Below are 55,567 nucleotides of genomic sequence, written 5' to 3'. Positions count from 1 at the left end.
CGGAGGAGATGGACTTCACCACGGCCGCCGGGCTCGGCTGCCGCTTCGCCACCTCCTTCCGGGCCGTCACCGAGGTCGGCGACGTACGCCCCGGCGAGTGGGTGGCCGTGCACGGCTGCGGCGGCGTGGGCCTGTCCGCGATCATGATCGCCACCGCCGCGGGCGGCCGGGTCGTGGCCGTGGACATCAGCACCGACGCCCTCCACCTGGCCGAACGCGCCGGCGCCACCCATTTCGTCAACGCCTCGGCCGGTGACGCCGCCGCCCAGGTCAGGGAGCTGACCAGGGGCGGCGCGCACGTCTCCCTCGACGCCCTCGGCAGCCCGGCCACCTGCGCGGCCTCCGTCGAGTCGCTGCGCCGCCGGGGACGGCACGTCCAGGTCGGCCTTCTGCCGGACGCGGCGACGCCGATCCCGATGGGCCGCGTGATCGCCCACGAACTGCGGCTGCTCGGCAGCCACGGCATGGCCGCCCACGCCTACCCGAGGATGCTGGAGCTGATCAGGGCCGGCATCCTGCACCCCGACCAGCTCGTCACCCGCACCATCGGCCTGGCCGACGCGGGCAAGGCACTGGCCGCCATCGGCTCGGTGCCCGGCGTCACGATGATCGTCCCCTAGCCGCACAACCCCATCTCCAGCACGGCCCCGAGCGCCGGGACCGGATCATCCGAGCACCTTGATCTTCTTCATCGTGGGCTGGGAGATCACGCGGGCGACGCCGGGAATGCCGATGATCTTCCCGGTCTGGAACGCCTCGTAGGCGGCGTAGTCGGCCACGAGCACGCGCAGGTGGTAGTCGGGTGTGGCGAACAGCCGCCGGAACTCCACGACCTCCTCGTAGGCCGCGATCGTCCTCTCCAGTTCCTCCAGCGTCTTCAGGTCGCTGACGCTCACCTCGATCGAGACGATCACTTCCAGACCGGCGCCGAGGATCTCGTGGTCGACCGTCGCCCGGTATCCGCTGATCACCCCCGCCTCCTCCAGCCGCTTGACCCGGCGCAGGCACGGCGGGGGTGTGAGCCCCACCCGCCGGGCCAGCTCGACGTTGCTCAACCGGCCGTCCTGCTGGAGCTGAAACAATATTTCACGATCAATGGCATCAAGTACATATTCATTACTCACAAGGCCACGATAGCGCCATAAGTGGAAACCATATGAGGTCCGTTCCGCACTAGAATTTCGCTGGATCCCCCACTTCGAGCCCGGTTTTCGGCATGCCCCAAGGAAGGCGACAGATCATGACGAACCCCGCCGCCCAGGTCCAGGACTGGCTGGACGCCCGCGCCGACGACATGGCCGCGCTGCTGACCCGCCTGGTGGCCGTGGACTCCGAGAACCCGCCCGGCCGCGCGCTGGGCCGGTGCGCCGCGATCCTGCGCGAGGAGATGTCCCGCCTGGGCCTGTCCCCCGAGATCCTCCCCATCCCCGGCGCCCCCGGCCACCTGGAGGAACCGTGCGTCGTACGCGGCACCGCCGGAGAAGGCGCCCGGCTCCTCTACTTCCACGGCCACTTCGACGTCGTCCCCGCCCAGGACCGCGCCCAGTTCACCGCCGAACGCCGCGACGGCCGCATCATCGGCCGCGGCACCGCCGACATGAAGGGCGGCATCGTCAGCATGCTGTACGGCGCCGCCGCCGCCCGCGAACTCGGCCTCCTCGGCGGCGGCCGCATCGTCATCCACCTCGTGTGCGACGAGGAGACCGGCAGCGTCAACGGCTCCGGACACCTGCGCGAGGCCGGGCTCATCGACCCGTCCGCGCTGGCCATGCTCACCGCCGAGCCCAGCGGCGGCGGCATCTGGAACGCCGCCCGCGGCGCCGTCTCGCTGCGCGTGGACGTGGCCGGCCGCGAAGCCCACGTCGGGCAGGCGAACCTCGGCGTCAACGCCTTCTGGCACATGCTCCACGTGGCCCGCCCGGTCCAGGACTACGCCACGGAGATGGCCGGGCGGCCGACCGCGTACCCCATGAACCCCGCCGACGCGCGCGGCACCATGCTCGTGGTCGGCGGCCGGTCGGCGGCCGGTCGGCGGCCGGGTCCAACTTCAACGTCGTGCCCGGCTCCGCCTACTTCACCGTCGACGGCCGCTACAACCCGGAGGAAGACCTGGAGGGCGAACTCAAGCGCCTGACCACGCTGATCGAGCACGCCGCCGGTGAGATCGGCGCCGACGTCACCGTCAAGACGAGCCAGCTCCAGCCCTCCGCCGCCACCGACCCCGCCCACCCGGCCGCCGCCGAACTGGCCCGCGTGGTGACCGCGGTCACGGGCGAGCCCGCCCGGTTCGAGATGTGCGCGGGCATCCTGGAGATCCGCTGGTACGCCCAGCTCGGCATCCCGTCCTTCGGATACGGCGCCGGCCGCCTGGACGTCTCCCACGGCCCCGAGGAGTACATCGACGAGGCCGCCATGCGCCGCTGCGCCACCGTCTACGCCCTCTACGCCGCCAGCCTCCTCACCTGACCCCGGCCTCCCGGGATCTCGGCTCCTGGCAACCGGCCGCACCACCGCCCCTCGCGCCGGGCATCCCGCCTCGGTGCCTTCCAGGTGAGGGCCCGAGTGCGCGCCGCGGGCCTCCCGCCGGACGTTCCGCTCCCGTGGCTCGGCCCACCCGGCGGGCCGTACCGGAGAACGGTGGGGCGTTAGGTGAGGGTCGTGAGGCGGTGGCGGGTGCGGGCGGGGGCGGTTGGGGGGATGTCGGCGAGGATGTCGGCCAGCGTGGTGGCAGCGAGGGTGCGGCGCCAGGCCTGGTGTGCCTCCGCCATCTTGACGGCCAGGACGCACGGGGCCCGGCACTCCTCCGGCGGCAGCGCCCCCCGCCCCTGCTGCCGGATCTCCCGGCACTCGTACGGCGACGACGTCCCGTCCACCGCCTCCACCACCTGCAGCATGGTGATCTCGCCCGCCGCCCGTGCCAGCCGGAACCCGCCCCGCGGCCCCGTGCTGGCGCTCAGCAGCCCGGCCTTGACGAGCGCCTTCAGCTGCTTGGCGAGGTAGGGCACGGGCAGGTCGAAGTACTGGGCGAGCTGGGTCGTGGACGCGCTCGCCCCCGGTTCGAGCTGCGCCAGCGTCGTGGCACAGTGCAGGACCCATTCCGTGCTCACAGGCAACTTCACGCCCATGAGTCTATAGGAGATATTAAGGACCCATTTAGTCCATGATAGTGTCACGTCGAGACGAGGAGAGATCATCATGCGCATCGCAGTAGCCGGCGCGACCGGAAACATCGGCGCCCTCACCATCACCGCCCTCGAAAAGGACGGGCACGAGGTCGTCGGCATCAGCCGCTCGCTGGGCGTGGACCTGTCCACGGGCAAGGGCCTGGACGAGGCGCTGACCGGCGTCGAGGCGGTCGTCGACGCCATCAGCATGCCCGGGGCGGGCGAGGCCGAGACGGTGGCGTTCTTCGCCGGCGCCACCGGCAACCTGCTCGCCGCCGAGCGGCGGGCCGGCGTCCGCCACCACGTGCTGCTCTCGATCGCCGGCCTCCACCGCACCGGCGGCAACGCCCACTACGCCGGCAAGCGCGAGCAGGAACGTCTCGTGTCGGCGGGCCCCGTGCCGTGGACCATCGTGCCGGCCACGCAGTTCCACGACTTCCCCGCGATGGCCGCGAGCTGGGACGAGCGGGACGGCGTCGCCCGTGTCGCCCCGCTGCTCATGCGGCCGATCGCCCCCGCTGATGTGGCCGCCGTCCTGGCCGAGGTCGCCACCGGCGAGCCGCGGGGCCGCTACGCCGACATCGCGGGGCCTGACCAGCAGGACCTGGTCGACATGGCGCGGCGCACGTACGCGGCGCGCGGCCAGGAGATCGTGCTGGTGCCGACGTGGTCGGGCATCTTCGGCCCGGACTTGGCGGGCGATGTCATGCTGCCCGGCGAGGGAGCCCGGATCATGCCGACCACGTTCGACGAGTGGCTGGCCGGCCAGGTCCCGGCGGCGGGCTAACCGAGTGTCCGCGCGTGGGCGCGGGCCGACGCCGTCTCGCGGCCGACGATCGCGGGCGCCTCGTGCACGAGTTCGTCGTTGGTGAGCGCGTCCACCATGAACAGGGCGAAGTCGATGCGCCGGGTGAGGTTGCCGGCCAGGACGGGGTCGCCCACGTGCCGGCTCCACACGGGCAGCCCCTGGCTCTCGCCCTCTTCCAGGTCGCTGCCCCGCACCACCGTCCACCGGGTGTCGCTGGCGAAGATACGCCGGCAGGCCTCCACCTGGTCGCGCAGGTCGGCGAAGCGGACCAGCCGGGCGAGCACGCCGAACACCGCGGCGAACGTCCGCAGTTGCCACGTGTAGACGTCCTTGCCGTCGCGGGTGATGTGCCACCCGCAGGAGAACACCAGGCGGGCGCCCGGCCGCGCGTAGTCCATGACCGCCTGGGCGGTGCCGCTGGAGTATTTCCGCATCCCCCACGGCACCAGGACCGTGAGAACTCCGTCGCACCCGGCGACCGCGCGTTCGATGACCCGCCGGTCGTTGGTGTCGCCGGGGACGATGGTGATGCGGTCCTTGACGGCGTCGAGCTTGCCGACGCTCTTCTTCCGGCAGACGCCGACGACCTCGTAGCCGCGTTCCAGCGCGTGCCGGACCATGTACCGCCCCAGCTTGCCCGAGGCGCCGACAATACAGACCTTCATCGAGTTTCCCCCTGTCCGATGGTGATGACGACCTTGCCGCGGGCCCGCATGCTCTCGACGTACCGGATCGCCTCCGGGACCTCGGCCAGCGGGTACACGCGGTCGACGACCGGCACGATCTCCTTGGCCGCGAGCAGCTCGGCCAGGTGGTTCAGCGCCTGCTTGCCCGGCTTCCACGAGACTCCGGTGATCCGCTGCCCGACGAACCTCGCCACGACCATGCCCTTGACCACCTGCACCAAGGGCCCGAGCACCCGCCCGCCGCCGGAGGACAGGCCGCCGACGAGCGCCAGCGTGCCCTTCGGCGTCAGCGCGCGCCTGAATTCCTTGAGTGAACGGTTGCCGACCAGGTCCACCAGCAGGTCGTAGCGCTCGATCGGCCGGGTGAAGTCCTCGCGGTTGTAGTCCACGACCTCGTCGGCGCCGAGCGAGCGGACCAGGTCGGCGTTGTGGGCGCCGCACACGCCGGTGACGTGCGCCCCGAGCGCCTTGGCGAGCTGGACGGTGAAGGTGCCGATGCCCCCCGAGGCCCCGTTGACCAGCACCCGCTGCCCGGCCACGAGCCCGTCGAGCGCCTTCAGCGCGGTCTGCCCCGCCATGGGCACGGCCGCCGCCGCCTCGAAGCTCACGTCCTCCGGCTTCGGGACAAGCGTCTCCTGGGGTACGGCTACCGCCTCGGCGAACGCGCCCAGCCGTACACCTCCGAACACCTCGTCACCCACGGCGAGGCCGCGCACGTCGGCCCCCACCCGCTCGACGACCCCGGCCAGGTCGGCGCCGAGGATCGACCCCGGCTTGGGCCGCCGCAGCCCGGCGGAGAGGCGCACCAGGTGCGGGTCCGAGCGCAGGTGGCGCCAGTCGTAGGGATTGACGGCGGCGGCCCGTACCCGGACCAGGACCTCGTGGCGCCCGGGCTCGGGCTCGTCGACCTCGCGCAGGGCCAGGACGTCCGGCGAGCCGTACCGCTCCCAGACCCAAGCCTTCGTACGTCGTAAGGTTGCCATACGTCATAAGGTTGTCGTACGACGTAAGGTTGTCAAGTCCCAGCCTGAGACGGCTCTCAGCCGAGCCGGCGGCGCTCCAGTCCCTCAAGGATCAGATCGAGCGCGAAGGAGAACTCCGTGTTGTCATCGCACCAGCTCAGCGTGGTTTCGGGGGCTTCGTGGGCGATCGCCGCCATCATCCCGGCCAGATGGGGATATTTCATACCCATCTGTTCCATCATCGCCTCGTCCATGTCGTCGGCCGGGTCGTCCGGCTCGAACAACTCCTGCGTGAACCCCATCGCCCGGCTGCCCAGCGCGTGCAGCGCGTGGTGCGCCAGATCGTAGGTGAACCCGCCCGCCCGCAGAATCCCGAGCACGCCCTCGTAGTAGGCGATCGCCGCCTCGCTGAGCGACGAGCGCGTCTGGATCACGCCCGGCGCCCACTTGTGCCGCAGCAACACCTCGCGCGCGGCGAGAATCCGCCCCCGCAACGCCGCCTGCCAGTCACCGGCCGGATCCGGCCCCTCGGCGACCTCGACCACCCCGAGGATCTCCCCGATCACCATCTCGACGACCCCGTCGAGGATCGCCTCCTTGTTGGCGACATGGTGGTACAGCGACATCGGCTCCACCCCGAGCTCCTGCGCCACCCGCCGCATCGTCAGCGCGTCGAGCCCGGCCCGGTCGGCCAGTTCGACGGCGGCGCGCAGCACCCGCCTGCGGCTCAGCGGGACACGGGGCTGCTCGTCGGTTTCTTCGTCGGTCCAAAGAGGCACCCCAGCACTTTACCCGTACACCGTAAGGCCCAGTCCAGGCGGCTCTAGACGTCGCCTGGCCGCCCGCCCGGGGAGATCAGGCCGGTCTCGTACGCGAGCACGACCGCCTGCACGCGGTCACGCAGGCCGAGCTTGGACAGGATGCGGGCCACGTGCGTCTTCACCGTGGTCGCGCTGAGCGTCAGCCGGTCGGCCAGTTCGGCGTTGCTCAGGCCGGTGGCCAGCAGGCGCAGGACCTCCAGCTCGCGCGGCGTCAGCCCGGACAGGTCGCGATGCAGGGCCGCGCGGGCGTCGTCGCGGCGGGCGAAGCGCTCCACCAGACGGCGGGTGATCGTGGGCGCGAGCAGCGCGTCACCGGAGCGGACCAGCCGGACCGAGGCCACCAGGTGCTCGGGGGTGACGTCCTTGAGCAGGAAGCCGCTGGCTCCGGCGGTGAGCGCGGCGTAGACGTACTGGTCGAGGTCGTAGGTGGTCAGGATGAGCACCCGGGTGTCGTCCGCGCCGCCGGTCACGATCCGCCGGGTGGCCTCGATGCCGTCGGTTCCCGGCATGCGGATGTCCATGAGCACGACGTCGGGCCGAGTGCGCCGGACCGCGGCGACGGCCTCGGCCCCGTCCGCCGCCTCGGCCACCACCTCGATGCCGTCGGCCGTCAGGATCATCCGGAACCCGGTGCGGACCAGCGCCTGGTCGTCGGCGATGACCGCGCGCAGCGGTGGCGGCGGGGTCACGCGGCGGTCCAGGGGATGCGGGCCCTGAGCCGGTAGCCGTCCGGCCCGCTGGTGGTCTCCAGGGTCCCGCCGTACAGGGCGAGCCGCTCGCGCAGCCCGATGAGGCCGCGGCCCTGGCCGGTGCCGGGCCCCGCGGCCGGGCCGCCGCCGGTGTCGCCGACCTCGACCTCCAGGAAGTCGCCCGCGCGGGCGACCGTGACGGTGGCCGCCGCGCCCGCCGCGTGCTTCATCGTGTTCGTCAACGCCTCCTGTACGACACGGTAGACCGCCAGGTCCACACCCGGAGGCAGAGGCTGGAGGCCGGCCTCGACCCTGGCCTCGACCTGGAGCCCGGCGGCGCGTACCCGCTCGATGAGACCGTCGAGCCGGCCGATTCCCGGCTGCGGTTCGAGCCCGCCGGGAAGCTCTTCCGACGCGGCGAGCAGGCCCATCACGTTGCGCAGTTCGGCCATGGCGGCCCGGCCGCTGGCCTCGATCGCCACCAGGGCCTGCTTCGACTGCTCGGGATGCGCGTCCATCACCTTGCGCGCGGCCCCGGCCTGGATCACCATCACGCTCACATTGTGGGTCACCACGTCGTGCAGTTCGCCCGCGATCCGGTCGCGCTCGGCCTGGACCGCCCTGCGCGCGCCCTCGTCCCGGTCCCGTCGCAGCGCGTCGAGGCGCTCGCGGTTGCGCTGCCAGAACCGCACGAACACCGCGAGCGCACCCGCGCTGAGCAGCACCACGTACGGCCCCAGCCAGCTCGGCAGGCTCGGCACGATGTCCGCGCCGGCGGCGCCCGCGAGCACGGCCGCCAGCAGGAGCCCCGCTGCCGCGGCCACCCGGTGGCGGCTGTGCGCGAGCGCGCTGTAGGCGGCGACGACGCAGGCCAGGACGGTGATCCAGGTCTCTCCCCCGTCCATGGCCAGCGTCGCCGGCACCACGGCCCAGAAGGTCGTGAGCGGGAAGCGGCGGCGGGCCGCCAGCGGCAGCGTGCCGAGCACCACCAGCAGCACCGCCAGACCGGCGTCCTCGTCGGGAACGGGCACCACCGGCTCGGGCGACGGCATCGCGCCCACCGGCCCGCCCGTCGGCGGAGTCGTGAGCGGTGGGGTCACGGCCGGCAGAACCGGCGGCGTCGGCAGCTCGGGCGTGGCCGGCGGTTCCGGGAGCTTGGGCGTCGTCGGCGGCGCCGGGAGCTCGGGCGTCGTCGGCAGGGCCGGGGGCGTGGCCGGCGGCGTCGGGGGCGGCAGGGTCGGAGGCGGCAGGGTCGGGGGCGGTAGCGGAAGTGCCCGGGTCGCGGACGGATGGGCGGACTGGGGTGCCGGGTCGTGGCGGAGGCGGAGCAGGTCCGACACCGGGTGGGGCGCGGCGCCACGGTCGGCCTCGTCCAGGCTCGCCGTCGCGAACACCGCCACGACGGTCAGGGCGATCGCGAGCAGCAGGTCGGTGACGAGCGCCGCGCGGGACGGCCGGGCGACCGGTGTCTCCGGCCGCAGCAGACCGCGCACGTGCTGCCACCAGAGCCGCCGTTCATCAGCTGTCACCTGCGTATTGTCGCGTTTGCCGGGCTGTCCGCGCATCGTCCCGAGTGACCGGGGCGGTGGTCCGGCAGGCGTACATCGCGAGGATGACGTCCCGGCGGATCATCCCCGGGAGGTAGCCGACATCGCCGTCACGGCCGACGCGCCCGCCGATCCCCCGCCCCTAGCGTCGTCCCCACTTCACACGAGAAACGGGGATATTTCATGCATAGTCGTGCCTTGGGCGGCTTGATGGTCGTCACGAGCCTGCTGTCACCTCTGGCCACGGCCACCCCGGCCACCGCCGCCACCTCGGCCTCGGCCTCTGCCTCTGCCGCCGCAACGATCTCCGCCGCGACACCGCGCCTGCCGAAACCGACCGGCTCGCTGGCGGTCGGCACCACGTCCCTCCACCTCAAGGACACCTCCCGCCCCGACCCCTGGGTGCCCTCCGTCAAGATGCGGGAGCTCATGGTCACCGTCTGGTACCCGGCCACGTCGCCGGGCGGGCGGCGGGCGCCGTACCTGACGGCGAAGGAGTCGGAGCTGCTGCTCAAGGACGGCGGGATCACCGGCGTGAAGCCCGGCATCCTCGCCACCACGCGCACCAACGCCCACACCGGCGTGAAACCGCGCGGACGCAAGCACAGCCTGCCGCTCGTGGTGCTCTCGCCCGGGTTCAAGAAGCCCCGCGCCACGCTGACCGCGCTCGCCGAGGACCTGGCCAGCCGGGGCTACGTGGTGGCCGGCATCGACCACACCTATGAGAGCATCGCCACGGCCTTCCCCGACGGACGGGTCACCACCTGCGTGCCCTGCGACGGCGAGCGCGAGCCCGCGACGTTCACGAAGGCGGCCAAGGGGCGGGCGGCCGACGTCTCGTTCGTGATCGACCGGCTGACCGCCAAGGGCGCCTGGAAGGGCGCCGCGCTGATCGACCGGTCCAAGGTCGCGATGGCCGGCCACTCCCTGGGCGGCGCGAGCAACCTCGCCGCGATGGTCAAGGACGGCAGGATCCGCGCCGGGATCGACATCGACGGCACCGTCCCGCCGGGCGTACCGGAAACCGACCTCGCGCGGCCGTTCATGTTCCTCGGCAAGCCCGCCACCTATACCCCGGGATCCGGCAGCGCCGAGACCGCCACCTGGGAAGCCGCCTGGAAGCGCCTGACCGGCTGGAAGCGCTGGCTGCTGATGACCGGCGCGCAGCACGAGTCGTTCAACGACCTCGGGCCGCTGGCCGCGCAGCTCGGGCTCGACACCGGCGCCCAGGTGCCGGGGCCCCGCTCCTGGGAGCTCACCAGGACCTACGTCGGCGCCTTCCTCGACCTGCACCTGCGCAAGAAGCCCCAGCCCCTCCTGGACCGCCCCTCACCCCGCCACCCGGAGATCAAGCACGTCTCCCCCTAAGGGCGGATGTAGGCGAGCAGGCGCTCCACCGGCCAGGTGTTGACCACGTCGTCGGTCGTCAGCCACGCGCGCTGGGCGATGCCGACGCCGAAACGCTGGTTCTTCAGATGCGGTACGGCATGCGAGTCGCTGTCGATGGAGAACTTCACCCCATGATGCCTGGCCAGCCGGACCAGGTCGGAGGGAAGGTCGCTGCGGTCGGGGTAGGCGTCGATCTCCATGACCGTGCCGGTGCGCGCGGCGGCGGCGAACACGGCGTCCCAGTCGGCCTCCACCGGCTGGCGCTTGCCGATCTTGCGCGTGGTCGGATGCCCGATGACGTCCACGTACGGGTTCTCGCAGGCGGCGATGAACCGGCGGGTCATCTCCTCGCGCGACTGCGTGAAGTGGGAGTGGACCGAGGCCACGCAGACGTCGAACCCGGCCAGGATCTCCTCCGGCCAGTCGACCGAGCCGTCGGGCGCGATGTTGAGCTCGCTGCCGTGCAGCAGCCGCATTCCCGGATAGGACTCCTGCAGCTTCCTGATCTGCTCGCGCTGCTCCAGCGCCTTCTCCAGCGTCATGCGCTGCATGGTCAGGTCGGGGGCGTGGTCGGTGATGGCGTAGTAGGAGTAGCCGAGCGCGTGCGCGGCGGCGACCATCTCCTCCAGCGAGGCGATGCCGTCGGTCAGGTTGGTGTGGGTGTGCAGGTCGCCCTTCAGGTCGGCCAGCTCGACCAGGGCCGGGAGCTCGCCCTTCAGGGCCAGCTTCACCTCGCCCCCGTCCTCGCGCATGGGCGGGGGCACGAACTGCATGCCGAGCGCGGTGTAGATGTCCTGCTCCGTGGTGGCGGCCAGGACCCGATCACCCTCGAACAGCCCGTACTCGGAGAGCTTCCAGCCCTTCTTCACCGCGATCTCGCGGATGGTGACGTTGTGCTCCTTGGAGCCGGTGAAGTATTGCATCGCGGCGCCCCACGACTCCTCCGGGACCACGCGCAGGTCCACCTGGACGCCCGCGGTGGTGCGGATGGAGGTCTTCTTGTCGCCCGCCGCGATGACCTCGGCCACGTACGGCTGCGCGCGGAAGCGCTCCATGATCTCGACCGGCGCCACCGCGAGGATGTCGATGTCGCCGATCGTGTCCTTCATCCGGCGCAGCGAGCCCGCGTAGTCGATGCGCGTGGCCAGGTCGGACAGCGACGCGATCACCTGCTCGGCCAGCGACATCGCGACGCCGACGTGCACCCGCCGCCCGGCCTGCTCCATCTGCTCGATGCCCTTGGCCAGATTGGCCAGCGTCTTCGGCCCGAGCCCCTTGACCCCGTCGAGGCGGCCCGCGGCGATCGCCTCGGCCAGCGCGGCGGGCGAGTCGATGCCGAAGTCCTCGAACAGCATGATGGCCGTCTTCGGCCCCAGCGTCGGCACGCTCGTCAGCCGGCGCACGCCGTCGGGCACCTTCGCGCGCAGGGCGTCGAGCTGCCGGAAGCTGCCGCGCTCCAGGAACTCCTCGATCTTCAGCGCGATCGCCTCACCCACGCCCGGCACCTTGCGGACGTCGACCTGCGCGATGTCCTCGGGGAAGCCGGCGATCGCCTTGACCGCCTTCTGGTAGCTGCGCACCCGGAAGGCGTCGCCCCCGGTCAGCGCGAACAGCTCTGCGTATTCCTGAAGGGCGGCCGCCGCCTGCTCATTTGCCCGTGCCATGTGCACAGCTTAGGAGGTGGGGCCGACATTTCCTCTCGCCATGTCGGCCCGGACATGTCACGCTCGATCATGCGCAGAACCACCCTCTTAGCCCTGTTATCGGTCCTCCTCCTGCCAGCCGGTACGGCTGCCGCCGCCCCCGTCCCCACGCCGTCCCCGGCGGTCAGGGACTTCGGCAACGGCCCCGAGCGCAACGAGGAAGCCGCCCTGGTCGAGGATGCGACCGCGGCGCTGAAGGCCCAGGCGGCCGCGCCGTACCATCACGACAAGACCAGGGGTTATCCCCGCAAGAACCAGCTCCCCCTCCCGCCGGAGAACCCCGCGGACGCCTCGATCAAGCTGGGCCTGATCCCGCACCACGCGATCGCGGCGAAGCTGAACGCGCTGCAGGCGCTCGGCGACCGTGTGAGCGCCGAGGTCCTCGGCCGCTCGGCGGGCGGGCGCGACCTCTACTTCGTGACGGTCACCGCGCCGGAGAGCCCCGCTGAGGTCCGCGAGCAGGAACGCCTGCGCCGCCAGATCGAATCGGGGCGAAAAGTCCCGAAAAATCGCTATAAAACGCCGATCTTCATCAACGGCAACATCCACGGCAACGAGTGGGAGGGCACCGACGCCTCCCTCCGGGTGATCGAGGAACTGGCCACCAGCCCGCAGGCGGCCACCCTGCTCAAGCGCGCCCGCCTGTACTTCAACATCACCGCCAACCCCGACGGCAGAGTCCTCGGCCAGCGCCCCAACGGCAACGGCTTCGACCTCAACCGCGACATGATCACCGCCTCCCAGCCCGAGGCCAGGGCCATGCGGCAGATCATGATCGACACGCAGCCGGTCGCCATGCTCGACCTGCACGGCTACGTCAACGGCACGCTGATCGAGCCGACCACACCGCCCCACGGCGCCAACTACGAGTACGACCTGTTCATCACCAACACCTACGCCAACGGCCTCGGCATGGAGGCGGGGGTCAACGCCCTGGGCTACACCCCGGAGAAGGACGGCGTCTTCCCCGTCCAGATCCCCTTCCGCGACTCCGAGGAGGGCTGGGACGACTGGCCCCCGATCTTCACCCCGCAGTACGCGCCCTTCCATGGCGCGGTCGCCGCGCACACGGTGGAGATCCCGCTGCGCGTCAACGGCTCCGACTACACCAACCTGCCGGTCGAGGAGCTGCGCCGCCGTTCCCGGATCAACACCGACGTGGCCGCCGCGGCCGTGCGCGCCACCTACGGCCACGTCCTGGCCAACCACGACAAGCTCATCGCCGACCAGACCGAGGTCTTCCGCCGCGGCGCGGCCGGCGAGCCGTCCAGGACGGTCCCGCTCGGCATCGTGCCCGGCTTCGGCCCCGAGGACGTCTACACCACCACCTACCCGCGCGGCTACGTGATCCCCGAGGGCACCCCGGCGGCGGCCCGGCTGGTGGACCACCTGATCGCCAACGACGTGGAGGTGGAGCGGGCGATCCTGCCCTTCCGCGCGGGCGGCCGCTTCTACCCGTCCGGCACGTACGTGGTCGACATGCGCCAGCCCAAGCGCGGCCTGGCCAACGTGATGCTGGAGCCCGGCGCGGACATCAGCCCGCGCGTCGACGCCATGTACGACATCTCGGGCTGGAGCCACGCCCTGCTCTGGGGCGCCGGCGTCACCTCCGTGCGCGACCTGCGCGTGCTCGCGGAGCCGGTCCGTTCCGCGGCTTCCACCGGCTACGTCCCGCACGGCGACGGCCCGCTCGCGCTCAGGGTCGCCGACGGCCGCGACGCGCAGGCGCTCAACGCGCTGCTCGCCCGCGGCGTCGAGGTCACCTGGGCGGGCGACACCGCCACGCTGCCCCGCTCGGCGCGCGCCGCCGCCCGCGAGGTCGCCCAGCGCTACGGCGTGCGATTCTCCCGAGCGGGTACGGCGGGCGGCCCCAAGCTCGCCCCGGTCAGGATCGCCGCGGCGGCCTCGGCAGACGAGCTGTTCACGCTGCGCGAGATGGGCTTCGCGGTGACACCGGTCTCCACGACCCTGGCCAACGCCGGATTCGACTGGAACGCCGTGGACGTCCTGTTCGTCGCCAGCGGCCTGTCCTACACCGCGCTCAACCCGGCGGCCAAGGCCGCGATCGACGCCTTCCTGGCCAAGGGTGGCGTCGTCACCCGCGGCGGCACGGGCGCGACCTTCAACGCCGCCGCCGGGCTCCTGACCGTCACCTCGGTGGCCGGGCGCGGCGACGCCAACGGCGTGGTCAGGATGGCCTCGGGCGAGCACGGGTTCGTGTACTCGCCGCGCTGGTTCACCGGGCTGGGTCCCGAGGTGAAGGCCGAGCAGACCTACGAGGCGTTCGTGTCCGGGCACTGGCGCCCGAACCAGGACGGCTCCGGCGGCCAGGACGCCGCCAAGGGCCAGGCGGCGGTCGTCAGCGGCCAGGACGAGCGCGGGGCGCGCGTGGTGCTGTTCGGCACCGAGCCGATGTTCCGCAACCACCCGAAGGGCCTGTTCGCGCAGGTCGCGCGGGCCCTGTACAGCACGTCCCAGTGAGGTGACACGTGGGCCGGGCGGCGCGCCCGGCCCGCGTGCTCACATGCGTACCTCGCGAGGAGTGTAGGCCTCGCTCAGGAACGCGATCTCCTTCTCCGTCAGCTCCACGCCGACCGCGGCCGCCGCGTCGTCGACGTGCCGGTCCTTGGTGGCGCCCACGATCGGCGCGGTCACCCCGGTGCGGCCCAGCAGCCAGGCCAGCGCCACCTGCGCCGCCGGCAGCTCGCGCTCCCTGGACACCTGGGCCACCCGGTCCAGGATCACCTGGTCGTTCTCCGGCTCGTACAGGAAGTCGATGCGCTCGTCCGAGCCCTGCCTGGCGGTCTGCTGCGCCGATCCGGCCCTGGCCAGGACGCCGCGGGCCAGCGGGCTCCAGGGGATGAGGCCCACGCCCTGGTCGGCGCAGAGCGGCAGCATCTCCCGCTCCTCCTCGCGGTAGAGCAGGTTGTAGTGGTTCTGCATGGACACGAACCTCGTCCACCCGTTCACCTCGGCCACGTGCTGGGCCTTCGCGAACTGCCAGGCCCACATGGAGGAGGCGCCGATGTAGCGGACCTTGCCGGAGCGGACGACGTCGTGCAGGGCCAGCATGGTCTCCTCGATCGGCGTCTCGTCGTCCCAGCGGTGGATCTGGTAGAGGTCCACGTAGTCGGTGCCGAGGCGGTCAAGGGAGGCGTCGATCGCGGCCATGATGTGCTTGCGCGACAGCCCGCGGTCGTTGCGGGCCTTGCCCATGGGGAAGTAGACCTTGGTGGCCAGCACGTAGTCCTCGCGGCGGGGGAAGACGCGGCGCAGCACGTTGCCGGTGATGACCTCGCTGGCGCCGGCGCTGTAGACGTCGGCGGTGTCGAAGAAGGTCACGCCGGCGTCGGCGGCGCGCCGGACGAGCGGTTCGGCCTGTTCCTCCGGCAGAGTCCATTCCATCTTGCCGGGATCGCCGTAGCTCATCATGCCGAGGCAGATACGCGAGACCTGAAGGCCGGTGTTACCAAGACGCGAATATTCCATGAAAGTCAGCTTATGGTGGTCATAGGGTGAAGGCGGATGGGCCATGGGTAAGAGCCGGAAATGGTGACACCCCGCAGGATGCTGGTCCGGATTCTTTACGGCTCCCGCTACGACCGGCTGCCGCACGGCCAGCGTGCTTACGTACGACCGGGCGAGCGGGTGATCCGCGAGGCCCAGTGGCGGCTGAGGCTGCGCCGCGCGCCCGTGACCTCGCTGCCCGACTACTCCGGGTCGGTACCGCTCGGGGAGATCGAGGAGTTCCTGGCCTGCACGCTGTGCGGCGAGGAGCGCCAGCAGCCGCTGTTCGAGCCGACCGGCGGCAAGGGCTGGCGCTACCGGGTGGTGCGCTGCCCGGCCTGCGGATTCCTCTACCGCAACCCGAACGTCCGCCCCGAGCACCTCGGCGATCTGTACGCCGGTTCCTACAGCTCCTTCCTGACCGGCAAGTACGCCGCCCAGCGCCGGCGACGCTACGAGCTGACGATGAAGGCGTTCTCCCCCGTGTTCGACGACGGCGCCGGCCGCAGGCTGCTCGACTTCGGCTGCGGCACCGGGCTCTTCCTGGGCCTGGCCGAGGAGCTCGGCTTCGACGCGGTCGGCGTCGACCTCTCGCCCGACTCCGTGGAACAGGCGAATGCCACACTCCGCACCGCCCGCGCCCACCTGGGCGACCCCGAGGACGTGCCGGAGATCGCCGCGGGCGGGTTCGACGTCATCACGCTCTGGTCGGTGCTGGCGCACCTGCCGCGCCCGCTGGAGGACTTCGCGCGCTTCCGCCGCCTGCTGGCGCCGGGCGGGGTCCTGCTGGTGCTGACCGTCAACGCCAATTCCCTGCTGCTCAAGGCGTACGGCTCCCGCTGGAGCGGCTTCACCAAGAACCACCTGATGTTCTACTCCTCGAACACGCTGCCGGTGCTGCTGCGCCGTACCGGATTCTCCGGGGTGGCCTTCGCGCCCCACTTCGGCGACTCGATCGAGGCGGGCACCACGCACCTGCCCGAGAAGCTGCGGCGGCGGCTGGTGACGCGGATCCGCGCGAGCGACGGCGGGAACATGATGCGCGCGCTCGCCTTCGCCGACCAGGAGGCGCTGGAGCGGTGGGGAGCCGAGCAGAAGGCCCGTGAGCTGTAGGAACTCGCTCGTCGACGTCCAGAACGCCAAGCGCTACCGCGCGGCCGTGAGCCGGGGCCCCGAGGGCACCCGCGCCCGCGCCAAGACCGACGCCACCACCGTGGAGACCAGCGGCAAGCTGTCGTTCCAGGCGACCTACGCGGCGCCGCGGCCGGGCGATCGAGGAGAACCGGCGCGTGGAGATCATATTCAATGCCGGTGAATGAGCCAATAATGCCAGGGCTTATTGGCAATTACTCCACTTGATCCGGCCGAGGAATGCCCTTTAGGTACCTACTGTCAACCGAGGTACGTGAAGGGAACCCTTTTATGGCTCGTAGCCGCCTCATCGGCTTAGCCGCCACCGTACTCACCCTCCCTCTCCTGATCGTCGCGGCGCCCTCCGGCGCGGCGGCGGCGCCCGACCCGGCTCCACCGGGCGACATGATCGCCGGCGCCAAGACCGGCGCCCGGATGGTGGTCGACGGCACCACCTACGAGATGCCGGCCACCTATACCCCGAAGGCGGCCGCGAAAGCGCGTTCCGCCGCCCCCACGCCGCCTGTCGGAACGGTCCGGCAGTGGTTCGCCAGCGACGACAACACCGGCTGGTACCTGAAGGACTTCACGCTGCGCGGGGTCGGCGGCAAGATCGAGGTGTGGGTCGCCAACGACCTCGCCTTCCCCGCCGGCGACTGCCGCCCGGCCAGTTCCGTCACGATCACCGACGCCAACGTGGCCCGGATGATCAGCGAGTTCGACACCAACATGTACCCGAAGGAGACGGCGGCCTTCAGCACCCCGCCGGACCGCGACGGCACCGCCTCCCAGGTGCCCAGGGACTTCACCGGCGACGGCGACAACACCGTCGCCCTGGTCGACAACGTGCGCGACTCGAACTTCTACGACTTCCCCGCGAACACCACCTACACCGCGGGATTCTTCTCCGGCGCGCTCAACGAGGCCACCGACCGCAACGTCATGACGATCGACGCCTTCGACTGGGCCCACCGCACCGGGGCCAACCCGCCCGACGAGCCCACGTCCGACCCCTGCACCAGCCGCCCGGCCCGCCCCAACTCCTACGAGGGCACGTTCGCGCACGAGTGGCAGCACCTGCAGATGTACTACACGGACTCCTTCGAAGGTAACTGGATCAACGAGGGCCTGTCGGACTACGCCATGTACCTGACCGGGTACTCCGACAGCCTCAAGACCGTGCACGAGAAGGGCTGGGACAGCCACCTGATCTGCCAGCAGGGCTGGGCCACGGTACAGACGCCCGCCAACCCCAACGTGCGCGACTGCGGCGGCCCGGAGAACTCGCTGACGCTGTGGGGCGAGGGCAACACCGGCGGCGACGTGCTGGCCGACTACGGCAACGCCTACGCCTTCATGCTCTACCTGGCCGACCGCTTCGGCGCCGACATCCTCACCCGGCTCCACAACGACGCCAAGCGCGGCCTCGAGAGCGTCACCGCGCAACTCGCCACCGAGGGACAGAACGACCTCTACCGGGTGATCCACGACTACCAGTCGATGACGCTGCTCGACGGCATCGTGGGCGAGTCCCGGCACGGCGTCGTGATCGGCGTGCCCAAGAAGCGGGTCACCGCGGCGAACCTGCGCTCCAGCGTCAACTTCGCCAACCCCGACTCCCACGCCACCCCCGGCGCGGCGCCCAACGGCGCCGACTACCTCGCCCCGCGCGACGCCGCCGGCAAGGAGCTGCGCGGGCGCGACCTGCGTTCCCTCTCCTTCGAGGGGGTACGGTCGCTGCCGCCGGCGCCGTTGCAGTGGACCGTCGTCAGCGACGACGCCGACCGGCCGGGCAACCCGGTCGTCTGGTCGGGCAACCGCAACAACCTCGACGCCACGGCCGTCGCCAAGGTGACCGTCCCGGCGACCGACCCGGTGCTGCGCTTCCTGGCCAAGTACGGGGCCGAGACCGGGTACGACTACGCGTACGTGATGGTGTCCACCGACGGCGGGGCCACCTACACCCCGATCGCCGGTGACAAGACCACGCAGGCGCCGCTCGGCCCCGGCCTGAACGGCACCACGACCGGCTTCGAGCCGCACACCTTCGACCTGGCCGCGTACGCCGGGCAGGAGATCCTCGTCAACTTCCGCTACGTCAGCGACGGCGGCGTCAACGAGGGCGGTCTCAAGCTCGATGACATCGCCGTGGGCGGCACCGCGGTGAGCGACGGCTCCAGCCTCGACCCGTTCGACTCGGTCACCGAGGTCAGGCCGATCGCGATCGACAGCTGGAACGTCCGGCTGATCGGGTACGACGGCAAGCGGTCCGTGGCCCTGTACGCGGAGGTGGACGACAAGTTCGCCTTCAGCCTCAACCGGCTGCAGCTCGCGCTGCTGGCTCCGTTCCCGAAGGTGGCCGCCATCGTGGCGGTCGACGACCCGGGCGAGCAGGTCCAGCAGTACGCGCCCTACACCCTCAAGATCAACGGCGTGACCCAGCCCGGCTAGAACACGCGAAAGCCCCCTTCCAGGAAGGGGGCTTTCGCACGGGCGGATGGACGGGCTACAGGCCCGGCTCCGGCGAGCGCGGGTAGCCCGGCGGCCGGTCGCCGGGGTACGGAGTGCCCGGGGTGGCCGGATTGCGGGGCACGTGCGGGGTTCCCGGAGTGGGCGGGAAACCCGGGTCGTGCGGATTGCCCGGAGTCTGCTGGCTGCCCGGAGTCCGCTCGCCGGCCGGAGTCTGCGGGGTGTCGGTTCCGTGCGCATATGGCACGTCGCCGCGCCACGCGCCGGTCTCGCCGCCGCGTGCCTCGATGTAGTCCTTGAAGCGGCGCACGTCGCCCTGGACGCGCATCCGCACGAGCTGCAGCCAGTCGCCGGCGGTCTCGAGGAAGCCCTCCGGGTCGTACTCCATCTGCAGCGTGACCCTGGTCGTGGTGTCGTCGAGCCGGTGAAAGGTGACGACGCCGGCCTGGTGCGGCCGGTCGACGGAGCGCCAGGCGATGCGCTCGTCCGGGTGCTGCTCGGTGATCTCGGTCTCGAACTCCCGCTTGACCCCGGCGATCTCCGCCAGCCACGCGTTGCGCGTGTCGGTGAGCTGCTTGACCGACTCCACTCCTTCCATGAACTCGGGGAACGTCTCGAACTGCGTCCACTGGTTATAGGCCACCCTGACGGGGACCATGACGTCTATTGAATACTCGATGCTGCTCATGGGTTCGCGCCTGCCCCACGGCGGCGCGCCCTAACGTCGTCAGGCCGTGACCGCGAACAGCGCGACCGTGGTGCAGCTGCCGCCGATGTTGAGGGTCAGCGCGGTGCGCGCGCCCTCCACCTGGCACTCCCCCGCCCCGCCCGACACCTGCCGGGCGGCGTCGTACAGCATGCGCACCCCGGTGGCGCCGACGGGATGGCCGAGCCCGATGAGCCCGCCCGACGGGTTGACCGGCAGCGATCCGCCGAACTCGATCGACCCTGACTCGACGGCCCGCCACGACTCGCCGGGCGGCGTGAGCCCGAGGTGGTCGAGCGCCACGTACTCGGTGATCGTGAAGCAGTCGTGGGTCTCGATCACGTCCACGTCGGCCGGGCCGCGCAGCCCGGCGCGCTCGTAGGTGTCGAGCACGGCGCGCCGCAGATGGGGGAAGAGGTACGGCTCGCGCGCGGCCAGCTTGTCCTTGAGCAGCATCGGCGCCGTCCGGTGCCCCCAGCCGGAGATGGCGGGGCCGGGCCTGCCGTACCGGTCGGAGGCCAGGATGACGGCGGCGGCGCCGTCGGTGATGCGGCCGCAGTCGTACTTGCGCAGCCGTCCCTCGACCGGCGGGTTGAGCACGTCGTCGGCGCCGAAGCAGCCGTCGGGGAAGGTCCAGGAGCGCGCCTGGGCGAGCGGGTTGCGCAGGGCGTTGCCGTGGTTGATCTCGGCGATGCGGGCGAGGTGCTCGTGGGCGAGCCCGTAGCGGACGTCGACCTCGTCGGCGATCTCGGCGAACAGCGCGGGCCACGGGAAGTCCGCCCCCTGCGCCTCGCGGCCGGCCCACGCCGCGCAGCCGAGGTGCCCCGCGGCCTCCTTGGCGCCGACGTTGCGCATGAGCTCGACGCCGACGACCAGCGCCACGTCGTAGCGGCCCGCCTCCAGGTCGGCCATCGCGGCCAGCACCGCCATCGACCCGGAGGCGCACGCGGCCTCGTGGCGTGCGGTGGGCAGCATGGACCAGGCCGGGTCGATGGCGGCGACCATGCCGCCGAGGTGGGCCTGGCCGGCGAACAGCTCTCCGGCCAGGTTGCCGACGTGCGCGACCTGCACCTCCCGCGCGGCCACGCCCGCCGACTCCAGCGCGCCGAGCGAGGCCTCGCGCATCATGTCGTACAGGCTCGCGCCGGTGCGGGCGAAGTCGGTCTGGTAGCCGCCGAGGACGCGGATCACAGTTTCAGCTCCCTCTTGAGTATCTTGCCGACCGGGCTTCTGGGCAGCGCCTCGACGATCTCCAGCCGCTCGGGCAGCTTGTAGGAGGCGATGCCCTTGCCGCGCAGGAACGCCACGACGGACTCCAGCGAGATCTCGCCCTTGGCGACGACGACCGCGCAGACCTTCTCCCCGAGGACGTCGTCGGGGTAGCCGGCGACCGCGGACTCCGCCACCGACGGGTGCCCGGCCAGCAGCCCCTCCAGCTCGGCGGGGGCGATGTTCATGCCGCCGCGGATGATGATGTCCTTGGCCCGGTCGACGTAGCGCAGGTACTGGCCGTGCTCGCCGGCGATCTCGAACAGGTCGCCGGTCCTGAGATAACCGTCCTCGTCGAACGGCTCCGCCACGGCCGTGCCCGGCAGGTAGCCGGCGAAGACGGTGGGGCCGCTGAGCCGCAGCTCGCCGGGCACTCCGGGCTCGGTGATCTCCTGGCCGCCGGGGGTGACGAGCTTGGTGCTGACCCGGTCCAGCAGGGCGGGCGCCCCGGGCGCGCCGGGGCGGGGGAAGTAGCGGGCGCGGGTCTCGGGGTCGGGCATGTGGGCGGGGTCGGACAGCAGCGCGACACCCTCGTTGGAGCCGAAGAAGTTGATGATCGCGATGCCGTGTTTCTCCTGCCAGCCGCGGACCATCGGCGGCGGCAGCGGCGCGGAGCCGGAGCCGATCCTGGTCAGCGAGGAGATGTCGGCCTTGGCCAGGATCGCCTCCTGGTGCAGCAGCAGGGTGAGCAGCGCGGGCGGGGCGAGGGTGTAGGTGACGCGTTCGGCGGCGATCTGGGCCAGGTAGGTGGGCAGGTCGAAGGGGTGGTGCTGGATCAGCACGGCGCCGGAGCGCAGCCAGGGCAGGAAGACGCCGCCGATGCCGGCCATGTTGACCATGGGGAACGGGTTGAGTATCACGTCGGCGGCGGTGAGGGCGGGCGCGGCCGTACAGACGGACTCGACGGCGAGCCAGTCGTAGTGGCAGCGCGGCACGCCCTTGGGCGTCGCCTCGGTGCCGGAGGTCCAGCAGATCGTCACCCGCTCGGCCGGGTCGGCGGCGCGCGTCGGCGGCGCGTCGGCGCTCACACCCTCCAGGTCCGCGGGCCACGTCAGCGTGGGCGTGCCGGCGGGCGCGCGCGAGTCCCGGCCGGTGACCAGCAGGGACGCGCCGGACAGCGGGAGGAGCTGGGCCAGCTCGTACGCGCGGTACTGGACCGGGAACGGCGTGACGCTCGCGCCGAGCCGGACGACGGCGAGGAAGGTCACCGCCAGCTCGACGCTGTTGGGCAGCTGGACGGCCACCACGTCGCCGGGGCCGATGCCGCGGGCGCGCAGGACGCCGGCGACCCTGTCCACTTCGGCGCCGAGCTCCGCCCAGGTCAGGCGCTTGACCGGGCCGTCGAGATGGGCGGCCTTGTCGAGCGGGTCCACGATCGCGAGCACGCCGGGGCGGGCCGCCACGTGGGTGCGGAGGAGCTGGTCAATGGTCTCGTCTGTCCACCAGCCCGCGGCGACGTAGCGGGCGATCCGGTCGGCGGAATGCGTCATCGCGACTCCCCAGGGGTGTGATGGCCGCAACACTACGAAAGCAGAAGTCAGGTCGTCAACGGTCCGGATATTGACGGCTGACTTCGTCTATCGTAGCTTCCAATCATGGCCGAAACTGTCGTGATCATGGACGAGTCGGGCGAGCGGAACCCGTACCTGCTGGGCCTGTACGCGCCGGTCCAGGAAGAGCTCACCACCGACGACCTGACGGTGATCGGGCGGATCCCCGCCGACCTCAACGGCGTCTACCTGCGCAACGGGCCCAACGCCCGCTTCCCGATGAAGGGCCGCTACCACTGGTTCGACGGGGACGGCATGGTGCACGCCGTCCATTTCGAGAACGGCCGCGCCCGCTACCGCAACCGCTGGATCCGCACCCGCGCCTTCGAGGCGGAGTCCACCGCCGGGCGGGCGCTCTGGACCGGCGTGATGGAGAACCCGAAGGGCAACCCGTTCGGGAACGCGCGCGGGCTGCCGTTCAAGGACACGGCCAACACCGATGTGATCTTCCACCGGGGGCGGGTGCTGGCCTCCTGGTATCTGTGCGGCTCGCCGTACGGTGTGGATCCGTTGTCGCTGGAGACGCTGGGGGCCGACACCTTCCTCGACACGCTCAACGGCGACTTCATGGCGCATCCCAAGGTGGACGAGCGGACCGGGGAGCTGTTCTGGTTCGACTACGGGCCGCGGCCGCCGTACCTGCGCTATGGGGTCGTGGGCGCGTCGGGGCGGGTCGAGCACTGCGTGGAGCTGGACCTGCCGGGCGCGCGGCTGCCGCACGACATGGCCATCACCCAGAACCACGCGATCCTCATGGACCTGCCGCTCTACCAGGACCCCGACGCCGCCCGGCAGGGCCGCTACAAGCTCACCTTCAACCGTGAGCTGCCCTCGCGCTTCGGGGTGATCCCGCGCCGGGGTCAGGCGCATGAGATCCGGTGGTTCGAGGCGAAACCCTGCTACATCTACCACGTCGTCAACGCGTGGGAGGAAGGCGGGGAGATCGTCATGGACGTCTGCCGGGTCTCGCGGCCCGCGCCGTCCGGGAACGGCTCCGCGCTGTCGCGGATGATCGCCTACCTCAAGCTCGACGCGCGCATGTACCGCTACCGCTTCGACCTGCGCACCGGCACCACCTCCGAGCACTACGTGGACGCCGACCACAACACCGAGTTCCCCTCGATCGACGCGCGCGCCACCGGCCTGCCGAGCCGCTACGCCTACAACGTCTCGGTCGCCGACGCCGCGACCAACCTGTTCGACGGCCTGGTCCGCTACGACAACGTCACCGGCGCCAAGGAGACCCACACCTACGGCCCCGGCGTCTACGGCAGCGAGGCCCCCTTCGCCCCGCGCGACGGCTCCACCGGCGAGGACGACGGCTACCTGGTCACCTTCGTCACCGACGAGCGCGAAGGCCGCTCCGAGGTGCGGATCCTCGCCGCCTCGCGCATCTCCGAGGGACCGATCGCCCGGGTACTGCTGCCGCGACGGGTGCCGCTCGGCTTCCACGCCACCTGGGTAAGGGCGGACCAGCTGCGATGACCGTCTACGTCTACGACTGCGTCAGGACCCCGCGCGGCAAGGCCCGCCCCGGCGGCGGACTGGCCGAGGTCACGCCGCTGGCCATGCTCGAAGGGCTGCTCGGCGCGCTCGGCGGGCGTACCGGGATCACGCGGGCCGACGACCTGATCGTCGGCTGCGCCACCCAGAACGCCGAGCAGGGCGGCAACCTCGCCCGCACCGCCGCCCTGACCACCGGTTTCGACACACCCGGTATGACGCTCAACCGGTACTGCACCTCCGGCATCGACGCCGTGCGCACCGCCGCCGCCCTCGTCGCGTCGGGCAGCGCCCGGGTCGTCGTCGCGGGCGGGGTGGAGTCCGTCTCGCGGGTGCCGATGTTCTCCGACCGCGGGCCGCTGTGGTCGCTGCCGGTCGGGTCGTTGCACATGGGCGTCGCGGCCGACGCGGTCGCCACGCTGGAGGGTTTCTCGCGCGAGGAGCTCGATCGGTACGGCCTGCGTACCCAGACCCTGGCCGCGGAGGCGTGGGCAGGCGGCCGCTACGACCGTTTTCTGGTCCCGGTGAACGACCTCGGCCACGACGAGCACGTACGGCCCGGCCTCACCCAGGCCGCCCTGTCCGCGCTCGAACCCGCCTTCGCCGCCACCCCCGGCCAGGACGCCGTCGCCCTCGCCCACCTGCCCGGACTGGGCCGGATCCGCCATCTCCACACCCGGGGCACCTCGCCCAGCCTGTGCGACGCCGCCGGGCTGGTGCTCATCGGAACCGGCCTGGACCTGGAGCCGCTGGCCAGGGTGGCCGGGAGCGCCACCGCTGTCGGCGACCCGGTCACGATGCTCACGGCCGGGCAGACGGCGGTCGAGAAGGTCCTGGCCCAGGCCGGGCTGAGCGCCGACGACGTGGAGGTCTTCGAGTTCGCCGAGGCGTTCGCGGCGTTGTGCCTGAAGTTCCAGCGCGACCTCAAGGTCGGCGACGACCGCTTCAACGTCAACGGTGGCACCATCGCCATGGGCCACGCCTTCGGCGCCACCGGGACGCTGCTGGTGGCCGCCTGCGTCGCCGAACTGCACCGGAGGGGTGCGCGGTATGGGGTGGCCGCGGTGAGCGGGGCCGCCGGGTCGGGGTCGGCCGTGTTGCTGGAGCGGGTATGACGCACAACGAGCCTTTTGAGCACAGCGCTCCCCTTGGGCCTGGCGAGTCCGCTGGGCGGTCCAGTGGCGCGCCCGGGTTGAGGCTCAGTGTCTCGCTCGGGTTGTGGCAGGACCGGCCGGCCGAGGAGGCGTTGGCGACCGCGCGGGCGGCCGACGCCCTCGGGTACCCGTCGCTGTGGGTCGGGGAGATGGCCACCTATGACGCGTTCGCGCTGGCCACGGCGATCGGGCTGGCCACCGGGCGGATCGGGCTGACGGTCGGGCCGCTGGCGGTGACCGTACGGGACCCGATGACGATCGCCGTGGGCGCCGCCTCCGTGGCCGCGCTCACCGGCAGGCCGGTGGATGTCGCCCTGGGCACCTCGAGCCCGCTCGTCGTCGAGGGCTGGCACGGACGTTCCCGCGCCCGGTCGGCCGCCGCGCTGCGGGAGTCGGTCGAGGCTCTGCGGCCGCTGCTGGACGGTGAACGGTCGGCGTACACCGGCGAGTCGGTGGCCAGCAACGGCTACCGGCTACGGCTGCCCGCGCCACGCTCACGGCTGACGGTGGCGGCGTTCGGGCCGTCTGCGGTGCGCACGGCCGCCCGCGCCGACCGGATGGTGCTCAACCTGATCACTCCCGCGTCGGCCGCCCGGCTGGCCGCCCAGGTACGCGCCCTGAACCCCGAGGTCTCGGTGGCCGCCTGGGTGAGCGCGGCCGTGGACCCCGACCGCGAGGCCGTGGACCGCATCCGCCGCGCCGTCGTCGGTTACCTGCCCGCGCCCGGCTACGGCGAGATGTTCGCCGAGGCCGGGTTCGCGGACGTGGTCGCCTACGCGCGCACCGGCCCGCACCCGCGCGAACTGCTGGCCGCGGTGCCGGACGAGCTGGTCGCCTCGGTGGCACTGCTCGGCGACGCGGACACGGTGGCCGCCCGCCTGTCGGCGTACGCGCGGGCGGGGGTGGACGAGGTGGCGCTGGTGCCGGTCGGCACCGACCGCGACCCCGCCGGCACCACCACCCTCAAAACCCTCGCCCCCCACAACCCAGACCCCTGAACCACCCACAACCTTCGCCCGTCACAACCTGCTGCGGACTCCGGGCGTCCGGCTCGTGAAGCCGTCCCGGCCTCTGGGCGTCCGGGTCGTGAAGCCGTCCTGGTCTGCGGGCGTCCGGGTCGTGAAGCGTCACCTGGCCGGGCCACCCGGCTCCGGGCCGTCGTCCGCCGCCTTTCCAGGCGCCGGACCGTCGTCGGCCGACTTGCCGGACACCGGCCCATCGTCGGTGGGCTTGCCGGCTCCCGGGCCGTCCTCGGCCGGTTCGCCGGACGACGGGCCATCGTCCGTCGGCTTGCCGGACGCCGGAGCGGCCTCCGCCGGCTTGCCGGGTGTGGGGCCGGCGGGGGCGGTGCGGCGGCGGGAGCCGGCGAACCACATGCCCGCACCCAGCGCCACCAGCACGGCGGCCACCACCCAGATCCAGCCCGGCAGCCCCTGACCCTCCTGGGTCGCGGCCGCCGCCCGCCCCGGATCGGCGGGCTGTGTGGAAGCGCTCTCCACGGGCGGTGCCGGAGCCGCGGACGTGGCCTCAGCGGGGCCGGCCGTGTCGGTGGGGGTGGGGTCGGAGGAGGGGGTGGGCGGGGCGGTGACGGTGAAGGGGATCTCCCCCTGGATCGGATGCCCGTCGGAGGAGACCACCCGCCAGCCGATCACGTAGCGCCCGGCGGCCAGCGCCTCGGGCACCTCGGTGGTGACGGTCTTGCCGTCGGCGACGGGCTTGCTCAGGGGAACGAGCTTGTCACCGCTGTCCCGCAACACCACGACCGGCATGCGAATCCTGGCGGTGAACTCCAGCTCGATCTCCTCGAGCGACTTCACCTTGGCGTTCTTGCCCGGCGAGCTCGACTTGAGCGCGTCGTGGGCAAGAGCGGCGGTTGGCAGAAAGATCAGTACAAGACCGCAGATCATCGCGGTCAGGATGGAACGCGGCAGCTTCGCCATCGTCTGAAACTCCATGGAAACGACCCGGCCCGCAGAACCTGCGAAGGCCGGGGACACCGGATGGACGCCTGTGGCGCCGGCGCACGTCAGCCGGCGCGCGACGGCCCCGGGGGTCCACGCCGGTGCACCACCGCGGCGAGCTCACGCCGCCCTCGGGGCTCGGGTTCACCTTCCGGTACGGCCGGCCGTACCGGAAAAGGCAGCCGCACCGGAGCGGCGGCCAGCAACCGCAGCAGGCGCGGCGGCGGCGCGGACCACAGGCGCAGCAGGGTCCACGCGGCGCTCTCGCCGCGATACAGCCACCACCCGGTCAGCAGCGCGACCGTGAAGTGGGCCACCACCATGCCGGGACGCGGATGCCCGTGATCGGGCACGACGACGTGCGCGGACGTCTGCGCGAACAGCAGGTGCAGCAGCGTCTGCGTCCCGGCGGTGGCGGCCAGGACGCCTTCGCGGCTCCGTTCGCGCCCGCCGAGCAGCAGGGCGAGCGACAGGGAGGCGGCGGCGCCGAGGGCGAGCGCCCACGACGCGATGGCGCCGCCTCCGGCCAGCAGGTGTCCTCCCGCGGAGACCACGACGCACGCCATGCCGAAGACGGCGGCGCGGATCAGGCGCAGGCTCGGATCCCGAGGGGACACATCCGCCATAGTGTCAGCCGCGCCTGCCCGCGAGAACCCGGCCGAGCACGATGTCGAGCAGCAGGAACGCGCACAGGGAGATGCCCAGGAGCGGCATGAAGTACCCCACACCCACCACTACCAGCGCAAAGGGGATCAGAGCCGCCCAGTGCACGCCGCGCCAGCCGCCGCGCGGGTAGCCGCCGAGTTTCGGGCGGCGCGTCCACCACATCCGGTAGCCGAGCACGATCATGGTGATGACGCCCGCGGCGAGCAGCATCAGCACGATCTGGTTGGCCAGGCCGAACAGCAGGCCCTGGTGCCCGTCGATGCCCCAGCGGGTGAGCTTGGCGGCCAGGGGGAAGTCGGCGAAGCGCAGTTCGGCGCGCACCTGGCCGGTGGCGGGGTCGACGGCCACCTGGTCCAGCCGTTGCGGCCAGGTCTTGTCGGACTCCTTGACCAGGTACGGCTCGCCGGGCTTGGCCGGCCAGACGATCTCCAGCGGCCCGGACAGCCCCCGGCTCGCCGCGGCGGCCGTGACCCGGTCGGGACCGACATCGGCGGCGCCATGCTGGTGCCCGCCGGAGGCGGAGGGGGCGTGGGCGCCGTGCTCGCCGCCGGTGGCGATGGACGGCGTGGTCCAGCCGAGCGTGGTGCGGAGCCGGTCGACGTTGTCACCGGCGTACTTCGACCAGGTCAGGCCCGTGGCCGACAGGAACACCAGGCCCACCACCGCCCACAGGCCGATCGAGCCGTGCCAGGACAGGACCCGCCGGCGGCCGGTGACGCCGCGTTCCGGCGTGGTCAGGCGGCGCAGGCGGGTGCCCTTGCGCCGCTTGCGGCCGATCCACAGGAGCAGGCCGCCGAGCGCGACCACCCAGAGCCAGCTTGCCGCCAGCTCGCTGTAGAGGCGGCCGGGCTCGCCCAGGTGCAGGTTGCGGTGGAGGTGGGAGATCCAGGCGCGCACCGGCAGCGCGCCGGAGCCGCCGTAGCTCTCCAGCGCGCCGCGTACCTGGGCGGTGGACGGGTCCACGAAGACCGCGAGCTGGGTGCTGTCCGGCAGGCCGGGCACGTCCAGCAGGACGCGGGTGGTCTGGCCGGGCTCGGCGGCGGGCCTTACCGCGGTGATCGGGGCCCGCGGGTGTGCGGCGCGGGCGGCGGCGATCTGCCGTTCCAGGGGCAGGCTCTGGCCGCCGGGCGGCGCGGTCAGCTCGTGCGCATAGACGATCTTCTCGATCTGGTACGACGCCGCGTACAGCAGGCCGGTGGTGGCCGCGACCAGGAGGAACGGGGCGATGAGGAGCCCGGCGTAGAAGTGCAGGCGCAGGACGAGGGGGCGCAGCGCCGGCCAGCTCGCCGACCGCCCGGGGGGTGGATCGGCGCTCTCGGTCCGCTCGATGACGTCGGTGGAGGAGCTCATGATGGTTTCTCCGTTCGGCCGGTGGCGCGCACAGCGAGGTACGCGCGATCCGGTCAGGGGGTTCGGACGCGGCCCTGATCGAGGAGGACACGCGCGGAGGCCGCGGCTGCGGAGCGCACGGCCTTACGCCCGGGCGCGGACGCCCGGGAGCACCCGGGCGGGGATGCCCGGGATCAGAGAACGGAGAGAACGAGCGGCGGTCCGCGCCGGGAGACGATCGTGACGAAGGGCGCACGAGGGGCGAGCGTGCCCTCGTCCTCGACCGGTGCCAGCCCGGTGGAGCCGGTCTCCGGCGTGGCGGTCAGCAGGACGAACAGCCGGGCCCACAGGCCGCCGACGGAGGCGACGGCCAGGTGCGCCAGCAGGGCCAGCGCGCACTCGCCGCGCTCAAGCCACCAGGCGGAGATCAGGGCGACGACGGCGTGCACGAGGAACATGCCCAGGCCGTTGCCGAGCCCGCCGCCGTGCCCATGCGCGGCCACCGGGGCGGCCACGGGCACGGCGCCGGCGGTGAACAGGTGGTGCATGCCGTACTGGGCGGCGAAGCTCGTGGCCAGCAGAAGTTCCCTGCCACGCTGCCGGCGGCCGAGCAGGTAGGCGCCGGCCCAGGTCAGCGCGAGCGCGAGACCGAGGGTGACGGGCCGGATCTGTGCGCCTCCGGCCAGCATGTGCAGGGTGAGCGAGGCCAGCACGCAGGCCACCGCGAACACGGTGGCGCGCAAAGCGCGCAGAACGGGCCGGCCGACATGCACCCGCACATGATGCCACAGCCCGCCGCGAACCTCAGGCGGTCCCGGCCAGCGGCAGCCGCCGCTCGGGGATCACGAAGTGCACCTCGGTACGGCTCAGCGCCACCCCGCACGACCCGCACCGCAAATAGGGTAGAAATGCCCGCCCACAGGCCCGATGAATGAACCGCAGATCGGTGTCCGCCGGCCCCTCGTACCACTTCTGCGCCCACTCGACCAGAAACGCGAAGATCCCGAAGAAGCCCAGCCCCTTGCCGGTGAGCCGATAGCGAGGCCGCGCCCCCGGCTCCTCCACGTCCAGCACGCCCAGCTCGGTGAAGCGCCGCAACCGGCTGGCCAGCACCGACGGCGCCACCCCCAGCTCGGCCTGAAAGTCCGCGAACCGCCGCACCCCCAGAAAGGCGGCGGCCAGAACCACCGTGCTCCACCGATCCCCGAGCAGCTCGAACGTCTCCGGCAAATACGACAGCGGGTCATCCTCTCCCGCACGCACGATCCTCCGATGATGCCGCGGCACAGCCACCTGCGCGAACGTCGCCGCCCCCCGCGACGTCTCGGTGTCGCGCGCGCCGACGGGCGCCGCCCCGCACCCCAGACACCCCAGCTCGATGTCGGTACGGCTCCCGCACACATCATGCGCCAGCTCCGGCAGCCCATGCCGCCTGGGCACCCACCGCCGCTCCCACGACCAGATCTCCACCAGCACCGGCCACAGCTCGATCGCCCGCTCGGTCAGCAGATACTCGGTCCGCGTCCGCCCCTGCTCCCGGTAGGGCACCGGCCTGAGCAGGTCGCCCGCCACCATCTCCTTGAGCCGGTTGGACAGCACCGACTCCGACATGCCGAGCTCGTCGCGCCAGTCGGCGAAGCGGCGCAGGCGCAGCAGGAAGGCGCGTTGCAGGATGAGCATCGTCCACTGGTCGCTGACCGCCAGCAGCGCCTGCCCGATCGCGCTGGGCCGCTCCGCTTCCATCCACCGCTCCGCTTCAGGTTGTCCGCCGGGTAAAACTACCGCTGTTACACGCCATCCCAGCATGCCAGCCCACCCCTCACCGACCCCGCGCCTGGTCCACACCCGGAAGCGCCACGACCACGCGAGCGGGAAGGCGCCTGCTCAAGGGGTGAAGACCCGCACGGCAGCATCACGGGATGTCGTGACCTGGGCACCGGAGGTATCGGGATGTGGGCCGAGGCAGCGCGGGCAGCGCAGGATGTCGCGCGATGTCGCGGACATGGAGTCCGTGGCGGAGGTGGCGGGTGTGGGGCTAGGTGGTGGGGTTGGGGTTGGGGGTGTCGTGGACGTGGCCGGTGGCGGTGAAGGTGAGGGAGCGGTCGAAGTCGGCGGCGAACCAGCGGTCGTGGGTGACGGCCAGCACGGTGCCCTCGTAGGCCGACAGCCCCCGCTGCAACGCCTCCGCGCTGGCCAGGTCGAGGTTGTCCGTGGGCTCGTCCAGCAGCAGCAACGTCGCGCCGGACAGCTCCAGCAACAGGATCTGCAGGCGCGCCTGCTGCCCGCCGGAGAGCGTCTCGAAGTGCTGGCCGCCCGCCGGAGCCAGCTCGTAGCGGGCCAGCACGGCCATCGCGTCGTTTCGCTCCAGGCCGTACGTGGCCATGATCAGCTCGGCGATCGGGCGGCCGTGCAGGTCGGGCCGCAGGTGGGTCTGCGCGAACCAGCCGGGCCGCACCCGGGCGCCCAGAGTGAAAGCCCCGGTGTGGGCGATCGGCTCCCCGGCCAGCAACCGCAGGAAGTGCGACTTGCCGGTCCCGTTGAGGCCGAGGACGGCGATCCGCTCGCCGTACCAGATCTCGGTGCTGAAGGCGCGCACGAGGCCGGGCAGGGCAAGGTCGCGCACGGTGAGCGCGCGTTTGCCGGTGCGGCCGCCGCGCAGGCGCATGCGGATGTTCTGCTCCTTCGGCGGGCGCTCAGGCGGGCCGGCCTCCTCGTAGCGGGCGAGCCGGGTCACGGCGGACTGGTAGGCCCCGGACAGCGCGTCGTTGCGAGTGGCGCGCTGGCGCAGCGTGTGGACGGCGCCGCGTAGCCTGGCGCGTTCCTCCTCCCAGCGGCGGCGGCGCTCGTCGAGGCGGGCGGCGCGGTCGCGGCGGGCCTGGGGGTAGCCGGTGTAGCCGCCGCCGTGCACCCACACGCCGCGCGCCTCGACGGTGACGATCCGGTCGGCGACCTCGGCCAGCAGCCTGCGGTCGTGCGAGACGAGCAGCACGGTCTTAGCCGAGGCGCGCAGTTCGCCCTCCAGCCACTGCTTGCCGGGCAGGTCGAGGTAATTGTCGGGTTCGTCCAGGAGCAGGACACCGTCGGGGCCGCGCAGCAGCGCGTGCAGCATCAGGCGCTTCTGCTCGCCGCCGGACAGCGTGCGCACGTCGCGCTCCCGCGCCGACAGGTACGGCAGGCCGAACGCGGCCGTCGTGCACACGTCCCAGACGACCTCCAGCTCGTACCCTCCGGCGTCGGCGTAGTCGCTGAGCGCCTGGGCGTAGGCGAGCTGGCTCGTCTCGTCGTCGCCGAGGGCGGCCTCGGTCCCGCGTACCGAAGCGACGGCGGCGCGGACCGGCGGAGGCGCGACCGACAGCAGCAGGTCCCCGACGCTCCCCGCGTCGAGGAACTGCCGCATCACCCCGATCCCGCCCACCGCGCGCACCCGCCCGGCGGTGGGCCGCAGCTCACCGGCGATCAGGCGCAGCAGCGTGGTCTTCCCGCCGCCGTTGGGCCCGGCCAGGGCGGCTTTGGCGCCCTCGCCGACCTTGAACGACACCTCGTTGAGCAGCAGGCGGCCGTCGGGCAGCACATAGGTCAGGTCGTCGACCTCGATATGGCTCACCGTTCTATTACTAGACCATCGATCCGGTCGGCGTACAGCGTATTATCGGCCGGGTGAGCGACGAGAACGTGTGGCTACGGCCCCGCAAACCCGCCCGCCAGGTGCTGACCATCGAGCGGATCGTGGCCGAGGCGCTCGCCCTGCTCGACGAGGAGGGCATCGACCGGCTGACCATGCGGCGGCTGGCCGAGCGGCTCGGCACCGGGTCCACCACGCTGTACTGGCACGTGAAGACCAAGGACGACGTGCTCGACCTGGCGCTCGACGCGGTGTTCGGCGAGGCCGAGCTGCCCTCGGGCGGCGACTGGCGGGCGCGGGCCGAGCGGCTGTGCTCGGCCTGGCGGGCGGCGATGCTGCGCCACCCGTGGTCGATCACGCTGCTCGACCGGCCCATGATGGGGCCGAACGCGCTCGGCCGTACCGACTTCCTCTACCGCACGCTGGAGGAGGCCGGGCTGCCCGACGTGCGGGCGGCCGCGCACAGCCTGTCCACGTTCGTGATCGGCTCGGTCACCCTGCAGTCCCACGACGGCGCCGCCGACCTCACCGAGCACCTGCGCCCCTATCCCACGCTGGCCGCGCACGGCCTGGCCCACGACTGGGCGGCGACCTTCGCCCGGGGCCTCGGCTACCTGCTCGACGGCATGAGCGTGATCGCTCCCGTGGGGCAGCCGGAGACCGCGCGCCGTACCTGCGGGCCGTCGGCCTGAGCGAGCAGGACGATCCGGCCGTCGTCGGGATCCTGGTCGAAGACCTCGGGCGCCCACGCCGCGCACTGCCCGGCGGCGGCGCACCGCTCCCTGTCCACGACGATCACCACGTCACCTCCAGCCGGTCCACGCCGTACACGAGCATCCCCACGCGCTTGGGCACCTCCTCCAGCGGTACGGCCAGCCGCAACCCGGGCAGGCGGCGCAGCAACGCGGGGAAGGCGATCTCCAGCTCCATCCTGGCGAGGTTCTGCCCGAGGCACTGATGCGGGCCGAAGCCGAAGGCCAGGTGGTGGGTACGCGGCCGGGTGAGGTCCAGCATGTCGGGGTTCTCGCACAGGGACGGGTCCCGGTTGGCCGCGGCCAGCGAGACCGTGAGGAAGTCGCCCTCCGGGATCGTCACCCCGTCCAGTTCGAGGTCCTGCGAGGCCCGCCGGAACATGAGGGTGTCGACGACCGACAGGTAGCGCAGCATCTCGTCCGCCGCGGTCTTGGCGACCTCGGGCTCGTCGCGCAGCAGCGCGAGCTGGTCGGGCCGCTGGAGCAGCAGCAGCGTGCCGACGCCCAGCACGCTGGCGCTGGTCTCGTGGCCGGCGATCAGCAGCAGCACGGCGACCCCGGCCACCTCCTCGTCGGTCAGGTCGGTGCCGGTGAGCAGGTCGTCCAGCAGCCCCTCTCCCGGCCTGGCCCGCTTGGCCGCGACGAGCCCGGTGAGGAAGACCCCGAAGTCCTCCAGCGCCGCCGTGGCCGTCTCGATGTCGAGGTTCGTGTCGAGCAGCCGGACGCTGGCGATCTGGAAGGTCTCGCGGTCGGCGTACGGCACGCCGAGCAGCTCGCAAATCACCAGCGTCGGCACCGGCAGCGCGAAGTGCTCGACCAGGTCCACCGGCCGCGGCTGCCTCTCCACGTGGTCGAGCTGGTCGGCGATGATCTGCTCGATCCTGGGCCGCAGCCGGTTCATGCGCTGGAGGGTGAAGCGGCCGGTGAGCATGCGGCGGATCCGGGTGTGCTGGGGCGGGTCCATCTGGACGAACATCCCCGGCGGCGGCGCGGCCTGGTACAGCGGCACGCCCTGCTGGCCGCCCTCCACCTCGGAGCTGAAGCGGGTGTCGCCGAACAGCCGGCGGACCAGGTCGTGGCTGGTGGCGTACCAGATCTCGTCGCCGGTGTTGAGCCGCACCTTGCCGAAAGCCTCGTCGGTGGCCCCGTCCGGCGGGCTGAACGGACAGGAGCGCGTCATCGGAATCTGTCTCATGCCTCAACGGTGGGCGGCGGGGCTGACGGCGCCCGCACCCGGCGCTGACATGAGCCCGACGATCTCCTCGCGGTCCATCCCGGCGCCCCGCCGGTAGGCCAGCGAGAACGCGGCGTCGCCGAGCACGCGCCTGGTCTCCGCCTCGACGCCGGCGGCTTCGGTACCCGGTAGCCCGCGCAGCGTACCGGCCGCCCCGAGCAGCGTCGCGGCCCGCCCGGCGGCGCCGGCGGCCAGCGCCAGCCCGGCCATGCCCTCGACCGCCCCGGCGGCGGCGGGCACGTCGAGCGTGCGCAGGAGGATGTCGAACGCCTCGCGGAAGAGCCCCTCGTCACCGGCGACCTGTCCCAGCCCGATGAGGACGCGGGCGCGCAGCTCCTCCTCCCCCACCCAGGGCGTGTGCCCGCAGCCGGCCAGCGCCTCGCGGTAGAGCTCCGCGGCCCGTCCGCCGTCGCCTTCGAGCCTGGCGACCTCGGCCCGCACGTACGTGGCCGCGGCCATCTCCTCCGGCCCCTTCCTCGACCTGGCCAGCACGACGGCCCGCTCCAGGTCGGCCTTGGCGCCGTCGAGGTCGCCCGCCCTGGCCTTGACCGAGCCCCTCTGGGCCAGCACGAACACGGTGTCCTGCGCGTCGCCGAAGACCGAGGTCAGCGCCATGGCCTCCTCGGTCAGGGCCAGCTCGCGCGCGTGCTCGCCCCGCCAGCCGGCGATCTCGGCCATCTGCAGGAGGGCCTGCGCCGCGCCCCAGCCGTCGCCGGCCAGCCGGAAGGCGGTGAGCGCGCTGCTCAGGTGCTCGGAGGCCTGGTTCACCTGGTTGCCGCCGCCCAGCCGTACCTGCGCCAGGAGCAGGTGGGCGAAGCCGCGCGACCACGGCTGCGAGCTCGTGGTGGCCGTCAGGAGCGAGGGCACGATCGCGCCGTAGTCGCTCTGGGCGACGGCGAGATAGGGGCGCACCATCTGGATCAGCGGGTACTCGGGCACCGGACCCAGGTGCTCGGCCAGCCGCTCGGCCCGCTCCAGCAGCGGGCGGATCTGGGCGCGCGGGCTGGCCGCCGACGCCACCTGCAGCACGGACATCACGTAGTGGGCGCCGCACTCCTCCGCTCCCGGCAGGGCGAGCGCGGCGACGGTGAGCTGGGCGGCCTCCTGCCCGAGCCCCCGCTGCCACCAGTAGAGCCACAGCCCCGCGGTGATCCGCAGCGCCGTCGCGGGCCGCCCGGCCGCGATCGCCCAGCGCAGCGCCGCGTGCAGGTTGTCGTGCTCGGCCGCGAGCTCGGCCATCGTGCCCGCCTGCCGATGATTGCGCAGGTACGGCTCCGCCCGCACGGCCATGTCGGCGAAGTACCCGGCATGGGCCAGGCGTACGGCGTCGGCGTCGTCCTCCCCCAGATGCTCGGCGCAGAAGGCGCGCACGGTCTCCAGCATCCGGTAGCGCCCGTGGTCGGCTTGGACGAGTGACTTGTCCACCAGAGCCGCGAGCAGGCCGGGCGTGGCGCCGCAGACCTGCTCCGCCGCCTTGAGCGAGGCCCCCGAGGGGAAGGCGGACAGCCGCGCGGCCAGCCGCTGCTCGTCGGCCGACAGCAGCTCCCAGCTCCACGCCACGACGGCCCGCAACGTGCGGTGGCGGGCCTGACCGCCCCGGACCCCGGAACCGAGCAGGTCGAGGCGGTCGCCGAGCCGCTCCTCCAGCCGCTCGGCCAGGTCCTCGGCCGACAGCGCGCGCAGCCGGGCGGCGGCCAGCTCGATCGCCAGCGGCAGTCCGTCGAGGGCGCGGCAGATCCGCACGACCGCGTCGGTGGCGGCGAAGCGCGGGTCGGCGGCCCGCGCGCGGTCCACGAGCAGGCTCACCGCCGGGCTGTCCAGCGCCTCGGCCAGGGCGGCGCCCTCGGCGGGCAGCGCTAGCGGGCGCAGCGGCAGGCTGGCCTCGCCGTCGAGGCCGAGCGGCTCGCGGCTGGTGGCCAGCACCCGTACGCCGGGCGCCCCGGCCAGCAGCCGGTCGGCCAGGGCGGCGGCCTCCTCGATCAGGTGCTCGCAGTTGTCCAGCACGAGCAGGAGCACCTCTCCCGCCAGGATGGCGACCGGGTCGCCGCCGGGCGTTAACGCGCCGCCCAGGGCGCCGAGTACGGCCTGCCGTACCCCTGCCGCCGGGGCGAGTTCGACGAAGCAGACGCGCTCCCCGATCGGCCCGCTCACCGCCTCCGCGGCCAGCCGGGTCTTGCCCGAGCCGCCGGGGCCGACGAGCGTCACCAGCCGGTGCTCGCGCAGCAGGACGCGCAGGTCGGCGAGCTCGCGTTCGCGGCCGACGAAGCTGCTCATCTGGCGGCGCGGCCCCGGCATGGCCATCAGCGGGCGCTGGGTGTGCTCGCCGCGCAGCACCGCGACGTGCAGGGTTCTGAGCTCCGGCGACGGGCTGGTGCCGAGCTGCTCGGCCAGCAGGCGGCGGTGGTCCTCGTAGCACTCCAGCGCCTCGACCTGCCTGCCGGTCGCGGCCAGCGTGCGGATCAGCAGCTCGCGCGGGCGCTCGCGCAGCGGGTCGGCGGCGACCAGGGTGCGCAGTTCCCCGATCAGGCGGGCGGGCTCGGCCTTCAGCGCGAGCTCGGCCTCGATCCGGTTCTCCAGCGCCTCCGCGCGCAGGCTCGCCAGCCGCTCGCGGTGGCCGTCCAGGCCCGGCAGCCCGGCCAGCGCCTCGCCGCGCCACAGCGCGAGCGCCTCGCCCAGCAACCGCACCGCCTCCTGTGTACGGCCGGCCCGCCGCCCTTCGGCGACCAGGCGGGCGAAGCGGTGGGCGTCCACGTCGTCGGGGTCCACGCTGACCCGGTAGCCGGGCCCGACCCGCTCGACCGGGACGAACTTCCGCAGGCGGGAGATCTGCGACTGCAGGGCGTTGGGCGCGGCCCCCTCGCCGCCGTAGACGACCTCGCGCAGGCGCTCCGCGGAGACCGGCCGCCCGGCTTCCAGCAGCAGCGCCGCGAGCAGCGCCCGCAGGCCGTCCCCGTTGACCTGCTCGCCGGCCACCTCGGTCGTGCCCAGGATGCGGTAGCGCATACTCCGATTCTGTCCGCCGGCGCGCTCCGGTGAGGCACTACCCGGCGGCGAACGTGATGATCTCCGGGGCGGCGTCCGTCAGGGGCCCGCGGTTCCAGCCGCCGTACTGGGCCTCGATCTCCAGCCCGCCTCCGCCAGGAAGCGCAGGGTGCTCCAGCTCACCTCGGGGCGCTCCCATCCCGGGCTGGTGTAGGTCTGGGTGAAGGTGACGTGCTCGGCCGTCACCTGCCGCACCTCCACGTCCACGCGCACCGGTGTGATCTCGGAGCCCGTCCGGCGTTCCCGGTCCCGGTCAACCACGCGCGGTCCTCCGGTAGCGGATCATCGGCCCCAGCAGGCCGGCAACCGTCTCGAACGGCGTCATCCCCAGGCGTTCCACCACGGCGATGGAGGCGGTGTTGCCCTCGTCCACCTCGGCCAGGACCTCGGGCAGGCCGGCTGGGCCCAGGGCGTGCTCGACCACCGCGCGGGCCGCCTCCGTGGCGTAGCCGTACCCCCAGAAGGGCGGCGACAGGCTGTAGGTAACCTCGACGCCGAGGTCCTCCAGCGGCCGGAGCCCCGCGGTGCCGGCGAGGACGCCGGTGGCGCGCTCGCGGATCAGCCACAGACCGCAGACGGAGTCGCGCTCGCTGTCGGCGATCGCCTCGGCCACCCGCTCGGCGGTGAGGACCTCGCCGTCGAACAGGAAGCGCCGCACGTCCGGGTCGGTCCAGTGCGCCAGCAGGTCGGCGAGGTCGGCTGCGGCGACCGGCCGGAGTTCGAGCCGGTCGGTGGTCAGAACGTGCTGCATCCGGCACAGACTACGAGGTGTACCCCGCCCAGCGCGCGACGGTTTCCGCGTATACGCCGGGTACCTCCAGCGGGAACACGTGACCGGTGTCCGGGAGGGTGTGCTGCGTCCAGTCGGGGCGGCGGGCGGTCAGGTCCTCGCGGGCGCCGTCGATGACGATGTTGTCCGTCTCGCCCCACAGGACCAGGGTGGGGGCGCTCACCCGGGAGAGGGCCGCGCGGACGGGCTCGGGGTCGACGAAGATCGCCCGCATGATCGAGGTCACCGCGGTGACGGTGTCGCCCAGCCTGGCCGGGTCCGCCGTGCGCAGTTCCTCGCCGATCAGCGCGGTCATCTCCGGCGACAGTCGGGTCAGGTCACCGCCGACCAGCTTCTCGCCGCCGGTCAGCGTGTCGCGGTCGGCGTACGTCCTGATCTTCATCTCCAGGAGGGGACGCGCGCCGGCGCGCAGGACCGTGCGGGCCAGCGGCTGCGCGGCCGACAGGCACAGGCGGCCGATCGTGCGCCACCACCGGGCCTCCTCCTCCGGCAGCCGGGCGGGCAGGGCCGGGGTGGCGAGCACCAGGCGGCCGGCCCGGTCCGGCGCGAGGCCGGCGAACATCGCCGCCACCAGCCCGCCCATCGACCAGCCGTGGACGGTCGCCTTCTCCAGGCCGAGCGTGCCGGTGAAGGCGCGCAGGAAGCGGACGTTCGGCGCCAGCCTGGCCGCGCGCGGATGCGGCAGCTCGGTGTGGCCGAACAGGGTTCCGGGCAGGTCCGGCACGTAGACGGGGCCGAAGGCGGCCAGGTGGGGAATGAGGTCCATCCACAGCGTCGCGCTGCCGCCCAGCGGATGGACCAGCAGGTGCGCGGGGCCGTCGCGCTCGGATCCGGCCCGGAGATAGTGGACGGCGGCGCCCTGGACGTCGACCGTCTCGCTGCGAATACCCGCCCAGCGGGCGCTGACCGTACCCCAGTCGGAGTGGCGCATGTTTTCCAGTATTAAGTGATGCGCTCGGTTCTGGGCGCGGCGACGAGGACATAGTCCTTCGTGCACAGCGCCATCGAGCGATCCAGCCGCGCGGCGTTGAAATAGATCTCCGGTACGGCCAGCAGCGCCGGATCCACGACCAGCTCCAGGTCCGGATGGTAGGAGAAGGGCAGCACGGTGCCGCTCACGCTCCCGGCCAGTTCCTCGGCCCGGTCCTTGTCGGCGAAGGCCGCGTACGTGCCCCCGTACAGCGCCTTGACCGCCTGGAGATCGAGCTTGGCGTCACCCGGGACGACGGCCAGCACGAAACGTTTCTCCTTCTTGCCGATCTTCACCATGACGATCAGGCATTTGGCCGCGTGGCTGACCTCGTTGCCGCGCAGCTCGCTGACCAGCTCGGTACGCCCTTCCGGGGCGTGCTCGATCAAGCGGTATCCGGCCCCGGCGGCGTCGAGGTCGGCGATCAGGCGGTCGTACAGGGAGGACGTCATCCGCGAACCCTACTCCCAGGTCCAGAGCGGCACCTCCCTGATCGGGTGCAGGTCGGCGTCGGTCTTGGCGTGGGAGTTCTGCTGGGCCACGCGGGCGCCGAAGTCGGCGTGCGATCGCACGGCGGCGCGGAAGCGCTCGTCGGCGAGGAGCCCGGCCTCCTCGAAGGCCTCCATGTAGAGCGTGACGAACCGTTCGCGCTGCTCGTCGGTGATCTCGAGGTCGCGGTGGACACGGATGATGTGGTCGAAGCCGAGTTCCTCGGTGAAGTGGCCTGGGCCGCCGAAGGACTCGGCGGTGAACCAGGTCAGGTGGTCCACGTGGTGCGGGCGACGCTCGGTGAACAGGGTCTTCAGCACCGGGTCGGCCAGGACCTTGTCGTAGAAGGAGGCTTCGACGCGATGCAGTGCCTCGTCGCCGCCGGCGTGCTCGTAAAGAGTGGCCATGGTTCGCCATTACAGATCACGGCCATCGGACTGTCCAGATGTATGCTGGCCGGGCGCGTCAGGGCGCATCCGGTCCGCGGGAAGGGCGAAGCCCACCTGGTCACGGTGTGTTGTTAGGCCTGACCTCTTTTCCGGTCTGATCATGCGGACGTCAGACGTATACGGAAGGGAGGCCATCGTGCCCATCTCTCGTCTTCCCGACCATCCGAGCGCCGAGGCGCTGCGCAAGCAGGCCAAGACGCTGTTGCGCTACGTACGCGCCGGCGTGCCGGAGGCGCTGGCCATGGTCGAGGAGTTCCATCCCCGGCGCCCGAACGCGCCCAAGCTGGCCGACGCCCAGCTCGTGACCGCCCGCCGCCACGGCTTCCCCAGCTGGGGACGGCTGATGAAGCACCTGGAGACCGTCGGACGCTACACCCGTTCGCCGCACGAGGTGCCCGCCGCCGCCGATCCGGCCACCGAGTTTCTGCGCGTGGCCTGCCTCACCTACGGCGACGACTACCCCGGCCGCCTGCGCGAGGCCGACGAGCTGCTCGCCGCCGACCCCGCCCTGGCCACGGCGAACGTCTTCACGATGGCCGCCACCGGCTCGGCGGCCGCGTTGCGCGCCGCGCTGGCCGCCGACCCCTCGCTCGCCACCGCGCAGGGCGGCCCGTTCGGGTGGGAGCCGCTGCTCTACCTGGCCTACGCGCGGCTCAAGCGGCCCGGCCGGTACGTGGAGGCCGCCCGCGTCCTGCTCGACCATGGCGCCGACCCGGACGCCGGGTTCCTGTGGGACGGGCTACCCTCGCCGTTCACGGCCCTGACCGGCGCGTTCGGCGGCGGGGAGGGCGACCAGCCGCCGCACCAGAGCGGGCTGGAGCTGGCCCGCGTGCTGCTGGCGGCCGGCGCCGACGCCAACGACGCCCAGACCGTCTACAACCTCGGCCTCGCCGGCTCCTGGTCCGACGACACCGCGCATCTGGAGCTGCTGCTGGAGTACGGGCTCGGCCGCGGCGACGGCGGGCCGTGGCGCGAGCGGCTCGGGCACGAGCTGGCCTCGCCCGCCGACCTTCTCAGTGAGGAGCTGGCGACGGCCGCGCTGCGTGGCGGTTCGCGCCGGGTCAGGCTCCTGCTGGAGTACGGCGTGCCGGTCGATCGGCCGGGTGGGCATCCGGGGTTCGGCGGGCGGACGCCGTACGAGCTGGCGCTTGTCCACGGCCACCGCGAGGTGGCCGGGCTGCTGGCGGCGGCGGGGGCGCGGCGGCCGGAGCTCGACGAGCTGGAGGCGTTCGCGGCGGCGTGCATGAGCGGCGACGCCGATGCGGTCGCCGCCCTCGGGCCCGAGGTGCTCGCGCGGGCGCTGGCCGAGACGCCCGGCCTGATGAACCGGGCGGCCGAGCACGGGCGGCCGGACGTGGTGCGGCTGCTGGCGGGGCTCGGCTTCGACGTCGGGCACCGGGAGCGGAGCACTCCCCTGCACCTGGCGGCCTGGAACGACGACGTGGACACCGTCACGGCGCTGCTGGAACTCGGGGCCGACCCGTCGGCGGAGGACGACGACCACGACTCGACGCCGCTGGGCTGGGCGGAGTACGGGGGCAAGCGGCGGGTGGCCGCATACCTGAGGATGACATACCCCGGGCTGATGTAATCCCGCGTTCGACCCGGCAGGCTTGCCCCCATGAGAATCACCATCATCGCGGTGGTCACCGTGCTGGTGCTGGCCGTCGGCGGGGTGGCCTGGGCCTACCCGTCGGTGGCCGCCACCGCCTGTCCCGGCTGCTACGGGCTGAGCTCCGCCGGTGACGACGTCTACGTGGAGGAAGGCGTGCCGGCCGCGCCGGCCCTGGCGACCGTGGCCGCCGCCCGGCGGGTGGTCGGCGACTTCTACGGCGGGCGGGTGAGCACGCCGAGAGTCCTCGTGTGCGGCACCGCGCCCTGCTACACGGGCATAGGCGGCGGCAAGGAGAAGGGCGTGGCGGTCCTGAACCGCGCGGTGATGCTGTCGCCGGGCGGCCTCGATCCGGTGATCGCCTCCCACGAGATGGCGCACGTGGAGCTGCACGCGCGGCTGTCCGGGGAGGTGCCGCAGTGGTTCGACGAGGGCTTGGCGGTGGTGATCTCCGGCGACCCGCGCTACCTCGGCTCCACCGGCGACCGCTGCCTGGTGGAGCCGTCGGGGGCGCTGCCGGTGACGCTGGAGGAGTGGCTGCGTGCGGCCTCCGCCGATCGGCAGACGTACGCGAAGGCGGCCTGCCAGGTCAGCCGCTGGCTCATGGCCCATGACGGCCGGGACGGAGTCCTGCGCCTGATCGGCAAGCTCAACGCCGGCGAGCCGTTCACCACGGCGGCCCGCTGACAACCCCATCAGAGGAAAGGCACGCGATGACCCGGTCCTTCGGCACCCAGCCCGCATTCCGGCAGTCCCCGTTCACCGCGGAGGAGATGGCCAGAAGCGAGGCCAACTTCTCCCCCTTCGTCGCCCAGCAGCTCATCTCCAACGGCCATTTCCGGGTGGCGGCCGACAACCCCGACCTGGTGGAGCTGTTCCAGAACGTGGCCCGCCGGGTGAGCGACATGCTCGGCCAGCGCGTGGTCAGCTACTCCAACGGCCGCTACCTCATCATCACCTTCGCCGACCAGCCCGCGTCCACCAACCCCGGCACCCCCGCCCCACCCCTGGACCCCCAGTCCTGACCCGCTTCCCCAGCCCCGTCCGTGGCTTCACCTGCGCAGGCCGGAATGGGTGACCGACGAGCTACAGCGAGCCCGGCCAGCCGGATCGCCCGTGACCTCGCAGACCGGGCGATCCGCGCGGATCCCGCGGTACACGCGCATCCTGGCGCCTCGACAACGCTCTCGACCCCCCGCTCGGTCCTCCGGACCGGGGGTCACGCGCCCTGGGACAGGAGGGTGGTGATGGCGGTGCGGAGGGCTGGGGCGGTCGCGTCGCCGAAGGGGCCCTCGGGGTAGTCGACGACCCAGACGTGGAGCATTTCGGGGGTGGAGGGGAGCTTCGTGGTGCCCTTGGGGCAGGTGCCGTCCGGGTTCAGGACGGCCACGCCGCCGCCGGGTAGCCCGCAGAGGTCGTCGTGGGCGTGCCAGTGCGTGAGGGAGCCGCCGATCCTCGGGCCCTGGGCGCCCGGAGGCATGATGTACATCGCGCCCAGCAGGATGCTGCCGCCGCTCGGCTTGCGGTAGTACACCAGGGCTTCGGGGCGGGTCGGGTCGAGCACCCGGTCGTCCATGATCCACGCCATCTTGGTGAGGTGAACGACGCCGCCGGTGTCGATCGACTCGGCGAACCCGTCCTTCGTGGCCGCCGCCAACGTGGGCCACCGCTTGGGCAGCTCCCGCTTGGCCGCCGCCACGGCCAGGTCCGCGGCCGCCCGCTCGCCCTCACTCGGCGGCACCACCGGCCCCTGGTCACCATGCTTGTGCCCACCCTGCTGATCCTCGCCCGCGCCCGGGTCGGTGCCGGTGTTCTGGCTCTGGCCGGTGCCGTGCTGGTGACCGTCCGCCGCCGTGGTGCCCGCCTGATTCGCGGGTACGGCGTGGCCGTGGGTGCCGAAGACGGGCAGGAAGACCGTACCGACCGCGACCACCACCAGCCCGGCCACCACCCCCGCCCCGATCCGCCTCGACCGGCTGGGAACGGCCGGGCGCGCGGTCCTGTCCAGCAGGGCGAGAGCACAGCAGACCAGGACGATCTCCAGGGCGGTGGCGAGCACGTCCGGGGCGCCCACGGGCTCCGGCCGGCCCGCACCGGGGCCGAAGGGCACGCCGAGGGTGCGGCTGACTCCCCACAGGGCCACGATGGCGGCGTTGCCCCCGATCCCGGCCAGCAGCACGGGCCGCGCCGGGCGGAGCAGTACCACCGCTGCCCAGAGCACCTGCGCCCATCCGGCCACGGCGAAGAACGCCCCGTGCCGCCAGTCCATGGCGAAGTGCTCCCCCATGGCCGCGAAATGCACGGCCCCCGCCCCGGCCGACAACACCGCGAGCACCACCAGATTCCCCGGCACCCGCAACCCAGCTCCGGGCACCGGGGACTCCATGCCCCCAGAGGCGGCCCGCGAGCCTTGCGTCCCTACGGATGCCGTCACCTCTTCGGATGACTCCGGCTGCCAGTCCCCAGCAGACGCCGCGCCGCCGGACGTCTCCGGCTGGGTGTCCGGGGCGTGCTCCACGTCCTCGGGTGGTGGTGCCGGGTCCGTGGATGGCGCCGTCTTCTCTCGCGGCTCCGGTAACGGCGGGTCCGGGGCGGGTGGGGGGTTTGAGGAGGGCTGGGCGGGGGTGCTGGGGTCTGGGGTGGGGGGCATGGCGGCCTCGCTCCGCTGGCGGCTGACAAGCGCTTGCGCCGATTATGCACGCGCAACCCCACCCCCCACAGACCCAGTTACGAGCCAGGCACACGTTTTCGGGAGAGACACACGGGGGCACGTATCCAAGGTGAGAGTGGGCGATCATGCAGGTCACACCATAGGATGGGATTGGCTAGTTAACTGGTAGGGAATAGGGGAGTTATGTACGCCACCGCGACCATCGTCAAGCCGCTCCCCCCAGAGCTCTTCAGGACGCACGGCGCGAGCGCGGAGATGCGCTGGGACGCCATGGCGGGCCAAGGTTTCCACACCCCCACCGACCGCTTCTTCGTCCGCAACCACACCGTCACCCCGTCCATCGACCCCGCCACCTGGCAACTGGCCATCCACGGCGACGGTGTGCGATGTCCGGGCGCGTACACCTATGACCAGTTGCGCGCCATGCCCGCCCGCACCCTGGACGCGGCGATCGAGTGCGCGGGCAACGGCCGCCGCTTCTACGGCACCCAGCAGGGCGAGCCCGCCCCCGGCACCCAGTGGGCGCTCGGCGCGATCGGGGTGGCGCGCTGGCGCGGTGTGCCCCTGCGGTACCTGCTGGAGCGCTCCGACATCACCGCCAGAGCCGTGGACGTGCTGCCGACCGGCCTCGACGCCCCCTTCGAACACCACGGCCACGTACGCCGCCCTCTGCCCGTCGACAAGGCCATGGACGACGTCCTGGTCGCCTACGAGATGAACGGCCACCCTCTCCCGCCCGACCACGGATTCCCGGTACGCCTGGTGGTGCCGGGATGGGTGGGAATAGCGTCCATCAAATGGCTCGGAGACATCGAAGTGGCCACGCGTGAATTGTTCACCCCGTGGAACACGGAGTTCTACCGCGACGTCACGGTGAATCCGGTGAAAAGCGCGCTGGAACTCGGCTGGAACGCGCGGGTGCCGTTCGGCCGCCCGCAACTGCTGCGCGGCCGTTCGTGGTCGGGGCGCGGCCGGGTGGTCAAGATCGAGGTGAGCTTCGACGACGGCCGGACCTGGCGCCGGGCGGAACACCGCGGCCCGCACCTGGTCAGCGCCTGGTTGCCCTGGCACATCACCTGGGTGCCGAGGCGCCTGGGCGAGCGGTCGATCCTCGTCAGGGCGACCGACGCGAGCGGCGCCACGCAGCAGCTGAAAAGGCCGCGGCACGAGTTCGGGTATCACTTCGACGCCGCGGTAAGGCACCCGATTACCGTTATCCATGGATAGACAATTGTCACCGAGTCGCTGAGCTGCGGGTCCGTGCGGAGCATCCGAATTCATCTGTAAGACTCTCGCGGAAACGTCCCGGAAACCCCGCGATGTGAAGCTGACCTCGAATCGAACACCCGGGAGAAGAGCCGATGCGCCAGCTGACCGCACTCGACGCGCAGTTCCTCAACGCCGAGTCCGCGACGACCTCCGCCCACGTGGCGGGGCTGGCCATCCTCGACCCGCTCGGCGGCGTCCTCGACCGCGAGACGCTCGCCGCGCTGCTGCGCGAGCGCATGCACCTGTCGCCCGCGCTGGGCCTGCGGCTGAGCGAGGTGCCGTTCGGCCTCGACCACCCCTACTGGGAACCCGACCCCGCGTTCGACCTGGCCAACCACCTGTTCGAGACGGAGGTGGCCGCGCCCGGAGGCGAGTACCAGCTGGCGGACGCGGTCGCCCGCATCCACGCCGGCCAGCTCGACCGCACCCGGCCGCTCTGGGAGATGCACCTGCTGCGCGGCCTGACCGGGGGCAGAGTCGCGGTCTACACGAAGGTTCACCACGCCGCCATCGACGGCGTCTCGGGCGCGGAGACGCTCGCCGCCCTGCTCGACCTCTCGCCGGAGCCACGGGTGATCGACGTCACGCCGCCGCCGGCCGAGCGGGCTCCGAGCCTGGCGGGCATGCTGTACGGCGCCGCCGTACGCACGGCCACACACCCCGCGCGCGCCCTCGGCTCGCTGGCCAGAGCGGCAGGCGAGCTGGACGCGATCCCGCTGGCGGCGGGGCTGCCCGGCGCGCGGCGGATCGCGCGGGCGGCCAGGCTCGTCGCCGGCGACCACCGCCCGCGGCCGGAACTGCCCGGCCTGACCGCGCCGCGCACACCGTTCAACGGGCCGATCAGCGCCGAGCGGCGGCTGTCGTTCGGCTCGGTGCCGCTCAAGGACGTCAAGGACGTCGCCAAGCGGCACGGCATGAGCGTGAACGACGTGGTCATGGCGCTGTGCGCGGGCGCGCTGCGGACCTGGCTGCGGGATCGGGACGCGCTGCCGGAGGAGCCGCTGATCGCGGCGGTCCCCGTGGCGGTGCGGACGGCGGGCGCCCGGCAACTGGTCGGCAACCACATCTCGGCCATGGTCACGCCGCTGGCGACGAACGTGGCCGACCGGCACGCGCGGCTGCACGCGACCCGTTCCATGATGCGCACGGCCAAGCGGCGCTTCGCCGCGGCCTCGTCGAGCTGGCTGCACGAGCTGTGCTCGCTGCTGCCGCCGCCGGTGACCCGGCTGGCCTCCCCGGCGATCTTCCGGCTGGCGGCGGTGGCCTGCCCGCCGATCAACCTGATCATCAGCAACGTGCCGGGCCCGCAGTTCCCGCTCTATCTGTGCGGGGCGAGGGTGCTGTCGTACTACCCGATCTCGGTGCTGACCGATCTGAGCGGCGGGGTGAACATCACCTGCTTCTCCTACGACGGCATGCTCGACTTCGGCGTCGTGGCCTGCCCGGAGCGGCTGGACGACGTCTGGTCGCTGCAGCGCCACCTGCGCGCCGCGCTGGACGAGCTGCTAGATGAGCGAGTGGGCGATGAGCTCGGCGACGGCGTCGGGGTCGATCTGGTGTCCGGTTAGCTGGCAGAGGTTCTCCTGGTAGAGCAGGACGGCGGCGAACGTGGCCGCCGCCACCTCCAGCCGCGCGCTCTCGCCGCGCCGGCCGGGCAGGGCGAGTTCGAGCGCGAACCTGGAGCGCCTGATCAGCTCGCCGTTGAGCCGTCCGAGACGGTCCTTGACCGAGCGGTGGGTGTCGGCCTCGCGAAACAGGATGCGCCGCATCGCCGGTGAGGCGCGCAGCGGCAGCCTGCGGGCCAGCTTGGACAGCGTGCCCGCCGGATCGCCCGGCATGGCGTCGACTTCCTTCGTCTCCTCCACCAGGGTGCGCTCGTCGATCAGCGCCACCAGCACGTCGATCTTGCGCGGGAAGTAGTGGAAGACCAGTCCTTTGGGCACCCGCGCCAGCTTGGCGATGACCGCGGTAGGGGTGGCCTCGTAGCCACCGCCCGCGAACAACTCCTCGGCCGCGTCCAGGATGCGCGTGCGCGCGTCACCGATCACCACAGCCGAACGATATCGCCACGGCTGACACGCTGGCCATGCCGTCCAGGAGAGATCACCGTACATACCCCGTCGTACAGTGATGTAGTATTTGCGACATTGGTGTCGCAAACGAGACGAGGATGTGCGATGGCTGCCAGTCGTGACGAGATCGTCGCCGTGGCGATCCACCACCTCAACCAGGCGCCGAACGCGTCGATGGCGGAGATCGCGCAGGCCGCCGGGATCAGCCGCGCCACGCTGCACCGGCACTTCAGCACCCGCGCCGAGCTGCAGTACGAGCTCAGCTCCCGGGCCATGGACGCCTGGGCGAAGACGCAGGCGGCCGTCGGCCTCGACGAGGCCCTGAGCGCCGGCCTCGACGCCGCCGGGATCAAACGGGTGCTCGACGAGCTGCTGACGGTCACCGTCGCCCACGGGGACGAGCACGGCTTCGCGCTCACCGACCACACCGCGGACCGCCACGCGGACCTGGTGCGCCGCGCGCAGGAGCTGGAGGAGAGGGAGATCGCCCTGTTCACCGCCGCGCAGCGGGCCGGCGTCCTGCGCGCGGACCTGCCGCCGCGCTGGGTAAGCAATCTCGTGTACGGCCTGCTCGTGGCCGTGAGGGAGAGCATGCGGCGGGGGGACGTCGCGCGCAGGGACCTGCCCAGGATCTTCCTTGAAACGTTCTATCGGGGGACTACATGACACTCAGCACCGCGCCCGTCGCGCACAAGCGCAGATGGGCCGGACTCGCCGTCCTGTCGGCCAGCCTCTTGCTGGTCGTCATGGACATGACCATCCTCAACGTGGCCCTGCCGGCGATCTCGGCCAGCCTGCGCCCGGACGCCATCCAGTTGCTGTGGATGGTCGACGTCTACTCGCTGGTCCTGGCCGGCCTGCTGGTCACGGTGAGCGCCCTCGGCGACCGGTGGGGGCGCAAGAGGATGCTGCTCACCGGGTTCGGCGTGTTCGGTCTCGCCTCCGTCCTGGTGATGTGGGCCGAGAGCCCCGGCGCCGTGATCGCGGTGCGCGCCCTGCTCGGCGTGGGCGGCGCCATGATCATGCCGTCCACGCTGTCGATGATCCGCGCGCTGTTCACCGACTCGCGCGAGCGCGCCACCGCGCTGGGCGTCTGGGCGGCCATGGCGGCGGTCGGCGGCGCGCTCGGCCCGATCCTCGGCGGCTTCCTGGTGGAGCACTTCAGCTGGCACGCGGCGTTCCTCGTGAACGTGCCGGTCATGGCCGTCGCCGTGCTCGCCGGCCTGTTCCTGCTGCCCGAGTCGCGCAACCCGAGCCCCGGCCGCTGGGACGCGCTCGGCACCGTGCTGTCGATCGTCGGCATGGCCGGGCTCGTCTACTCGATCAAGCACTTCGCCAAGGACGGCCTGACCGACCCGACCGCGCTGGTGTCGCTGGCCGCCGGCGCGCTCGCGCTGACCTGGTTCGTCCTGCGCAGCCTGCGCCGCCCCGACCCGCTGCTGGAGGTCCGTCTGTTCCGCAGCGGCCCGTTCACCTCCGGCGTGCTGGCCGCGCTCACCACCTCGATCGCCATGGCCGCGATGATGCTGCTCATGGCCCAGTGGATGCAGCTCGTCCAGGGCTACACGCCGCTGGAGACCGGGGTACGCCTCCTGCCGACGGCCGTCACCGCGCTGATCCTGTCACCGCTGGCGCCCGCGATGGCGGAGCGGATCGGGGCGCGTACCGTGCTGGCCGGAGGGCTGGTCGTGGCGGGGCTCGGGTTCCTGGTGCTGTTCGCGGCGCCGCTGGTCTACGGCTGGGTCGCGCTCGCGCTGCTGCTCATCGGCGCGGGCATGGGTTCGCTGGCCATCGCCTCTGCCGTGATCATGTCGGGCGCGCCGCTGGAGAAGGCGGGCAGCGCCGCGGCCATCGAGGAGACCAGCTACGAGGTGGGCGGGGTGCTCGGGGTGGCCGTCCTGGGCAGCGTCGCGGCGGCGGTCTACCGTACGGCGCTGCCGTACACCGGAGCCCAGGCCGAAGTGGTGCGCGAGTCGATCGGCGGCGCGCTCGACGTGGCCGCCACGCTCGGCGAGCGGGGCGTACGGCTGGCCGAGCAGGCCAAGGCGGCCTTCGGCGACTCGATCGCGGTGACGGGAGCGGTGGGCGCGGCGCTGATGCTGCTGGCGGCGGTGGTCGTGTGGAGGCTGACGCCACGCACGCTCGACATCGGCGCGGCCCATCACTGAAGCGCGCGCTTCAGCATCGGGTACGCCCGGCGCAGTTCCCGCTGCCAGAAGGCGTGGTTGTGCCCGCCCCGGTAGAAGTGGGTGGTGACCGGGATGTCCAGCTCGCGCAGGCGGCCGGCGAAGGCTCTGGCGGCCCGGCCGGCCAGGTCCTCGACCAGGTCGCCGGCGCCCGCGGCCACGTACAGGCGCACTCCCCTGAGCTTTTCCGCCTGGTCGTAGGGGTTGTGCGCCTGCCAGTTGGCGCGCTGGCGGCCCGGGTCGCCCCAGATGCGCTTCCAGTCGGTGCCGAGGCAGCCGAGCGTGGTTCCGGCCATCACCGCCTGGGGGACGCCGTCGCTGAGGAGGTGCACGGCGCCGCTGAAGGAGGCCGCGGCCTTGAAACCGCCCTTGGCGGCGTACAGCATGGCGCCCTGGCCGCCCATGGAGTAGCCCGCGATCACCCGGGCGGGACCGGCGCGGTAGCGGGACTCCAGGAGCGGCAGGAGCTCCTTCAGGTGGTAGGTCTGCCATTTCGGGGGGCCGCCTTCGCCTCCGTTCCACCAGTCGGAGTAGCTGCCGCAGCGGCCGCCGTCGGGCATGACGACCATGAGGCCGTCGTCGCGGGTGAGGTCGTCGACGTCGGTCTTGGCGGTCCAGGATGTGTGGTCGTCCAGGCCGCCGTGCAGGAGCCACAGCGCGGGCCAGCGCGCGCGGCCGGCCCAGCCCTTCGGGAGCAGGAGGCGGACCTTGGTGGTGGCGTCGAGGGCGGGCGAGCGGAGGGTGAGTTCGAGGCGGCGCTCGTCCAGCCGCTTCTCCTCCAGCACCTCGATCGCGGGCTCCGGTGATTTTTCCGGATTTTTCACTACTTGAGGCTGCCAGTTGGCCCTGAGGACGATCACGACCAGCACGAACAGCGCGCCCGCGAGGATCGCCCCGATCAGGCAGCCACGCATCCGGGCTCGCATCGGCCCTCCTCACGCGGCACCCGGGCCCTGACGGCGGAACCGCTGTTGGATGGCGCGGATAATAGCGAGGTGAGATCGATCGGCACCACGGCCCTGTCCGTGTTCCCTCTTTGCCTCGGCACCAACGTCTTCGGCTGGACCGCCGACCGCGAGGCGTCCTACGCCGTCCTGGACGCCTACGTCGAGGACGGCGGCAACTTCCTCGACACGGCCGACGTCTACCCCGCGTGGGCGACCGGGGAGTCCACCGCCGAGCGGATCATCGGTGACTGGATGATCGAGCGCGGCAACCGCGACTCCATCGTCCTGGCCACGAAGGTCGGCATGCTGTCCGGATGGACCGGCCTGGCGCCCAGGACCATCAGGACCGCGGTGGAGAACAGCCTGCGCCGCCTGCGTACCGACCGGATCGACCTCTACTGGGCGCACGTCGACGACGAGGGCACCCCGCTGGCCGACACGCTGGCCGCGTTCGACGCGCTGGTGCGGGAGGGCAAGGTCCGCTACATCGGCGCCTCCAACCACACCGCCCCACGCCTGGCGCAGGCGCTGAAGGTCTCCGACGACGAGGGTCTGGCCAGGTATGTGGCGCTGCAGCCGGCGTACAACCTGATGGAACGCGGCTTCGAGGGGCCGCTGCGCGACGTCGTGGAGCGCGAGGGGCTGTCCACGACGCCGTACCACGCGCTCGCCCGCGGCTTCCTGACCGGCAAGTACGCCCCCGGCGTCACCGTGGACAGCCCCAGGGCGGGCCGGGCGGCCGAGTACCTCGAGACCGAGCGCGGCCTGCGTGTCCTGGACGCCCTCGCCAAGATCGCCGCGGTCCGCGACGTGGAGCCGGCCGCCATCGCCGTCGCCTGGCTGGCCGCCCAGCCCACGATCACCGCCCCGATCGCCAGCGCCCGCACCCCGGAGCAGCTCAAGCCGCTGATGGCCGGAGCGCGCCTGGCCCTGGGCGCCGAGGAGCTCGCCACCCTGGCCGAGGCCTCAGCCGCCTGAGCCCGGACGCCGGGCGCCGGCGACCGTGAGGCGGATGGAGTACAGGTCGCCGGCCGAGTTGGTGACGAACAGGTTGTTGCGCTTGGGTCCGCCGAAGACGAGGTTCGAGGCGGACTCGGGCAGCAGCAGCCTGCCGATCAGCGTGCCGTCGGTGGCGTAGCAGCGTACGCCGTCGAGGGCGGCGGCCCACACCCGGTCGTGGCAGTCCACGCGGATGCCGTCGAACCAGTTCTCCGCGAACACCTTCCCGCCCGACAGGGCGCCGTCCCCGGCCACGTCGAAGACGCGGAGGTGGCGCTCGCGGGTGTCCACGACGTACAGGAGAGACTCGTCGGCCGAGAAGGCCAGCCCGTTGGGCCGCACGAAGCCGGCGACGGCGATCCGCAGCTCGCCCGTGGCGGGGTCGAGGCGGTAGACGTGGTCGCCGCCGATCTCGCTCTCGGCGGGGCTGCCCTCGTAGTAGCCGGTGATGCCGTAGCGCGGGTCGGTGAACCAGATCGTCCCGTCCGAGCGGACCACGACGTCGTTCGGGCTGTTCAGGCGCTTGCCCTCGAAGTTGTCGGCGAGCACGATGATCGTGCCGTCGTGCTCGGTCCTGGTCACCCGGCGGGCGCCCTGCTCGCAGGTGACCAGCCTGCCTTCGAGATCGACCGTGTTGCCGTTGGCGTTGCCCGAGCCGTGCCGGAAGACGCCGACGGCGCCGGTCGTCTCGTCCCAGCGCAATAGCCGGTCGTTGGGGATGTCGCTCCACACCAGGTAGCGCCCGGCGGCGAAGTAGGCGGGCCCTTCGGTCTTGCGGCTGCCGCGGTGCAGCACCTCGACGTACTCGTCGCCGCCGTCGAAGGCGAACCGCTCGTCGAGTACCTCGAATACCGCTTTGAATCTGTCCATCGTCACAACTCCCCCTTCTACCATCGAGCCCGTGTGGCAACTCCTGCGGGGCAACGCCCCCTTCCGATGGTTATGGGTATCGCGCTCCGTCTCCTTCGCCGGTGACTCGCTCAGCCTGGTCGCCCTCATGGTCTACGTCGCCTCCTCCACCGGCGAAGCGCTGGCGGTGTCCCTGCTGCTGCTCGCCGGGGACTTCGCCCCCGCCCTGTTCGCCCCGCTGACCGGCGCGATCAGCGACCGCTACGGCCACCGCCGCGTCATGATCACCTGCGAGTTCGCGCAGGGCGCGCTGGTCGTGCTGATCGCCCTCTGGCTACCCCCGCTCCCCGTCCTGCTGGCCTTGGTGGGCCTGCGCGCGGTGATCGGCCAGCTGTTCCAGGCCGCCTCGCGCTCCGTGGTGCCGTCGCTGGTGCCCGACCGCGACCTCGAGCGCGCGAACACCGCGGTCGGCCTCGGCACCAACGGCGGCGAAGCCCTCGGCCCGCTCGCCGCGTGGGCGCTGCTGTCGGTGATCGACATCCGCGCCGTCCTGCTGATCGACGCCGCCACCTTCCTGGTCTCCGGCCTCGTCCTCACCAAGGCCATCCGGTACGGCAAAGCCCCCGAGGAACCGCGCACCCGAGGCTCCCTGCTGTCCGACACCCGCGAAGGCCTGCGCTACATCCTGAGCCACCGCCTGATCAGAGCCGTCGGCCTGGGCTTCTTCGCCGTCGTGGCCTTCAACGGCATCGACGACGTGGCCCTGGTCTTCCTGGCCACCGACCTGGGCGACCCGGCGTCCGCCGGTTTGCTGCTGGCCGGCCCCGGAATCGGCCTGCTGGCGGGCTACATCCTGCTGGCCCGCCGTGTCCCGCTGCAGATGGGCGCGTTGCTGGTGGCCGGGTTCGCGGTGAGCAGCGCGGGCAACCTGCTGACCGGGTTCGCGTGGGCGGTGGGGGCGGCGCTGGCGATCCAGACGATCCGCGGCCTGGGGATCGCGGCCATGGACGTGGCCTCGACCACCCTGATCCAGCGCAACGTGGCACCGGACGTGATGGGCCGCACCTTCGCCACTCTGTACGGCGCCATAGGCGTGGCCGCCGCCCTCTCCTACGTGGCCGGAGGCGTCCTCCTGGACGCCACGTCAGCGGCAACGGCCTTCATCATCGCCGGCACAGGCGGCCTCCTGGCCACACTGGCCACCGCCATAGCCCTACACCCCACCCACCAACCACCCCCCACCCCCGAACCCCCAAACCCGGAAGACCAGACAGACCCAGAAAGAAAAGACAAACCCTGACCAGAGACCCCGAACCCCGAAGGGCCGAGAAGCCGGAGCCCAGGAGCCGGGGGACCGAGGAGCCGGGAATCCGCGGGGCCACGGGGCGCGGGGCCGGGAGACCGAGGGGCCGAGGGGCGGAAGCCCACGAGCCGGGCCCGGACGGCCAGAGGGGCGGGGAGGGTGAAGCCCAAAAGCCAGGTTCGGGTCCGAGGGCCGGGAGGCCGGGAGACCGAAGGGGGCAAGAGGCCGGAGGGGCCGGAGGGGCCGGAGGGGCCAGAGAGCCGAAGGAGGGCCGGCAGGCGGGGCGGGGCGAGGCCGGGGCTGGGCCGGGGCGGGGTGGTTGTGCGCGGCGGTGCCCCTCGGGGTTGTGCGCGCCGAGGCGGCGGGAAGGTGGGCGGTGGCCTTCGGCGCGTTGTCGCGGCGGCCGGCGGAAGGCACGGCGGCTGGGCAAACGTGCGTTGTGACGGCGAGGACCACGTCAGACTGCCGGGCACCTCGCACGGACGCGCCACCCCTGGCGGCGGGAGGCGTCCACTGGGCTTGCCGTAACCCTAAAGGCCACAAAGACCCTAAAAACCCTAAAGGCCGCAAAAAGGCGGGAGGCGTCCCTAATGAAGGCGCAAAGGGATCAGCGAGAGGTGAGGGAGCGGGCGGCGGCAACGAGGGTGGCGAGGTCGGGGTCGGCGAGGTGGGACTCGGTGGCGATCTTGACGTGGCGGGCCCTTTTGCCGGTCCCCTCCAGCAGCGCGGTCGGGTCCTGGGTGAGCAGGTCGGCGCCGCGGGCGAACATCAGGTTGATGTGCGCCTGATGCAGGGCGATCGCCACGATCAGCCCCTTGTACGTGCCGGGCTGGTAGGTGTAGGCGATCAGGCGGGCCGGTTCGTCGACCTCCTCCTGCGCGTCGGGCAGCAGCCGGCGCAGGAAGGTTCGGGCGGCTCCGGCCAGGGTGCGGATCTCCGGTGAACAGGTGGCGAGCAGCGCGGCGGCCTGGTCTTCCATGACAAGACTCTATCGTCCGAGCTCGGCCTCGAGGGTGGGGCGCCCGGGTCCGGGCGCCCCACGCGGTCAGTGCTCGGCGGCCTTCTCCGCGCCCACGCCGGTGAGCGAGCGGACCTCGATCTCGGCGTACTTGGCGGCGTTGTACTCCTTGCTGAGCACGGTGCCGAGCCAGCCGAAGAAGAAGCCGAGCGGGATCGAGATGATGCCGGGGTTGGACAGGTTCCAGATGTGGAAGTCGGCACCCTTGATCAGCGCGGTCTTCGAGCCGGAGACCACCGGCGAGAAGATCACGAGGATCAGGCAGGAGATCAGGCCGCC

At 72.2% G+C, this 55,567-nt stretch carries 53 protein-coding genes and 1 pseudogene (2 of these 54 cut by a window edge); 22 read left to right on the top strand and 32 right to left on the bottom strand.

Annotated elements, in window-relative coordinates:
• Positions 1–620: the 3' portion of a zinc-dependent alcohol dehydrogenase family protein gene (locus ACFWYW_RS09235; protein ID WP_379627422.1), read on the top strand. Its footprint begins 406 nt before the window's first position; only the last 620 of its 1,026 coding nucleotides appear in the window; the start codon falls outside the window, past its left edge; it ends in the stop codon at positions 618–620.
• A gap of 45 nt (positions 621–665) precedes the next feature.
• On the opposite strand, the gene ACFWYW_RS09230 is transcribed toward ACFWYW_RS09235, so the two are convergent.
• Positions 666–1,055: an Lrp/AsnC family transcriptional regulator gene (locus ACFWYW_RS09230; protein WP_379627424.1), complete on the bottom strand. Its 390-nt coding sequence runs from the start codon at positions 1,053–1,055 to the stop codon at positions 666–668.
• Positions 1,056–1,216: 161 nt separating this feature from the next.
• Here ACFWYW_RS09230 and ACFWYW_RS09225 point away from each other — a divergent pair.
• Both ACFWYW_RS09225 and ACFWYW_RS09220 read left to right on the top strand, forming a co-directional pair.
• Positions 1,217–1,936 (top strand): annotated as a pseudogene (locus ACFWYW_RS09225) (M20 family metallopeptidase); the annotation flags it as partial.
• On the top strand, positions 1,894–2,466 hold the full coding sequence (locus ACFWYW_RS09220) for a M20/M25/M40 family metallo-hydrolase (RefSeq protein WP_379627440.1): 573 nt from the start codon (positions 1,894–1,896) through the stop codon (positions 2,464–2,466). The pseudogene ACFWYW_RS09225 and the gene ACFWYW_RS09220, both read left to right, overlap by 43 nt.
• A 179-nt stretch (positions 2,467–2,645) precedes the next feature.
• On the opposite strand, the gene ACFWYW_RS09215 is transcribed toward ACFWYW_RS09220, so the two are convergent.
• Entirely contained in the window at positions 2,646–3,119 is a 474-nt protein-coding gene (locus ACFWYW_RS09215; RefSeq protein WP_379627426.1) for an RrF2 family transcriptional regulator, read from the bottom strand.
• Positions 3,120–3,195: 76 nt separating this feature from the next.
• Here ACFWYW_RS09215 and ACFWYW_RS09210 point away from each other — a divergent pair, with 76 nt between their 5' ends.
• Positions 3,196–3,951, top strand: a complete 756-nt coding sequence (locus ACFWYW_RS09210) for an SDR family oxidoreductase (protein WP_379627428.1) — start codon at positions 3,196–3,198, stop codon at positions 3,949–3,951.
• On the opposite strand, the gene ACFWYW_RS09205 is transcribed toward ACFWYW_RS09210, so the two are convergent.
• From ACFWYW_RS09205 to ACFWYW_RS09185, 5 genes are read right to left on the bottom strand one after another with little or no spacing between them, the layout of a single operon-like run.
• Positions 3,948–4,637: an NAD(P)-dependent oxidoreductase gene (locus tag ACFWYW_RS09205; protein ID WP_379627430.1), complete on the bottom strand. Its 690-nt coding sequence runs from the start codon at positions 4,635–4,637 to the stop codon at positions 3,948–3,950. The genes ACFWYW_RS09210 and ACFWYW_RS09205 overlap by 4 nt on opposite strands.
• Positions 4,634–5,641, bottom strand: coding sequence for an NAD(P)-dependent alcohol dehydrogenase (locus ACFWYW_RS09200; RefSeq protein ID WP_379627432.1), 1,008 nt, complete (start codon positions 5,639–5,641; stop codon positions 4,634–4,636). The genes ACFWYW_RS09205 and ACFWYW_RS09200 overlap by 4 nt, the downstream gene beginning before the upstream one ends.
• Positions 5,642–5,697: 56 nt before the next feature.
• Positions 5,698–6,399 (bottom strand): TetR/AcrR family transcriptional regulator C-terminal domain-containing protein, encoded by a 702-nt coding sequence (locus tag ACFWYW_RS09195; RefSeq protein WP_379627434.1) that lies wholly within the window; start codon positions 6,397–6,399, stop codon positions 5,698–5,700.
• A 44-nt stretch (positions 6,400–6,443) separates the two neighbouring features.
• Entirely contained in the window at positions 6,444–7,130 is a 687-nt protein-coding gene (locus tag ACFWYW_RS09190) for a response regulator (RefSeq protein WP_379627436.1), read from the bottom strand.
• On the bottom strand, positions 7,127–8,659 hold the full coding sequence (locus tag ACFWYW_RS09185) for a sensor histidine kinase (RefSeq protein ID WP_379640944.1): 1,533 nt from the start codon (positions 8,657–8,659) through the stop codon (positions 7,127–7,129). Before ACFWYW_RS09185 ends, ACFWYW_RS09190 begins: the two co-directional genes overlap by 4 nt.
• A 216-nt stretch (positions 8,660–8,875) precedes the next feature.
• On the opposite strand from ACFWYW_RS09185, the gene ACFWYW_RS09180 reads away from it, so the two are divergent.
• Positions 8,876–10,045: an alpha/beta hydrolase family protein gene (locus ACFWYW_RS09180; RefSeq protein WP_379613254.1), complete on the top strand. Its 1,170-nt coding sequence runs from the start codon at positions 8,876–8,878 to the stop codon at positions 10,043–10,045.
• Here the strand turns inward: ACFWYW_RS09180 and polX are convergent.
• Positions 10,042–11,730, bottom strand: a complete 1,689-nt coding sequence (gene polX / locus ACFWYW_RS09175; RefSeq protein ID WP_379613255.1) for a DNA polymerase/3'-5' exonuclease PolX — start codon at positions 11,728–11,730, stop codon at positions 10,042–10,044. The genes ACFWYW_RS09180 and polX overlap by 4 nt on opposite strands.
• A gap of 69 nt (positions 11,731–11,799) precedes the next feature.
• Here polX and ACFWYW_RS09170 point away from each other — a divergent pair, with 69 nt between their 5' ends.
• Positions 11,800–14,250, top strand: coding sequence for a M14 family zinc carboxypeptidase (locus ACFWYW_RS09170; protein ID WP_379613256.1), 2,451 nt, complete (start codon positions 11,800–11,802; stop codon positions 14,248–14,250).
• 39 nt (positions 14,251–14,289) lie between these two features.
• On the opposite strand, the gene ACFWYW_RS09165 is transcribed toward ACFWYW_RS09170, so the two are convergent.
• Positions 14,290–15,258, bottom strand: coding sequence for an aldo/keto reductase (locus ACFWYW_RS09165; RefSeq protein WP_379613257.1), 969 nt, complete (start codon positions 15,256–15,258; stop codon positions 14,290–14,292).
• A 60-nt stretch (positions 15,259–15,318) separates the two neighbouring features.
• Here ACFWYW_RS09165 and ACFWYW_RS09160 point away from each other — a divergent pair, with 60 nt between their 5' ends.
• The 3 genes from ACFWYW_RS09160 to ACFWYW_RS09150 all read left to right on the top strand — a co-directional run bounded on the left by ACFWYW_RS09160 (position 15,319) and on the right by ACFWYW_RS09150 (position 18,858).
• The gene (locus ACFWYW_RS09160) at positions 15,319–16,389 is read left to right on the top strand and encodes a class I SAM-dependent methyltransferase (protein ID WP_379613258.1); all 1,071 of its coding nucleotides are present in this window, start codon (positions 15,319–15,321) and stop codon (positions 16,387–16,389) included.
• Positions 16,379–16,591, top strand: coding sequence for a hypothetical protein (locus ACFWYW_RS09155; protein ID WP_379613259.1), 213 nt, complete (start codon positions 16,379–16,381; stop codon positions 16,589–16,591). Before ACFWYW_RS09160 ends, ACFWYW_RS09155 begins: the two co-directional genes overlap by 11 nt.
• 107 nt (positions 16,592–16,698) lie before the next feature.
• A complete protein-coding gene (locus ACFWYW_RS09150; protein WP_379640942.1) occupies positions 16,699–18,858 on the top strand; it encodes a choice-of-anchor J domain-containing protein in 2,160 nt (719 codons plus the stop codon).
• A gap of 55 nt (positions 18,859–18,913) precedes the next feature.
• Here the strand turns inward: ACFWYW_RS09150 and ACFWYW_RS09145 are convergent, their stop codons facing one another.
• The 3 genes from ACFWYW_RS09145 to ACFWYW_RS09135 are packed head-to-tail and all read right to left on the bottom strand — an operon-like array spanning position 18,914 to position 22,341.
• Positions 18,914–19,564, bottom strand: a complete 651-nt coding sequence (locus ACFWYW_RS09145) for an SRPBCC family protein (RefSeq protein ID WP_379613262.1) — start codon at positions 19,562–19,564, stop codon at positions 18,914–18,916.
• Positions 19,565–19,603: 39 nt separating this feature from the next.
• On the bottom strand, positions 19,604–20,773 hold the full coding sequence (locus ACFWYW_RS09140) for an acetyl-CoA acetyltransferase (protein WP_379613263.1): 1,170 nt from the start codon (positions 20,771–20,773) through the stop codon (positions 19,604–19,606).
• The gene (locus ACFWYW_RS09135) at positions 20,770–22,341 is read right to left on the bottom strand and encodes a class I adenylate-forming enzyme family protein (protein ID WP_379613264.1); all 1,572 of its coding nucleotides are present in this window, start codon (positions 22,339–22,341) and stop codon (positions 20,770–20,772) included. The genes ACFWYW_RS09140 and ACFWYW_RS09135 overlap by 4 nt, the downstream gene beginning before the upstream one ends.
• 105 nt (positions 22,342–22,446) lie before the next feature.
• Between ACFWYW_RS09135 and ACFWYW_RS09130 the strand changes: the two genes are divergently transcribed.
• The 3 genes from ACFWYW_RS09130 (at position 22,447) to ACFWYW_RS09120 (ending at position 26,056) form a co-directional block, all read left to right on the top strand.
• Entirely contained in the window at positions 22,447–23,886 is a 1,440-nt protein-coding gene (locus ACFWYW_RS09130; protein ID WP_379613265.1) for a carotenoid oxygenase family protein, read from the top strand.
• On the top strand, positions 23,883–25,019 hold the full coding sequence (locus ACFWYW_RS09125) for an acetyl-CoA C-acyltransferase (protein WP_379613266.1): 1,137 nt from the start codon (positions 23,883–23,885) through the stop codon (positions 25,017–25,019). Before ACFWYW_RS09130 ends, ACFWYW_RS09125 begins: the two co-directional genes overlap by 4 nt.
• Positions 25,020–25,096: 77 nt before the next feature.
• On the top strand, positions 25,097–26,056 hold the full coding sequence (locus ACFWYW_RS09120; protein ID WP_379613267.1) for an LLM class F420-dependent oxidoreductase: 960 nt from the start codon (positions 25,097–25,099) through the stop codon (positions 26,054–26,056).
• Positions 26,057–26,185: 129 nt separating this feature from the next.
• Here the strand turns inward: ACFWYW_RS09120 and ACFWYW_RS09115 are convergent, their stop codons facing one another.
• The 6 genes from ACFWYW_RS09115 to ACFWYW_RS09090 form a co-directional block, all read right to left on the bottom strand.
• Positions 26,186–26,998 carry a copper resistance protein CopC gene (locus ACFWYW_RS09115; RefSeq protein ID WP_379613268.1) on the bottom strand — a complete coding sequence of 271 codons (813 nt, stop codon included), beginning with the start codon at positions 26,996–26,998 and terminating at the stop codon, positions 26,186–26,188.
• An 86-nt stretch (positions 26,999–27,084) separates the two neighbouring features.
• A complete protein-coding gene (locus ACFWYW_RS09110; protein WP_379613269.1) occupies positions 27,085–27,636 on the bottom strand; it encodes an MFS transporter in 552 nt (183 codons plus the stop codon).
• A 13-nt stretch (positions 27,637–27,649) separates the two neighbouring features.
• Complete coding sequence (locus ACFWYW_RS09105) at positions 27,650–29,035, bottom strand: PepSY-associated TM helix domain-containing protein (RefSeq protein ID WP_379613270.1); 1,386 nt, start codon at positions 29,033–29,035, stop codon at positions 27,650–27,652.
• 173 nt (positions 29,036–29,208) lie between these two features.
• Positions 29,209–29,787, bottom strand: a complete 579-nt coding sequence (locus ACFWYW_RS09100; protein ID WP_379613271.1) for a hypothetical protein — start codon at positions 29,785–29,787, stop codon at positions 29,209–29,211.
• 31 nt (positions 29,788–29,818) lie between these two features.
• Positions 29,819–30,757 (bottom strand): winged helix-turn-helix transcriptional regulator, encoded by a 939-nt coding sequence (locus ACFWYW_RS09095; RefSeq protein WP_379613272.1) that lies wholly within the window; start codon positions 30,755–30,757, stop codon positions 29,819–29,821.
• Positions 30,758–31,049: 292 nt separating this feature from the next.
• Positions 31,050–32,618, bottom strand: coding sequence for an ABC-F family ATP-binding cassette domain-containing protein (locus ACFWYW_RS09090; protein WP_379613273.1), 1,569 nt, complete (start codon positions 32,616–32,618; stop codon positions 31,050–31,052).
• A 53-nt stretch (positions 32,619–32,671) separates the two neighbouring features.
• Here ACFWYW_RS09090 and ACFWYW_RS09085 point away from each other — a divergent pair, with 53 nt between their 5' ends.
• Complete coding sequence (locus ACFWYW_RS09085; protein ID WP_379613274.1) at positions 32,672–33,328, top strand: TetR/AcrR family transcriptional regulator; 657 nt, start codon at positions 32,672–32,674, stop codon at positions 33,326–33,328.
• Here ACFWYW_RS09085 and ACFWYW_RS09080 read toward each other — a convergent pair.
• The 8 genes from ACFWYW_RS09080 to ACFWYW_RS09045 all read right to left on the bottom strand — a co-directional run bounded on the left by ACFWYW_RS09080 (position 33,247) and on the right by ACFWYW_RS09045 (position 40,320).
• Positions 33,247–33,435 carry a ferredoxin gene (locus tag ACFWYW_RS09080; RefSeq protein WP_379640941.1) on the bottom strand — a complete coding sequence of 63 codons (189 nt, stop codon included), beginning with the start codon at positions 33,433–33,435 and terminating at the stop codon, positions 33,247–33,249. The two genes, ACFWYW_RS09085 and ACFWYW_RS09080, sit on opposite strands and share 82 nt — an antisense overlap.
• Positions 33,432–34,583, bottom strand: coding sequence for a cytochrome P450 (locus tag ACFWYW_RS09075; RefSeq protein WP_379613276.1), 1,152 nt, complete (start codon positions 34,581–34,583; stop codon positions 33,432–33,434). The genes ACFWYW_RS09080 and ACFWYW_RS09075 overlap by 4 nt, the downstream gene beginning before the upstream one ends.
• Positions 34,584–34,586: 3 nt before the next feature.
• Entirely contained in the window at positions 34,587–37,625 is a 3,039-nt protein-coding gene (locus ACFWYW_RS09070) for an ATP-binding protein (RefSeq protein ID WP_379613277.1), read from the bottom strand.
• A gap of 78 nt (positions 37,626–37,703) precedes the next feature.
• Positions 37,704–37,925: a hypothetical protein gene (locus tag ACFWYW_RS09065; RefSeq protein ID WP_379613278.1), complete on the bottom strand. Its 222-nt coding sequence runs from the start codon at positions 37,923–37,925 to the stop codon at positions 37,704–37,706.
• Entirely contained in the window at positions 37,918–38,415 is a 498-nt protein-coding gene (locus tag ACFWYW_RS09060) for a GNAT family N-acetyltransferase (protein WP_379613279.1), read from the bottom strand. The genes ACFWYW_RS09065 and ACFWYW_RS09060 overlap by 8 nt, the downstream gene beginning before the upstream one ends.
• Positions 38,416–38,425: 10 nt before the next feature.
• Entirely contained in the window at positions 38,426–39,385 is a 960-nt protein-coding gene (locus tag ACFWYW_RS09055) for an alpha/beta fold hydrolase (RefSeq protein WP_379613280.1), read from the bottom strand.
• Positions 39,386–39,396: 11 nt separating this feature from the next.
• Entirely contained in the window at positions 39,397–39,876 is a 480-nt protein-coding gene (locus tag ACFWYW_RS09050) for a YbaK/EbsC family protein (protein WP_379613281.1), read from the bottom strand.
• A gap of 9 nt (positions 39,877–39,885) precedes the next feature.
• Positions 39,886–40,320, bottom strand: a complete 435-nt coding sequence (locus ACFWYW_RS09045; protein WP_379613282.1) for a group II truncated hemoglobin — start codon at positions 40,318–40,320, stop codon at positions 39,886–39,888.
• A 178-nt stretch (positions 40,321–40,498) separates the two neighbouring features.
• On the opposite strand from ACFWYW_RS09045, the gene ACFWYW_RS09040 reads away from it, so the two are divergent.
• From ACFWYW_RS09040 to ACFWYW_RS09030, 3 genes are read left to right on the top strand one after another with little or no spacing between them, the layout of a single operon-like run.
• Complete coding sequence (locus tag ACFWYW_RS09040; RefSeq protein WP_379613283.1) at positions 40,499–41,953, top strand: ankyrin repeat domain-containing protein; 1,455 nt, start codon at positions 40,499–40,501, stop codon at positions 41,951–41,953.
• Positions 41,954–41,983: 30 nt separating this feature from the next.
• The gene (locus ACFWYW_RS09035; RefSeq protein ID WP_379613284.1) at positions 41,984–42,661 is read left to right on the top strand and encodes a hypothetical protein; all 678 of its coding nucleotides are present in this window, start codon (positions 41,984–41,986) and stop codon (positions 42,659–42,661) included.
• 26 nt (positions 42,662–42,687) lie between these two features.
• On the top strand, positions 42,688–42,999 hold the full coding sequence (locus ACFWYW_RS09030) for a hypothetical protein (RefSeq protein ID WP_379613285.1): 312 nt from the start codon (positions 42,688–42,690) through the stop codon (positions 42,997–42,999).
• A gap of 194 nt (positions 43,000–43,193) precedes the next feature.
• On the opposite strand, the gene ACFWYW_RS09025 is transcribed toward ACFWYW_RS09030, so the two are convergent.
• Positions 43,194–44,348, bottom strand: coding sequence for a hypothetical protein (locus ACFWYW_RS09025; protein ID WP_379613286.1), 1,155 nt, complete (start codon positions 44,346–44,348; stop codon positions 43,194–43,196).
• A gap of 480 nt (positions 44,349–44,828) precedes the next feature.
• On the opposite strand from ACFWYW_RS09025, the gene ACFWYW_RS09020 reads away from it, so the two are divergent.
• Together ACFWYW_RS09020 and ACFWYW_RS09015 are read left to right on the top strand one after the other, a co-directional pair.
• Complete coding sequence (locus ACFWYW_RS09020; RefSeq protein WP_379613287.1) at positions 44,829–45,872, top strand: sulfite oxidase; 1,044 nt, start codon at positions 44,829–44,831, stop codon at positions 45,870–45,872.
• A gap of 134 nt (positions 45,873–46,006) precedes the next feature.
• Positions 46,007–47,482 (top strand): wax ester/triacylglycerol synthase family O-acyltransferase, encoded by a 1,476-nt coding sequence (locus ACFWYW_RS09015; RefSeq protein WP_379613288.1) that lies wholly within the window; start codon positions 46,007–46,009, stop codon positions 47,480–47,482.
• Here the strand turns inward: ACFWYW_RS09015 and ACFWYW_RS09010 are convergent.
• A complete protein-coding gene (locus ACFWYW_RS09010) occupies positions 47,420–47,965 on the bottom strand; it encodes a TetR/AcrR family transcriptional regulator (protein ID WP_379613289.1) in 546 nt (181 codons plus the stop codon). The genes ACFWYW_RS09015 and ACFWYW_RS09010 overlap by 63 nt on opposite strands.
• Before the next feature lie 126 nt (positions 47,966–48,091).
• On the opposite strand from ACFWYW_RS09010, the gene ACFWYW_RS09005 reads away from it, so the two are divergent.
• Positions 48,092–48,652 (top strand): TetR/AcrR family transcriptional regulator, encoded by a 561-nt coding sequence (locus ACFWYW_RS09005; protein WP_379613290.1) that lies wholly within the window; start codon positions 48,092–48,094, stop codon positions 48,650–48,652.
• Positions 48,649–50,154: an MFS transporter gene (locus ACFWYW_RS09000; protein ID WP_379613291.1), complete on the top strand. Its 1,506-nt coding sequence runs from the start codon at positions 48,649–48,651 to the stop codon at positions 50,152–50,154. The genes ACFWYW_RS09005 and ACFWYW_RS09000 overlap by 4 nt, the downstream gene beginning before the upstream one ends.
• On the opposite strand, the gene ACFWYW_RS08995 is transcribed toward ACFWYW_RS09000, so the two are convergent.
• Positions 50,148–51,098, bottom strand: a complete 951-nt coding sequence (locus ACFWYW_RS08995) for an alpha/beta hydrolase (protein WP_379613292.1) — start codon at positions 51,096–51,098, stop codon at positions 50,148–50,150. The two genes, ACFWYW_RS09000 and ACFWYW_RS08995, sit on opposite strands and share 7 nt — an antisense overlap.
• 69 nt (positions 51,099–51,167) lie before the next feature.
• On the opposite strand from ACFWYW_RS08995, the gene ACFWYW_RS08990 reads away from it, so the two are divergent.
• Positions 51,168–52,097 (top strand): aldo/keto reductase, encoded by a 930-nt coding sequence (locus tag ACFWYW_RS08990; protein WP_379613293.1) that lies wholly within the window; start codon positions 51,168–51,170, stop codon positions 52,095–52,097.
• Here the strand turns inward: ACFWYW_RS08990 and ACFWYW_RS08985 are convergent.
• Positions 52,086–52,988 carry an SMP-30/gluconolactonase/LRE family protein gene (locus ACFWYW_RS08985; RefSeq protein WP_379613294.1) on the bottom strand — a complete coding sequence of 301 codons (903 nt, stop codon included), beginning with the start codon at positions 52,986–52,988 and terminating at the stop codon, positions 52,086–52,088. The two genes, ACFWYW_RS08990 and ACFWYW_RS08985, sit on opposite strands and share 12 nt — an antisense overlap.
• A gap of 31 nt (positions 52,989–53,019) precedes the next feature.
• Here ACFWYW_RS08985 and ACFWYW_RS08980 point away from each other — a divergent pair, with 31 nt between their 5' ends.
• Positions 53,020–54,267: an MFS transporter gene (locus tag ACFWYW_RS08980; protein WP_379613295.1), complete on the top strand. Its 1,248-nt coding sequence runs from the start codon at positions 53,020–53,022 to the stop codon at positions 54,265–54,267.
• Between the two features lie 610 nt (positions 54,268–54,877).
• Here ACFWYW_RS08980 and ACFWYW_RS08975 read toward each other — a convergent pair.
• Positions 54,878–55,249, bottom strand: coding sequence for a DUF1801 domain-containing protein (locus ACFWYW_RS08975; protein WP_379613296.1), 372 nt, complete (start codon positions 55,247–55,249; stop codon positions 54,878–54,880).
• 66 nt (positions 55,250–55,315) lie between these two features.
• Positions 55,316–55,567 carry the 3' end of a cation acetate symporter gene (locus tag ACFWYW_RS08970; RefSeq protein ID WP_379613297.1) on the bottom strand. 1,350 nt of this gene lie beyond the right edge of the window, so only the last 252 of its 1,602 coding nucleotides appear in the window; its start codon lies beyond the right edge, outside the window; it ends in the stop codon at positions 55,316–55,318.

It is taken from the genome of Nonomuraea sp. NPDC059023 (assembly GCF_042740095.1).
Taxonomy (GTDB): Bacteria; Actinomycetota; Actinomycetes; order Streptosporangiales; family Streptosporangiaceae; genus Nonomuraea.
This window is presented reverse-complemented; position numbering and strand designations above follow the sequence as displayed.

Excerpts from the sequence above, each read along its gene's own strand:
- ACFWYW_RS09075 (WP_379613276.1), bottom strand. The coding sequence starts at position 34,583 with ATGAGACAGATTCCGATGACGCGCTCCTGTCCGTTCAGCCCGCCGGAC.
- ACFWYW_RS09015 (WP_379613288.1), top strand. The coding sequence starts at position 46,007 with ATGCGCCAGCTGACCGCACTCGACGCGCAGTTCCTCAACGCCGAGTCC.
- ACFWYW_RS08975 (WP_379613296.1), bottom strand. The coding sequence starts at position 55,249 with ATGGAAGACCAGGCCGCCGCGCTGCTCGCCACCTGTTCACCGGAGATC.
- ACFWYW_RS09050 (WP_379613281.1), bottom strand. The coding sequence starts at position 39,876 with ATGACGTCCTCCCTGTACGACCGCCTGATCGCCGACCTCGACGCCGCC.
- ACFWYW_RS08995 (WP_379613292.1), bottom strand. The coding sequence starts at position 51,098 with ATGCGAGCCCGGATGCGTGGCTGCCTGATCGGGGCGATCCTCGCGGGC.
- ACFWYW_RS09210 (WP_379627428.1), top strand. The coding sequence starts at position 3,196 with ATGCGCATCGCAGTAGCCGGCGCGACCGGAAACATCGGCGCCCTCACC.
- ACFWYW_RS09000 (WP_379613291.1), top strand. The coding sequence starts at position 48,649 with ATGACACTCAGCACCGCGCCCGTCGCGCACAAGCGCAGATGGGCCGGA.
- ACFWYW_RS09045 (WP_379613282.1), bottom strand. The coding sequence starts at position 40,320 with ATGGCCACTCTTTACGAGCACGCCGGCGGCGACGAGGCACTGCATCGC.
- ACFWYW_RS09070 (WP_379613277.1), bottom strand. The coding sequence starts at position 37,625 with ATGCGCTACCGCATCCTGGGCACGACCGAGGTGGCCGGCGAGCAGGTC.
- ACFWYW_RS09205 (WP_379627430.1), bottom strand. The coding sequence starts at position 4,637 with ATGAAGGTCTGTATTGTCGGCGCCTCGGGCAAGCTGGGGCGGTACATG.
- ACFWYW_RS09145 (WP_379613262.1), bottom strand. The coding sequence starts at position 19,564 with ATGAGCAGCATCGAGTATTCAATAGACGTCATGGTCCCCGTCAGGGTG.
- ACFWYW_RS09035 (WP_379613284.1), top strand. The coding sequence starts at position 41,984 with ATGAGAATCACCATCATCGCGGTGGTCACCGTGCTGGTGCTGGCCGTC.
- ACFWYW_RS09115 (WP_379613268.1), bottom strand. The coding sequence starts at position 26,998 with ATGGCGAAGCTGCCGCGTTCCATCCTGACCGCGATGATCTGCGGTCTT.
- ACFWYW_RS09130 (WP_379613265.1), top strand. The coding sequence starts at position 22,447 with ATGGCCGAAACTGTCGTGATCATGGACGAGTCGGGCGAGCGGAACCCG.
- ACFWYW_RS09055 (WP_379613280.1), bottom strand. The coding sequence starts at position 39,385 with ATGCGCCACTCCGACTGGGGTACGGTCAGCGCCCGCTGGGCGGGTATT.
- polX (WP_379613255.1), bottom strand. The coding sequence starts at position 11,730 with ATGGCACGGGCAAATGAGCAGGCGGCGGCCGCCCTTCAGGAATACGCA.
- ACFWYW_RS09170 (WP_379613256.1), top strand. The coding sequence starts at position 11,800 with ATGCGCAGAACCACCCTCTTAGCCCTGTTATCGGTCCTCCTCCTGCCA.
- ACFWYW_RS09105 (WP_379613270.1), bottom strand. The coding sequence starts at position 29,035 with ATGAGCTCCTCCACCGACGTCATCGAGCGGACCGAGAGCGCCGATCCA.
- ACFWYW_RS09030 (WP_379613285.1), top strand. The coding sequence starts at position 42,688 with ATGACCCGGTCCTTCGGCACCCAGCCCGCATTCCGGCAGTCCCCGTTC.
- ACFWYW_RS09125 (WP_379613266.1), top strand. The coding sequence starts at position 23,883 with ATGACCGTCTACGTCTACGACTGCGTCAGGACCCCGCGCGGCAAGGCC.
- ACFWYW_RS08985 (WP_379613294.1), bottom strand. The coding sequence starts at position 52,988 with ATGGACAGATTCAAAGCGGTATTCGAGGTACTCGACGAGCGGTTCGCC.
- ACFWYW_RS09160 (WP_379613258.1), top strand. The coding sequence starts at position 15,319 with ATGGTGACACCCCGCAGGATGCTGGTCCGGATTCTTTACGGCTCCCGC.
- ACFWYW_RS09020 (WP_379613287.1), top strand. The coding sequence starts at position 44,829 with ATGTACGCCACCGCGACCATCGTCAAGCCGCTCCCCCCAGAGCTCTTC.
- ACFWYW_RS09165 (WP_379613257.1), bottom strand. The coding sequence starts at position 15,258 with ATGGAATATTCGCGTCTTGGTAACACCGGCCTTCAGGTCTCGCGTATC.
- ACFWYW_RS09200 (WP_379627432.1), bottom strand. The coding sequence starts at position 5,641 with ATGGCAACCTTACGACGTACGAAGGCTTGGGTCTGGGAGCGGTACGGC.
- ACFWYW_RS09150 (WP_379640942.1), top strand. The coding sequence starts at position 16,699 with ATGGCTCGTAGCCGCCTCATCGGCTTAGCCGCCACCGTACTCACCCTC.
- ACFWYW_RS09095 (WP_379613272.1), bottom strand. The coding sequence starts at position 30,757 with ATGGAAGCGGAGCGGCCCAGCGCGATCGGGCAGGCGCTGCTGGCGGTC.
- ACFWYW_RS09005 (WP_379613290.1), top strand. The coding sequence starts at position 48,092 with ATGGCTGCCAGTCGTGACGAGATCGTCGCCGTGGCGATCCACCACCTC.
- ACFWYW_RS09060 (WP_379613279.1), bottom strand. The coding sequence starts at position 38,415 with ATGCAGCACGTTCTGACCACCGACCGGCTCGAACTCCGGCCGGTCGCC.
- ACFWYW_RS09135 (WP_379613264.1), bottom strand. The coding sequence starts at position 22,341 with ATGACGCATTCCGCCGACCGGATCGCCCGCTACGTCGCCGCGGGCTGG.